The organism is Rhodococcus sp. P4_F5 (assembly GCF_056401315.1).
Genome location: NZ_JBFUJP010000023.1, coordinates 1 through 56,641 on the forward strand (window position 1 = coordinate 1; position 56,641 = coordinate 56,641).

General features: G+C 70.4%; 55 protein-coding genes and 1 pseudogene (1 of these 56 cut by a window edge). 24 read left to right on the forward strand and 32 right to left on the reverse strand.

Annotated features, from left to right (window positions below; all coding sequences use genetic code 11):
* Nucleotides 1–127, forward strand: a 127-nt coding sequence (locus AC1DU4_RS11630) for an MspA family porin (protein WP_477840069.1), incomplete at its 5' end; no start/stop codon positions are given.
* A 55-nt stretch (nt 128–182) separates the two neighbouring features.
* Here AC1DU4_RS11630 and dapE read toward each other — a convergent pair.
* Nucleotides 183–1,268 (reverse strand): succinyl-diaminopimelate desuccinylase, encoded by a 1,086-nt coding sequence (gene dapE, locus AC1DU4_RS11635; protein ID WP_477840070.1) that lies wholly within the window; start codon nt 1,266–1,268, stop codon nt 183–185.
* A 203-nt stretch (nt 1,269–1,471) separates the two neighbouring features.
* Between dapE and dapD the strand changes: the two genes are divergently transcribed.
* Complete coding sequence (gene dapD / locus AC1DU4_RS11640) at nt 1,472–2,425, forward strand: 2,3,4,5-tetrahydropyridine-2,6-dicarboxylate N-succinyltransferase (protein WP_477839941.1); 954 nt, start codon at nt 1,472–1,474, stop codon at nt 2,423–2,425.
* Nucleotides 2,425–3,819, forward strand: coding sequence for an amino acid permease (locus tag AC1DU4_RS11645; protein WP_477839943.1), 1,395 nt, complete (start codon nt 2,425–2,427; stop codon nt 3,817–3,819). Before dapD ends, AC1DU4_RS11645 begins: the two co-directional genes overlap by 1 nt.
* Nucleotides 3,820–3,898: 79 nt before the next feature.
* On the opposite strand, the gene AC1DU4_RS11650 is transcribed toward AC1DU4_RS11645, so the two are convergent.
* On the reverse strand, nt 3,899–4,657 hold the full coding sequence (locus AC1DU4_RS11650) for an SDR family NAD(P)-dependent oxidoreductase (RefSeq protein WP_477839944.1): 759 nt from the start codon (nt 4,655–4,657) through the stop codon (nt 3,899–3,901).
* A 186-nt stretch (nt 4,658–4,843) separates the two neighbouring features.
* Here AC1DU4_RS11650 and AC1DU4_RS11655 point away from each other — a divergent pair, with 186 nt between their 5' ends.
* The 3 genes from AC1DU4_RS11655 (at nt 4,844) to AC1DU4_RS11665 (ending at nt 7,700) form a co-directional block, all read left to right on the forward strand.
* Nucleotides 4,844–5,653, forward strand: coding sequence for an enoyl-CoA hydratase (locus tag AC1DU4_RS11655; RefSeq protein WP_477839946.1), 810 nt, complete (start codon nt 4,844–4,846; stop codon nt 5,651–5,653).
* Nucleotides 5,654–5,787: 134 nt separating this feature from the next.
* Nucleotides 5,788–6,252 carry a hypothetical protein gene (locus AC1DU4_RS11660; protein ID WP_477839949.1) on the forward strand — a complete coding sequence of 155 codons (465 nt, stop codon included), beginning with the start codon at nt 5,788–5,790 and terminating at the stop codon, nt 6,250–6,252.
* 98 nt (nt 6,253–6,350) lie between these two features.
* Nucleotides 6,351–7,700: an HNH endonuclease signature motif containing protein gene (locus AC1DU4_RS11665; RefSeq protein WP_477839951.1), complete on the forward strand. Its 1,350-nt coding sequence runs from the start codon at nt 6,351–6,353 to the stop codon at nt 7,698–7,700.
* Nucleotides 7,701–7,888: 188 nt separating this feature from the next.
* On the opposite strand, the gene AC1DU4_RS11670 is transcribed toward AC1DU4_RS11665, so the two are convergent.
* The 11 genes from AC1DU4_RS11670 to AC1DU4_RS11720 all read right to left on the reverse strand — a co-directional run bounded on the left by AC1DU4_RS11670 (nt 7,889) and on the right by AC1DU4_RS11720 (nt 19,211).
* Nucleotides 7,889–8,308, reverse strand: coding sequence for a PPOX class F420-dependent oxidoreductase (locus tag AC1DU4_RS11670; RefSeq protein ID WP_477839953.1), 420 nt, complete (start codon nt 8,306–8,308; stop codon nt 7,889–7,891).
* 36 nt (nt 8,309–8,344) lie between these two features.
* Entirely contained in the window at nt 8,345–8,731 is a 387-nt protein-coding gene (locus AC1DU4_RS11675; RefSeq protein ID WP_477839954.1) for a DUF2568 domain-containing protein, read from the reverse strand.
* Complete coding sequence (locus AC1DU4_RS11680) at nt 8,728–9,762, reverse strand: NADP-dependent oxidoreductase (protein ID WP_477839955.1); 1,035 nt, start codon at nt 9,760–9,762, stop codon at nt 8,728–8,730. The genes AC1DU4_RS11675 and AC1DU4_RS11680 overlap by 4 nt, the downstream gene beginning before the upstream one ends.
* Nucleotides 9,763–9,824: 62 nt before the next feature.
* On the reverse strand, nt 9,825–11,249 hold the full coding sequence (locus AC1DU4_RS11685) for an acyl-CoA synthetase (protein WP_477839957.1): 1,425 nt from the start codon (nt 11,247–11,249) through the stop codon (nt 9,825–9,827).
* Nucleotides 11,250–11,293: 44 nt separating this feature from the next.
* Complete coding sequence (locus AC1DU4_RS11690) at nt 11,294–12,196, reverse strand: proline dehydrogenase family protein (protein ID WP_477840072.1); 903 nt, start codon at nt 12,194–12,196, stop codon at nt 11,294–11,296.
* 68 nt (nt 12,197–12,264) lie between these two features.
* Nucleotides 12,265–13,908, reverse strand: a complete 1,644-nt coding sequence (gene pruA / locus AC1DU4_RS11695) for an L-glutamate gamma-semialdehyde dehydrogenase (RefSeq protein ID WP_477839958.1) — start codon at nt 13,906–13,908, stop codon at nt 12,265–12,267.
* Between the two features lie 129 nt (nt 13,909–14,037).
* Nucleotides 14,038–15,141, reverse strand: coding sequence for a succinyldiaminopimelate transaminase (gene dapC / locus AC1DU4_RS11700; RefSeq protein WP_072847085.1), 1,104 nt, complete (start codon nt 15,139–15,141; stop codon nt 14,038–14,040).
* A 1-nt stretch (nt 15,142) separates the two neighbouring features.
* Nucleotides 15,143–15,466 (reverse strand): ferredoxin, encoded by a 324-nt coding sequence (fdxA, locus tag AC1DU4_RS11705; RefSeq protein ID WP_072847084.1) that lies wholly within the window; start codon nt 15,464–15,466, stop codon nt 15,143–15,145.
* Nucleotides 15,467–15,602: 136 nt separating this feature from the next.
* Complete coding sequence (locus AC1DU4_RS11710) at nt 15,603–16,379, reverse strand: hypothetical protein (protein ID WP_477839961.1); 777 nt, start codon at nt 16,377–16,379, stop codon at nt 15,603–15,605.
* Nucleotides 16,376–18,934, reverse strand: coding sequence for a bifunctional FO biosynthesis protein CofGH (locus AC1DU4_RS11715; RefSeq protein WP_477840074.1), 2,559 nt, complete (start codon nt 18,932–18,934; stop codon nt 16,376–16,378). The genes AC1DU4_RS11710 and AC1DU4_RS11715 overlap by 4 nt, the downstream gene beginning before the upstream one ends.
* Before the next feature lie 91 nt (nt 18,935–19,025).
* Nucleotides 19,026–19,211: a hypothetical protein gene (locus AC1DU4_RS11720; RefSeq protein ID WP_477839962.1), complete on the reverse strand. Its 186-nt coding sequence runs from the start codon at nt 19,209–19,211 to the stop codon at nt 19,026–19,028.
* A 156-nt stretch (nt 19,212–19,367) separates the two neighbouring features.
* Between AC1DU4_RS11720 and AC1DU4_RS11725 the strand changes: the two genes are divergently transcribed.
* From AC1DU4_RS11725 to AC1DU4_RS11745, 5 genes are all read left to right on the forward strand, one after another.
* On the forward strand, nt 19,368–19,847 hold the full coding sequence (locus tag AC1DU4_RS11725) for a PH domain-containing protein (RefSeq protein WP_477840076.1): 480 nt from the start codon (nt 19,368–19,370) through the stop codon (nt 19,845–19,847).
* Nucleotides 19,844–21,430 carry a PH domain-containing protein gene (locus AC1DU4_RS11730; protein WP_477839964.1) on the forward strand — a complete coding sequence of 529 codons (1,587 nt, stop codon included), beginning with the start codon at nt 19,844–19,846 and terminating at the stop codon, nt 21,428–21,430. Before AC1DU4_RS11725 ends, AC1DU4_RS11730 begins: the two co-directional genes overlap by 4 nt.
* Before the next feature lie 112 nt (nt 21,431–21,542).
* Entirely contained in the window at nt 21,543–22,502 is a 960-nt protein-coding gene (locus AC1DU4_RS11735; protein ID WP_477839966.1) for an esterase/lipase family protein, read from the forward strand.
* A 113-nt stretch (nt 22,503–22,615) separates the two neighbouring features.
* On the forward strand, nt 22,616–25,615 hold the full coding sequence (locus tag AC1DU4_RS11740) for an alpha-mannosidase (protein ID WP_477839968.1): 3,000 nt from the start codon (nt 22,616–22,618) through the stop codon (nt 25,613–25,615).
* Nucleotides 25,616–25,635: 20 nt separating this feature from the next.
* A complete protein-coding gene (locus AC1DU4_RS11745) occupies nt 25,636–26,325 on the forward strand; it encodes a uracil-DNA glycosylase (RefSeq protein WP_477840079.1) in 690 nt (229 codons plus the stop codon).
* On the opposite strand, the gene AC1DU4_RS11750 is transcribed toward AC1DU4_RS11745, so the two are convergent.
* The 7 genes from AC1DU4_RS11750 to AC1DU4_RS11780 all read right to left on the reverse strand — a co-directional run bounded on the left by AC1DU4_RS11750 (nt 26,322) and on the right by AC1DU4_RS11780 (nt 33,541).
* Nucleotides 26,322–27,671 (reverse strand): YncE family protein, encoded by a 1,350-nt coding sequence (locus tag AC1DU4_RS11750; RefSeq protein WP_477839970.1) that lies wholly within the window; start codon nt 27,669–27,671, stop codon nt 26,322–26,324. The two genes, AC1DU4_RS11745 and AC1DU4_RS11750, sit on opposite strands and share 4 nt — an antisense overlap.
* 100 nt (nt 27,672–27,771) lie before the next feature.
* A complete protein-coding gene (locus AC1DU4_RS11755; RefSeq protein WP_477839972.1) occupies nt 27,772–28,188 on the reverse strand; it encodes a hypothetical protein in 417 nt (138 codons plus the stop codon).
* 22 nt (nt 28,189–28,210) lie between these two features.
* Nucleotides 28,211–28,366 (reverse strand): hypothetical protein, encoded by a 156-nt coding sequence (locus AC1DU4_RS11760; RefSeq protein ID WP_477839973.1) that lies wholly within the window; start codon nt 28,364–28,366, stop codon nt 28,211–28,213.
* Nucleotides 28,367–28,467: 101 nt separating this feature from the next.
* Nucleotides 28,468–29,361 (reverse strand): N-acetyl-1-D-myo-inositol-2-amino-2-deoxy-alpha-D-glucopyranoside deacetylase, encoded by an 894-nt coding sequence (gene mshB, locus AC1DU4_RS11765; protein WP_477839976.1) that lies wholly within the window; start codon nt 29,359–29,361, stop codon nt 28,468–28,470.
* Nucleotides 29,361–31,190 (reverse strand): ABC transporter family substrate-binding protein, encoded by a 1,830-nt coding sequence (locus AC1DU4_RS11770; protein WP_477839978.1) that lies wholly within the window; start codon nt 31,188–31,190, stop codon nt 29,361–29,363. Before AC1DU4_RS11770 ends, mshB begins: the two co-directional genes overlap by 1 nt.
* 51 nt (nt 31,191–31,241) lie before the next feature.
* Complete coding sequence (gene typA, locus AC1DU4_RS11775; protein WP_477839980.1) at nt 31,242–33,149, reverse strand: translational GTPase TypA; 1,908 nt, start codon at nt 33,147–33,149, stop codon at nt 31,242–31,244.
* A 170-nt stretch (nt 33,150–33,319) separates the two neighbouring features.
* Nucleotides 33,320–33,541, reverse strand: coding sequence for a helix-turn-helix transcriptional regulator (locus AC1DU4_RS11780; protein WP_477839982.1), 222 nt, complete (start codon nt 33,539–33,541; stop codon nt 33,320–33,322).
* 153 nt (nt 33,542–33,694) lie between these two features.
* Here AC1DU4_RS11780 and AC1DU4_RS11785 point away from each other — a divergent pair, with 153 nt between their 5' ends.
* On the forward strand, nt 33,695–33,871 hold the full coding sequence (locus AC1DU4_RS11785) for a hypothetical protein (protein WP_181762813.1): 177 nt from the start codon (nt 33,695–33,697) through the stop codon (nt 33,869–33,871).
* A gap of 253 nt (nt 33,872–34,124) precedes the next feature.
* Here the strand turns inward: AC1DU4_RS11785 and AC1DU4_RS11790 are convergent, their stop codons facing one another.
* The gene (locus AC1DU4_RS11790; RefSeq protein WP_072847074.1) at nt 34,125–34,538 is read right to left on the reverse strand and encodes a (deoxy)nucleoside triphosphate pyrophosphohydrolase; all 414 of its coding nucleotides are present in this window, start codon (nt 34,536–34,538) and stop codon (nt 34,125–34,127) included.
* 15 nt (nt 34,539–34,553) lie between these two features.
* Here AC1DU4_RS11790 and AC1DU4_RS11795 point away from each other — a divergent pair, with 15 nt between their 5' ends.
* A complete protein-coding gene (locus AC1DU4_RS11795; protein WP_477839985.1) occupies nt 34,554–34,841 on the forward strand; it encodes a 4a-hydroxytetrahydrobiopterin dehydratase in 288 nt (95 codons plus the stop codon).
* Here the strand turns inward: AC1DU4_RS11795 and AC1DU4_RS11800 are convergent.
* Nucleotides 34,786–36,177 carry a mannosyltransferase gene (locus AC1DU4_RS11800; protein ID WP_477839987.1) on the reverse strand — a complete coding sequence of 464 codons (1,392 nt, stop codon included), beginning with the start codon at nt 36,175–36,177 and terminating at the stop codon, nt 34,786–34,788. The two genes, AC1DU4_RS11795 and AC1DU4_RS11800, sit on opposite strands and share 56 nt — an antisense overlap.
* 252 nt (nt 36,178–36,429) lie before the next feature.
* On the opposite strand from AC1DU4_RS11800, the gene AC1DU4_RS11805 reads away from it, so the two are divergent.
* The 4 genes from AC1DU4_RS11805 (at nt 36,430) to AC1DU4_RS11820 (ending at nt 38,930) form a co-directional block, all read left to right on the forward strand.
* On the forward strand, nt 36,430–37,182 hold the full coding sequence (locus AC1DU4_RS11805; protein ID WP_477839989.1) for an Rv1157c family protein: 753 nt from the start codon (nt 36,430–36,432) through the stop codon (nt 37,180–37,182).
* Between the two features lie 105 nt (nt 37,183–37,287).
* Nucleotides 37,288–37,641 (forward strand): hypothetical protein, encoded by a 354-nt coding sequence (locus AC1DU4_RS11810; protein ID WP_072847070.1) that lies wholly within the window; start codon nt 37,288–37,290, stop codon nt 37,639–37,641.
* A gap of 18 nt (nt 37,642–37,659) precedes the next feature.
* On the forward strand, nt 37,660–38,196 hold the full coding sequence (locus tag AC1DU4_RS11815; RefSeq protein WP_477839991.1) for a nuclear transport factor 2 family protein: 537 nt from the start codon (nt 37,660–37,662) through the stop codon (nt 38,194–38,196).
* A gap of 245 nt (nt 38,197–38,441) precedes the next feature.
* Nucleotides 38,442–38,930 carry a hypothetical protein gene (locus AC1DU4_RS11820; RefSeq protein ID WP_477839993.1) on the forward strand — a complete coding sequence of 163 codons (489 nt, stop codon included), beginning with the start codon at nt 38,442–38,444 and terminating at the stop codon, nt 38,928–38,930.
* Between the two features lie 41 nt (nt 38,931–38,971).
* Here the strand turns inward: AC1DU4_RS11820 and AC1DU4_RS11825 are convergent, their stop codons facing one another.
* On the reverse strand, nt 38,972–39,691 hold the full coding sequence (locus AC1DU4_RS11825) for a DUF1906 domain-containing protein (RefSeq protein WP_477839994.1): 720 nt from the start codon (nt 39,689–39,691) through the stop codon (nt 38,972–38,974).
* Between the two features lie 239 nt (nt 39,692–39,930).
* Here AC1DU4_RS11825 and AC1DU4_RS11830 point away from each other — a divergent pair, with 239 nt between their 5' ends.
* On the forward strand, nt 39,931–40,305 hold the full coding sequence (locus AC1DU4_RS11830; RefSeq protein ID WP_477839996.1) for a PLD nuclease N-terminal domain-containing protein: 375 nt from the start codon (nt 39,931–39,933) through the stop codon (nt 40,303–40,305).
* Here the strand turns inward: AC1DU4_RS11830 and AC1DU4_RS11835 are convergent.
* From AC1DU4_RS11835 to AC1DU4_RS11845, 3 genes and pseudogenes are all read right to left on the reverse strand, one after another.
* Entirely contained in the window at nt 40,302–40,958 is a 657-nt protein-coding gene (locus AC1DU4_RS11835; protein WP_477840081.1) for a CBS domain-containing protein, read from the reverse strand. The two genes, AC1DU4_RS11830 and AC1DU4_RS11835, sit on opposite strands and share 4 nt — an antisense overlap.
* A 15-nt stretch (nt 40,959–40,973) precedes the next feature.
* Nucleotides 40,974–42,338, reverse strand: a pseudogene (locus AC1DU4_RS11840) (chloride channel protein); the annotation flags it as partial.
* A 176-nt stretch (nt 42,339–42,514) separates the two neighbouring features.
* On the reverse strand, nt 42,515–43,348 hold the full coding sequence (locus AC1DU4_RS11845) for a lysostaphin resistance A-like protein (protein WP_477839998.1): 834 nt from the start codon (nt 43,346–43,348) through the stop codon (nt 42,515–42,517).
* Between the two features lie 80 nt (nt 43,349–43,428).
* Between AC1DU4_RS11845 and AC1DU4_RS11850 the strand changes: the two genes are divergently transcribed.
* Together AC1DU4_RS11850 and AC1DU4_RS11855 are read left to right on the forward strand one after the other, a co-directional pair.
* Nucleotides 43,429–44,559: a DNA glycosylase AlkZ-like family protein gene (locus tag AC1DU4_RS11850; protein WP_477839999.1), complete on the forward strand. Its 1,131-nt coding sequence runs from the start codon at nt 43,429–43,431 to the stop codon at nt 44,557–44,559.
* 78 nt (nt 44,560–44,637) lie between these two features.
* Complete coding sequence (locus AC1DU4_RS11855; RefSeq protein WP_477840001.1) at nt 44,638–46,335, forward strand: fumarate hydratase; 1,698 nt, start codon at nt 44,638–44,640, stop codon at nt 46,333–46,335.
* A 378-nt stretch (nt 46,336–46,713) separates the two neighbouring features.
* Here the strand turns inward: AC1DU4_RS11855 and AC1DU4_RS11860 are convergent, their stop codons facing one another.
* From AC1DU4_RS11860 to AC1DU4_RS11880, 5 genes are all read right to left on the reverse strand, one after another.
* Nucleotides 46,714–48,078 (reverse strand): MFS transporter, encoded by a 1,365-nt coding sequence (locus AC1DU4_RS11860; RefSeq protein ID WP_477840003.1) that lies wholly within the window; start codon nt 48,076–48,078, stop codon nt 46,714–46,716.
* Nucleotides 48,079–48,086: 8 nt separating this feature from the next.
* A complete protein-coding gene (locus tag AC1DU4_RS11865) occupies nt 48,087–48,437 on the reverse strand; it encodes a hypothetical protein (RefSeq protein WP_477840005.1) in 351 nt (116 codons plus the stop codon).
* 103 nt (nt 48,438–48,540) lie between these two features.
* Complete coding sequence (gene htpG, locus AC1DU4_RS11870) at nt 48,541–50,475, reverse strand: molecular chaperone HtpG (RefSeq protein ID WP_255312567.1); 1,935 nt, start codon at nt 50,473–50,475, stop codon at nt 48,541–48,543.
* Between the two features lie 370 nt (nt 50,476–50,845).
* The gene (locus AC1DU4_RS11875; protein ID WP_477840007.1) at nt 50,846–51,436 is read right to left on the reverse strand and encodes a methyltransferase family protein; all 591 of its coding nucleotides are present in this window, start codon (nt 51,434–51,436) and stop codon (nt 50,846–50,848) included.
* Nucleotides 51,437–51,484: 48 nt separating this feature from the next.
* Entirely contained in the window at nt 51,485–52,831 is a 1,347-nt protein-coding gene (locus tag AC1DU4_RS11880) for a wax ester/triacylglycerol synthase domain-containing protein (protein ID WP_477840008.1), read from the reverse strand.
* A gap of 103 nt (nt 52,832–52,934) precedes the next feature.
* Here AC1DU4_RS11880 and AC1DU4_RS11885 point away from each other — a divergent pair, with 103 nt between their 5' ends.
* Entirely contained in the window at nt 52,935–53,528 is a 594-nt protein-coding gene (locus AC1DU4_RS11885) for a hypothetical protein (RefSeq protein WP_477840010.1), read from the forward strand.
* 123 nt (nt 53,529–53,651) lie between these two features.
* Here the strand turns inward: AC1DU4_RS11885 and AC1DU4_RS11890 are convergent, their stop codons facing one another.
* Nucleotides 53,652–53,864, reverse strand: coding sequence for a DUF4287 domain-containing protein (locus tag AC1DU4_RS11890; protein WP_072847269.1), 213 nt, complete (start codon nt 53,862–53,864; stop codon nt 53,652–53,654).
* 140 nt (nt 53,865–54,004) lie between these two features.
* Here AC1DU4_RS11890 and AC1DU4_RS11895 point away from each other — a divergent pair, with 140 nt between their 5' ends.
* The 3 genes from AC1DU4_RS11895 to AC1DU4_RS11905 form a co-directional block, all read left to right on the forward strand.
* Entirely contained in the window at nt 54,005–54,874 is an 870-nt protein-coding gene (locus AC1DU4_RS11895) for an alpha/beta hydrolase family protein (RefSeq protein ID WP_477840012.1), read from the forward strand.
* Nucleotides 54,875–55,226: 352 nt separating this feature from the next.
* Entirely contained in the window at nt 55,227–56,333 is a 1,107-nt protein-coding gene (locus AC1DU4_RS11900) for a GmrSD restriction endonuclease domain-containing protein (RefSeq protein ID WP_477840014.1), read from the forward strand.
* A 111-nt stretch (nt 56,334–56,444) separates the two neighbouring features.
* Nucleotides 56,445–56,641 carry the beginning of a phosphatidylethanolamine N-methyltransferase family domain-containing protein gene (locus tag AC1DU4_RS11905; protein ID WP_477840016.1) on the forward strand. The gene runs 595 nt beyond the window's last position, so the window shows 197 of its 792 coding nt (coding positions 1–197); it begins with the start codon at nt 56,445–56,447; its stop codon lies off the right edge, out of view.

The following is a 56,641-nucleotide window of genomic DNA, read 5'->3' on the forward strand; positions in this document are numbered from 1 at the left end:
CTCGACCATGGCGGTCAACGGCTGCGCCGGCTACGCGCAGGCCCGCTCCTTCGCGACCGTCACGGTGAACACCGACACCGTCACCAGCACCACCACCCTGTGGGGCCAGCCCTTCAGCATCGGCTGAGACAGCCACATCCGTTCCGGCCCCGCCTCGTTCACCGAGGCGGGGCCAGACGCGTTCAGGCGCTGAGGTACCCGCGCAGGACGGCGGTGACGTCGGTGATCTGCTGCACCGGGACGCGCTCGTCGCGCTTGTGCGCCAGGTTCGGGTCGCCGGGTCCGTAGTTCACCGCGGGGATGCCCAGCGCGGAGAAGCGGGACACGTCGGTCCAGCCGTACTTGGCCCGGAACTGCCCGCCCGCGGCCTCGATCAGCGCGGCCGCCGCCGGGGCGCCAAGACCGGGCAGCGCGCCGGGCGAGGAGTCGGTCACCTCGAGGTCGAGGTCCAGGCCACCGAGCACCTCGCGGACGTGCGCGATCGCCTGCTCGACGCTGCGGTCCGGCGCGAACCGGAAGTTGACGTCCACGTCGGCCGCGTCGGGCACCACGTTGCCCGCCACGCCCCCGGAGATCCGCACCGCCGACAGCCCCTCCCGGTACACGCAGCCGTCGATGTCCACCGACCTCGGCTGGTAATCCGCGAGCCGCGCGAGGAGCGGGGCCAGCTTGTGGATCGCGTTGTCCCCCAGCCAGGACCGCGCCGAGTGTGCGCGGATGCCGGACGCGGTGAGCCGCACCCGCAGGGTGCCCTGACAGCCGGCCTCGATGAAGCCGCCGGACGGCTCGCCCAGGACGGCGACGTCTGCCTGCAGCCACTCGGGCAGCTCGCGCTCGATGCGGCCGAGCCCGTTGTACTGCGCGGCGATCTCCTCGCAGTCGTAGAACACCAGCGTCAGGTCGTGCGCGAGGTCGGAGACGGTCGCGGCCAGGTGCAGGAACACCGCGTCGCCGGACTTCATGTCGACGGTGCCGCAGCCGTGCAGCACGTCGCCCTCCGCCGTGTCCACGGTGCGCCGGCTCGGCACGTTGTCCGCGATCGGCACGGTGTCCAGATGCCCGGCCAGCATCACCCGGCTGGGCAGGCCGCGGTTGGTGCGGGCCAGCACCGAATTGCCGCTGCGGATCACCTCGAAGCCCGTCGTCTGCTCGCGCAACGCGGCCTCTACCACGTCGGCGATCAGCGATTCGTCCTGGGAGACGCTGGGGATGTCCACCAGCGCGGCGGTCAGGTCAATGGGGTCGGCGTGCAGGTCCAGGCGAGGCAGTGAGGTCACCCGACCAGGTTAGGCGGCTCCGCCGCGAGCAGCAGGCCCACTCCCCCGACCCGAATCGCCCCCGTGAGCCCCGTGCGTCCCCGTCGTGCCGTCATCCGCGTGTCCCTTCGTCGACCAAGATCATCTCGTCACTGCCGGTTCCACGGACGCGGGCCGGTAGGGGTTCACCGGCCCGGCCGGTACCCTGACTGCCCGTGAGCATTCAGGGAGCATCTGCAGTCGGCATCGCAAACGTGACCACGGGCGGCGTCGTCCTCGACACCTGGTACCCCGAGCCCGCCCTCGGCGAGTTCGCCCAGGCCGGGACCGTCGTACTCGACGCCGGCGACGTGCCCGCCGAGCTGTCCGCGCTGACCGGCGAGGACGAGGCCCGCGGGGTCCGTCAGGTCGCGGTCCGCGTGACCATCGCCGACCTGACCGCCGCCCCCCTCGACGCGCACGACGCCTACCTGCGCCTGCACCTGCTCTCGCACCGCCTGGTCCAGCCGCACGGTCTGAACCTCGACGGCGTCTTCGGCCTCCTCGCGAACGTGGTGTGGACGAACTTCGGCCCCTGCGCGGTCGAGGGCTTCGAGCTGGTCCGCGCCAAGCTGCGCGCCCGCGGCCCGGTCACCGTCTACAGCGTGGACAAGTTCCCGCGTCTGGTCGACTACGTGGTCCCGTCCGGCGTGCGGATCGCCGACGCGGACCGGGTCCGTCTCGGCGCGCACCTGGCGTCGGGCACCACCGTCATGCACGAGGGCTTCGTGAACTTCAACGCCGGCACCCTCGGCAACTCGATGGTCGAGGGCCGCATCTCGGCCGGCGTGGTCGTCGACGACGGATCCGACGTCGGCGGCGGCGCGTCGATCATGGGCACCCTCTCCGGTGGCGGCAAGGAGGTCATCTCGGTGGGCAAGCGCTGCCTGCTGGGCGCGAACTCCGGCCTCGGCATCTCGCTCGGCGACGACTGCGTCGTCGAGGCGGGCCTCTACATCACCGCGGGCACCAAGGTGCAGGGCCCGGACGGCACCGTCGTCAAGGCCAAGGACCTCAACGGCACCTCCAACATCCTGCTGCGCCGCAACTCCGTCAGCGGCGCGGTCGAGGTCGTCGCGCGCAAGGGCACCGGCGTCGAGCTGAACGCCGCCCTGCACRCGAACGACTGATGACCGCGAACTCGACCTCCCCGGCGCCGCTCGAGGAGCAGGGCGACGCCARCCACCTCGGCCACGGGCTCAAGGTCCGTCATCTGACGATGATGGGCCTSGGGTCCGCCATCGGGGCCGGCCTGTTCCTGGGCACCGGCGTGGGCATCGCGAAGGCCGGCCCCGCCGTGCTGATCTCGTACGTGATCGCCGGCATCGTGGTGATCGCGGTGATGCGGATGCTCGGCGAGATGGGTGCCGCGATCCCCGCCAGCGGGTCGTTCAGCCACTACGCCCGGATCGGCATCGGCGAGTGGGCCGGCTTCACGATGGGCTGGCTGTACTGGTTCATGCTGATCATGGTGCTCGGCGCCGAGATCACCGGTGCCTCGGCGATCGTGCACGGCTGGCTGCCCGGCGTGCCGCAGTGGGTGGTCGCGCTGGTCTTCGTCACCTTCTTCGCGGTGGTGAACCTGGCCAAGGTGAGCAACTTCGGCGAGTTCGAGTTCTGGTTCGCCGCCATCAAGGTCGCGGTCATCATCGCCTTCCTGGTGATCGGTGTGCTGCTGGTCTTCGGGCTGCTGCCGGACACCGACCCGGTCGGGTTCACGAACCTGTTCGGCCAGGGCGGCTTCATGCCGAACGGCTTCGCGGGCATCGCCGCTGGCCTGCTCGTGGTCGCGTTCGCGTTCGGCGGCATCGAGATCGTGACGATCGCCGCGGCCGAGTCGAAGGACCCCGAGCACTCGATCGCCACGGCTGTGCGCAGCGTGGTGTGGCGCATCAGCGTGTTCTACATCGGCTCGATCGCGATCATGGTGCTGGTGCTGCCCTGGAATTCGCCGCAGCTGCAGAGCGGCCCCTTCGTGGCAGTCCTGAACCAGGCGCACATCTCCTACGTGGCCGGTTTCATGGAACTGGTGGTCGTGGTGGCGCTGCTGTCGGCCTTCAACGCCAACGTCTACGGCACCTCCCGGATGGCCTATTCGCTCGCCCGTCGCGGCGACGGTCCAGCGCTGCTGGGCGGCCTCTCCAAGACCGGGGTGCCGACCAATGCGGTGCTGCTCTCGGTGTTCTTCGGCTTCGTCAGCGTGCTGCTGAACTGGCTGCTGCCGGACTCGCTGCTGTCGATCCTGCTCAACGCTGTCGGCGCCGCGCTGCTGGTGATCTGGATCTTCATCGTGGTCTCCCAGCTGCGACTGCGCCGGCGGCTCGAGGCCGAGGGCAAGCTGACCCTGCGGATGTGGGGCTTCCCCTACCTGAGCTGGGCCACCCTGGCCGCCCTGATCGGGCTGATCCTGTTGATGCTCACCGACGCCGACGCCCGCAACCAGCTGATCTCCACGACGGTGCTGTTTCTGGTGATCGCCGGGCTGTCCGTGCTCAACGCGAGGCGGCGCAAGGCCGCACTCTGACCGCCTCGCCCGACGGGCAGCGGACGGACACACAGGCGGCCCGGAGCGGACCTCCGGGCCGCCTGTGCCTCGGTCCCGCTCAGCGCGCGGTGAAGCCGCCGTCGATCGACAGCGCCGCACCGGTGACGAACGACGCCTCGTCGCTCAGCAGGAACGCGACGAACGGTGCGATCTCGTCCGGCTGTGCAACGCGGTTGACCGGGTGCAGGGCGGCTATCTGCGCCATCGCCTCGTCGGTGGGTGCCATGGACCCGCGGGAGAGCGGCGTGTCGACCCCTCCGGTGGTGATGGCGTTGACCCGGACGCCCCGCTCGGCAACCTCCAGCGCGACGGACCTGGTCAGGCCCACGACGGCGTGCTTGGCGGCGACGTAGGGCGCGACCTCGGGGAGCGCGACGACACCCAGGTTCGACGCGTTGTTGACGATCGCCCCGCGGGTCTCGAGGACCGCGGGAATCTGGTGCTTGAGGCAGTTGAAGACGCTGGTGACGTTCTGCGCGAGCTCCGCGTCCCAGTCGGCACCGTCGATACCGGATACCGGACCGGACGCATTGACGCCGCCCGCGTTGTTGAATGCCCCGTCCAGCCTCCCGAACTCGGCGACCGCGGCGGTGACCAGCGCCGCGGCATCCGCCTCCACCGACACATCCGCCGGCACGAAGATCGCGGTACCGCCGGCGGCGCGGATGTTCCGGGCAGCGTCTTCGCCGACGTCCCTGCGGCGAGCCCCGAGCACGACCGCGGCGCCCTCCGCCGTGAGCCGCCGGGCAACCGCGAGACCGATGCCGGAGGTGCCGCCGGTGACGATGAAGACCTTGGAGTCCAGGCGCGAAGACATGGTGAGTCCTTTCGGGAGATCTGCTGAAGGTGGCGACGTGGTCGCCTGAATCAGACTGCGAAATCCCGGGACTCGGCGCTGGCGGGAATCGGACGACGCGTTTGGCGAGCGCGTCTCGTCGGGTTGGCGCCGGATACGCCGTAGTGTCGGCGCGATCTACGTCCGTCGTCGAACAGGAGACCGGCAGTGAGCTTTGTCCTGGTCGAGCGGCCCCGCGAGAATGTGGCCCTGGTGACCCTCAACCGCCCGGAGCGGATGAATGCCATGGCCTTCGACGTGATGGTCCCGCTCAAGGAGTCCCTCGAGTCGATCAGCAACGACAACTCGGTGCGTGCGGTGGTGCTCACCGGCGCGGGCCGCGGGTTCTGCTCCGGAGCCGACCAGTCCTCCGCCGGCAGCCCGCCGCACATCGACGGCCTGACCAGGCCGTCGATCGCGCTGCGCGCCATGGAGATCCTCGATGACGTGGTGCTGGCGATCCGCCGCATGCACCAGCCGGTGATCGCCGCCGTCAACGGCGCCGCCATCGGCGGCGGGTTCTGCCTGTCGCTGGCCGCGGACATCCGGCTGGCCTCGCGCGACGCCTACTTCCGGGCGGCGGGCATCAACAACGGGCTGACCGCCAGCGAACTCGGTCTGAGCTATCTGCTGCCGCGCGCGATCGGCTCGTCGAGGGCGTTCGAGATCATGCTCTCCGGCCGGGACATCGACGCATCCGAGGCCGAACGGATCGGCCTGGTCTCCCGCCTGGTCGACGGCCCCGACCTGCTCGACGAGTCGTTCACACTGGCGGAACGGATCGCGGCCTTCTCCCGGCCCGGTGTGGAGCTGACCAAACGGACGCTGTGGTCGAGCCTGGACGCGTCGTCGATGGCCCAGCACATGAACCAGGAGGGACTGGGCCAGCTGATGGTCCGGCTGATGACCGACAACTTCGAGGAGGCCACCCTCGCGCGGCGGGAGAAGCGGGAGCCGGTGTTCCGGGACAGCAAGTAGGTCGGCCGGGCCTGGTGCCATCCGCATCGTTGCCATCCCCCAGGCACGAACAACCGGTAGCGACGGATACGCCTCGCAGTGAAATCGGGAGGCGACAGTTGGCCGGACGTAAGCGTTGGTCATGGCGAGCGGTGGTGGTTGCGCTGACCGCAGCCGCTGCGGTCACATGGCTGGTAGCCGTCGTGACCGTCGACATCCGCCGTGCGCCTGATGCGAATTGCATCGCTGTCGACTCCAGCTTGATGGACGTGATCGTAGGTAAGCCGGCCTCCGACCCCCTCGAGCCGCTCGAGGCGGTCGCTGTCCGCGACCCCTGGACCCGCAGCAAGGCGTCCGTGTCGCCATTCGACAACTACTACGCAATCGCCATGCAGTTCCGGAGGAGCGACGGTTCGACATCCCACGGCGTGTGGGGATTGGGCGGGGGCTCACTTCCCCCTGAGGGGCAGGCGCTGAAGGTGATCGCCGACAGCGCACCGCTCGTCAGTGTGGACCAATCAGCCCGGCAGAGCACCGTCTGGCCAGAGACCGAGATGCATTTTCCAGAGGACGCCAACGCGGTGAAGGAAGCCCGACGATGCCTGGCCTCCAGATCATGACCGGGCGAGTCACGAACAGGAAGATTTCCGGTTCACATACCTTTTGACCAGCATAAATACACTAGAAATCGAATGTGCGTGCGAGTAGAATTTGATGTATGAAACTCGACGCCATGCTCACCGACCCTGCCCGGGTCGAGGCATGGCGACTCGACGAATCCGAGATTGTGGCCGCGGTACCCGAGCTGGTTCAGGACATGCGCAGACGCGACGCGCTCCTCGTCCGACTCGTCCACGAGGCCGATCAAAGATGCCTGCCCGAACACGCCGGTGCCGCCGACACCACCTCCTGGCTCGCCGGCACCACCCGGATGCACCCCGCCCACGCCTCGCAGATCGTCCGTCTCTCCCGAGAACTCCCCCTGCACTCCCAGATGGCCGAGGTACTGGACGACGGACGGATCGAACTCGCCCACGTCCAGGTGATCGTCAACTTCCTGGACCGACTCGCGAAACTCACCCGCGACTTCGACATCGACCCGGCACCCGACGGAACCGACTGGGAGCACCCAGACCCCGACAGCGGACGTGCCGACGACTGCGAGGCCTACCTGCTCATCGCCGCCCGCGCCGAAGACCCCACACAGCTGCGCAAGCGGGCCCGCGAGATGGAGATCTACTTCGAACGCGATAACGACCTCCCCTCCGACGGCGAGAACCCCGAACTCAACGAGTTCTTCGCCAGCACCACGCTCGGCGGGCGGATGCTCGTGAAGGGCAGCTTCGACGCCGAGACCGGCGAAGCCCTGCAGACCGCGTTGTCAGCTCTGTCGAAGCCGCACCCGAGCACCGACGACTACGGCCACCCCATCCGGGACGACCGCTCCGCCGCCAAACGCCGCGCCGACGCCCTCGAACAGATCATCCGCGGGCACCTCGACGCGGCCCGCGGGCCGATGGAAGGCGGCGAACGACCGCACGTCACGGTGACGATCGACGTAGACGCACTACGGGATGCGGTGTCCGCGACAGCGAAGGTGCCCGTGACCGGGGCATGGGTCGGAACAGGCTGGGACTACCACTCCGACAACGCAACCGGACCCATCGGCAGCGAACCTGGTGAAAGCTGCTCAGATGTCAGGCCCCCGCGGCACTACCGCCGCAGAAGGCACGCCACCATGCCCTGGGCCGGCCCCGTCTCCGCCGCCATCGCCGCCCGCATCTCCTGCGACGCGCAGGTCACCCCGATCTTCGTCGACCGGGGCGGCAACCCCCTCGACGTCGGCCGAACCACCCGCATCATCTCCCCGAAACTACGGAAAGCACTCGTGGCGCGGGACTGCGGCTGCGCGTTCCCCGGCTGCGGGCGCCCCGCCGCCTGGACCGACGCCCACCATATTCAGCACTGGTCCAAGCGGCCCCACTGCATTGTCGAACCTGGTGCTGCTCTGCAAGAAGCACCACACGATCGTCCACAAGAACCACTGGGCAGTGGCCATCGGCGATGACCGCCATCCTTGGTTCACACCCCCAGCCTGGGTGGACCCGTTGCGAAGACCACGGCCGGCTCACAACCGGCGCGTGATCCACGGGCCTGACCCACAGGCACAGGCCTGAACACTCACCCACAACCAGACCGGTTGCGGCCGAGACACACTCGGCCGCAACCGGTCTGCGCTGTCCGACAGGCCGACTGTCAGCCGCCCTGACCGGGCTCCAGCCCAATCGCGATGACCCGCTCCGGGTGGATGCGGATAAGCTCCGGCGACATACCCGGAGCCCACGGCGCCACCCCGGTCAACGCCTCCGCCCGACCGCGGATCTCCACGCACCGCACCACCCACGGCTGGACCGAGGCCAGGTCGTCCACCACGAACGCGACCCGGTCGTTGGTCGCGAGGTTCCGGAACTTCTTGCTGGCGACCAGATTCCGGCCACCGATGTCGATGGTGCCGAGTTCTGCGTTGTAGCGGAACCCGACCGGACGGTTCTGCGGCGCGCCACGCGGGTTGACCGTCGCCAGCCTGCCGAGTCGCTGCGTATCGAGGTAGGCGATCTGGTCCGCGCGAGTGTCACCGAGGCTTCTGTCATGACAATCTCCCGTCGCCGAGTCCATGCAGCCGTCACGCTAGGACCTCGACCTCGGTTCAGGTCAAGCCCGCCGCGCCCGCATCTCTCGTCGGCACAGTTCCCCGAAGACCCCCGCCGCCACCACGAAGAACACCAGCCCCACGAGTGGTCCCAGGAACACCCCGGCGACGACGGCCGTCACCGCGAACAACGCGACCTGCACGTACAGCCTGGCCGGATTCGGCAGTCGGCGGCCCGACGTCGGCGCCATCCACACCGCCCAGACAGCCGCCGCAACCACCGGCAGCGCCACCGCAAATATCACCTTCCCGAGCAGCGAATCCGTCGACGCGGCGCCAGCCAGCGCCAGCAACACCAGCATCGACAACTCGCAAAGGAAGGAGACGACCTCGAGCGGGCCGACCCGCGGCACCGCGGTGGCATCGCGCACCTCGTGCGCCCTGCTCACTGCTCGGCCATTCCGACGTTGACGACGACCTTTCCGAAGTTGCGGCCCGCGAGCATCCCGATGAACGCCTCGGGCGCATTCTCCAGGCCGTCCACGATGTCCTCGCGGTACTGCATCCGCCCCTGGTGGATCCACTCGGACATCTCGCCGATGAAGTCGGCGTACATCGCGCCGACGAATTCGCTCTGGATGAACCCCCGCAGGGTGAGGCTCTTGGTGAGGATGTGACTCATCAGCGCGGGCGCCCGGTCCGGCCCCTCCGGCCGCGTGGTCAGGTTGTACTGCGACACCAACCCACACACCGGCACCCGGGCGTAGGTGTTGAGCCGCGGCAGCACCGCGTCCCACACCGCCCCGCCGACGTTCTCGAAGTACACGTCGATGCCGTCCGGGACGGCGGCGGCCAACTGGTCGACGAAGTCCGGCGCACGGTGGTCGACGGCCGCGTCGAAGCCCAGTTCCGCCAGGTACGCACACTTCTCCGGCCCACCCGCGATCCCGACGGCCCGGGCGCCCTTGATCTTCGCGATCTGGCCGACCGCGGAACCCACCGGCCCGGTCGCGGCGGCCACCACCACCGTCTCGCCCGGCTGCGGCTTACCGATCGCCAGCAGACCGGCATAGGCGGTGAAACCCGGCATCCCCAGCACCCCGAGCGCCATCCGCGGCGGCCCCAGTCGCGGGTCCAGCTTGCGGACGTGGTGGGCGTCCGCGGCCGCGTACTCCTGCCATCCCGAGAACGCCAGCACGACGTCGCCCTCGGCGAATCCCGGTTCCCTGGACTCGATCACGTCACACACGGTGCCGCCGACCATCACGTCACCCACCGCCATCGGCGCGGCGTAGGACTTCGCGTCGCTCATCCGGCCGCGCATGTACGGGTCCAGTGAGAGATACCTGGTCTTGAGCAGCAACTGCCCGTCGCTGATCGACGGGATCGGTGCCGACTCGATCCGGAAGTCGGACCTCTGCGGCTCCCCTACGGGACGTGACGCGAGCACGATACGGGTGTTCTCGGCAGGCAGGGTCATGCTTCCTGAGGCTAGTCCCGTCGGACGCGAAATGCGCTGCACACGCACCGGCGCTCCACGCTTCAGCCCAGCAGCTTCTTCTGCACCTTGCCCATCGCGTTGCGCGGCAGCGAGTCCACCACCCGCACCTCGCGGGGCCGCTTGTGCGCCGACAGTTCACCGGCCACGTGCGCGATCAGCGCGTCCGGGTCGACGCCCTCGCCCACCACGTACGCCACCAGTCGCTGCCCGAGGTCGGCGTCGGGCAACCCGACCACCGCCACCTCGCGCACCGTCGGATGCCCGAGCAGCGAGGTCTCCACCTCGCCCGCCCCGATCCGGTAGCCCCCGGACTTGATCAGGTCGGTCGACTCCCGGCCGACGATCCGGTGGAACCCGCCCTCGTCGATCGCCGCCACGTCGCCGGTCTTGAACCAGCCGTCCTCGGTCCAGCACTCGGCGGTGGCGTCAGGCCGGTTCAGGTACCCGTCGAAGAGCATCGGCCCGCGCACCTGCAGACCGCCGATCGACTCGCCGTCGTGCGGCACCGGCGCCCCGTCCTCGTCGACGAGCCGGGTCGTCACCCCCGTCACCGGCAGCCCCACCCAGCCGGGCCTGCGTTCGCCGTCCGCACGGGTGCTCAGCGTGATCATCGTCTCGCTCATCCCGTAGCGCTCGATCGGCGTCAGACCGGTCAGCGCGACCAGTCGCTCGAACACCGGGACCGGCAGCGGGGCACTGCCGGAGACCAGCAACCGCGCGCCGGCGAGGGCCCGGGCCGACTCCTCGTCGCGGGCCACCCGCGACCACACCGTCGGCACCCCGAAGTACATCGACCCGCCGGCCCGCGCGTAGGCCTCGGGTGTGGGGCTGACGGTGTGCACGAGGCGGCTGCCCACCCGCAGCGGACCGAGCAGACCCAGGATCAGCCCGTGCACGTGGAAGAGCGGAAGGCCGTGCACCAGTGTGTCGTTCGAGGTCCACTGCCACGCCTGCGCCAACGCGTCCAGCCCGGCGGCGATCGCTTGGCGGCTCAGCAGCACGCCCTTGGGCGGCCCGGTGGTGCCGGAGGTGTAGAGGACGAAGGCGATCGACGAGGGGCGCGGTTCCGGGTGCCCGTGCCAGTCGCGGGCATTCACCCGCACCGGGACGACCGGCAGGTCACCTGCTCGGGAACTCTGCGCATCGTCACTGCCCTCGGGGGCCTGCCCGAGCCAGGCCTGGGCGCCCGAGTCGGACAGGATGTGTGCGATTTCCGCGGGACCGGAGTCGGGCGGCACCGGTACCACCGTGACCCCCGCGAACAGGCAGCCGACGACCGCGATCACCGTTGCGGCGCTCGGCGTCGCGAGGACGGCGACCCGCTGGGCTCCGGCGATGCGCCGGGCCAGGGCCCCGGCACCCCCGACGATGTCGCTGCGGGAGAGCACATCGTCGCCGATCCGGACGGCGTCGGGCAGGTCGTCGCCCCGGGCGACGGCGAGGGGGTTCAGTGAACTCAGGAGCACGCCGCCCRGCGTCTCACACCGCGGCGGACGGCCCGTGGACCAGATCAGCCGTGCGTCACCAGCGAACGCAGGAAGAAGGTGAGATTGGCGGGCCGTTCGGCGAGACGCCGCATGAAGTAGCCGTACCACTGCGCCCCGTACGGCACGTACACCCGCACCTGGTCACCCTCGGCCGCCAGCCGCGCCTGCTCGACGTCCCGGATCCCGTAGAGCATCTGGTGCTCGAACTCCGCCGGACCGCGGCCCACCTGCCCCACCAGGTCCTGCGTCTGTTCGATCACCACCGGGTCGTGCGAGGCGACCATCGGGTAGCCCCGGCCCCGCATCAGAATCTCCAGGCACCGCAGATACGACGCGTCGACCTCCGAGCGGCGTTGGTATGCAACCGATTCCGGCTCGTCGTACGCCCCCTTGCACAGCCGGATCCGCGAGCCCGCCACGGCGAGGTCCCGGCAGTCCCCCTCGGTCCGGCGCAGGTAGGCCTGCAGCACCGCCCCCAGCCAGTGGAAGTCGGCCCGTAGCTCGGTCACCACGGCGAGTGTCGCGTCGGTGGTGGTGTGGTCCTCCGCGTCGACGGTCACCCACACGCCCGCGGCCTGCGCCGCCGTGCACAGCGCGTGGGCGTGCTCGCGTGCCACCCGGAGACCGTCCCGCGGCAGCGCCAGGCCGAGCGCGGACAGCTTCACCGACACCTCCAGGCGGCGGACGCCGCCGACCGTGGCCTCGGGTTGGTCGGCGAGTTCGCTCAGCAGCGCGCGGTACTCGGCGAGCGCCGCGCGGGCCTGCTCCGGCTCGGTGGTGTCCTCCCCCAGGTGGTCGATGCTGATCGACCGGCCCGAGTCGAGGATCGTGCGGGCGGCCGCCAGTGCGGCCGGCCGGTCCTGCCCCGCGACGAACCGGGTGACGATGGACCGGGTGACCGGGGCCCGGGTGATCGCCGACTTCATCCGCGGCGAACGGGCCGCGGCGAGGATCGCCGGCCGCAGCGGGTTGCCCAACGCCCCGGACACGGCGATCAGTCCCGCGGTCCCATGTGCGGGTACCGATAGTCGGTCGGCGGGACGAAGGTCTCCTTGACCGTGCGGGCCGACGTCCAGCGCAGCAGGTTGATCGGCGAGCCGGCCTTGTCGTTGGTGCCCGATGCCCGCGCCCCGCCGAACGGCTGCTGCCCCACCACCGCGCCGGTCGGTTTGTCGTTGACATAGAAGTTTCCCGCCGCGAATCGTAGTGCGGCACCGGCTCTCTCGATCGCCGCCCGGTCGTCGGCGATCACCGAGCCGGTGAGCGCGTACGGGGCGGTGGTGTCGACGATGTCGAGGACCGACTCGAACGCGTCGGGCGCCGAGTCGTCGTAGACGTACAACGAGAGCAGCGGTCCGAAGTACTCGGTGGCGAAACACTCGTCGCCGGGGTCGTCCGCGAGCAGCACAGTGGGCCTGACGAAGAAGCCCTCGGTGTCGTCGTACTTCCCGCCGACGGCGACACTCACCCCCTCGGCCCCGCGGGCCCGTTCGATGGCAGCGACGTTCTTCTCGTACGCGGCCCGGTCGATCAGGGCGCCGCCGAAGTTCGACAGGTCGGTGACGTCGCCGTAGCTGAGTTGGTCGACCTCGGCGAGGAAGTCGTCACCCATCTCCGCCCACACCGACGCGGGCACGTAGGCCCGCGAGGCAGCGGAACACTTCTGGCCCTGGTACTCGAAGGCGCCGCGTACCAGTGCCGTCCGCAGCACGTCCGGGTTGGCGGACGCGTGCGCCACCACGAAGTTCTTGCCGCCGGTCTCCCCGACGAGTCGCGGGTAGCCGTGGTAGCGGTCGATGTTGGAGGCGACCTCGCGCCACAGGTGCTGGAAGGTCTTCGTCGAACCGGTGAAGTGAACGCCAGCCAACCGCGGATCACCCAGTGCCACATCCGATACCGCGGCCCCGGGGCCTGTCACCAGGTTGATGACACCCGGCGGCAGGCCGGCCTCCTCGAGCAGCCGCATCGTCCAGTAGGCCGCCAGCGTCTGGGTGGTCGACGGCTTCCACACCACGGTGTTGCCCATCAGCGCCGGCACCGTCGGCAGGTTGCCCGCGATCGCCGAGAAGTTGAACGGGGTGACGGCGTACACGAACCCCTCCAGCGGGCGGTACTCCATCCGGTTCCACACCCCCGGACCCGACATCGGCTGGTCCGCCAGGATCTGCCGGGCGAAGTGCACGTTGAACCGCCAGAAGTCGACGAGCTCGCACGGCGCGTCGATCTCCGCCTGCTGCACCGACTTCGACTGTCCGAGCATCGTTGCCGCGGCGATGGTCTCGCGCCACGGCCCGGCCAACAGGTCGGCCGCGCGCAGCAGCACCGCGGCCCGCTCGTCGAAGGGCAGGTCCCGCCAGGCCGGACCCGCCGCGACCGCGGCCTCCACCGCGGCGTCGGCGTCCTCGTGGGTGGCGGAGGTCAGGGTGCCGAGCACGGCGGAGTGCCGGTGCGGCTGCACCACGTCGATCCAGTCGCCCGAACCCTGCCGGTGGACGCCGCCGATGACGTGCGAGAGCGGTGTCGGTTCGGCGGCCAGGTCCGCGAGCTTCGAGGCCAACCGCGTCCGCTCGGGACTGCCCGGTGCGTAGGAGTGCACCGGCTCGTTGCCCGGACGAGGAACCTGTGTGACGGCATCCATGCTGCCTCCTGCCCACGGTGACGCTCCCGGGACGGTGCCCCGGCAACGAGGTACTCCGCCCCCAGGCTAGCGCAGCGACAGCGCGCAACAGGAAGGACGCGGGGTCGTTCCCGCTGACAGCCAGACGCGTCAGCGCTGGAGGCGTCCCGCCGCGGCCGCGATCCGCTCGTCCGTACCGGTCAGCGCGATCCGCACGTGCTGTCCGCTGCCCGGACCGTAGAAGTCCCCGGGCGCGACCAGGATGCCGCGGTCGGCGAACCAGTCCACGGTGTCGCGGCAGGGCTCGCCGCGGGTCGCCCACAGGTACAGCCCGGCCTCGGAGTTGTCCACGGTGAACCCGGCGTCCCGCACGGCACCGAGCAGCACCTCACGGCGCATCCGGTACCGCTCACGCTGCTCGTCCTCGTGGTCGTCGTCGCTCAGCGCCGCGGTCATCGCGGCCTGCACGGGCAGCGGCATGATCATGCCGGCGTGCTTGCGTACCTCGAGCAGCTCCGCGACCAGTGCCGGGTCGCCGGTGACGAAGCCGGCCCGGTAGCTGGCCAGGTTGGACGTCTTCGACAGCGAGTGCACGGCCAGCAGGCCAGTGTGGTCGCCGTCGCAGACCCGCGGGTCGAGGACGGAGTAGCCCTCCGCCTCCCAGGTCAGCCCGAGGTAGCACTCGTCGGAGACCACGATCGCGCCGCGCTCGCGGGCGAACTCGACCGTCTTGCGCAGGTGGTCGATGCCGAGCACCTTGCCGGTCGGGTTCGACGGCGAGTTCACGAAGATCAGCGCCGGGCTCTCCGGTCCCAGCCGGGTCATCCCGTCGGCACGCAGCACCCGGCAACCGGCCAGCAGACCGCCGACCTCGTAGGTCGGGTACGCGACCTCGGGAATGACGACCAGGTCGTCCGGCCCGAGCCCGAGCAGCCGCGGCAGCCAGGCGATCATCTCCTTGGTGCCGAGCGCGGGCAGCACCGCATCGGGATGCAGTCCGGTGACCCCGTACCGGCGCGCCAGCGCCCCGACCGCGGCAGCCCGCAGCTCGGGGGTGCCGTGCGTCGTCGGGTACCCGGGCACCTCCGACACCGAGGCCAGGGCCTCGCGGATCAGCGGCGCGACCGGGTCGACCGGGGTACCGACGGACAGGTTGACGATCCCGTCAGGGTGCGACTCCGCCTTCGCCTTGGCGGCGGCGAGGGAGTCCCAGGGAAAGTCGGGCAGAGCATGCGAGACGGCCGAGCGAGGCAATTTAGTCCTCGCCCATGGGCGGAAGTGCCTTGATGAACGGCGGGTCGTAGTCGACCTTGCCCAGCTTGGCTGCGCCGCCCGGCGACCCCAACTCCACGAAGAAGTCGACGTTCGCGCTGACGTAGTCGTTCCACTGGTCCGGGACGTCGTCCTCGTAGAAGATCGCCTCGACGGGGCAGACCGGCTCACAGGCGCCGCAGTCCACGCACTCGTCGGGGTGGATGTAGAGCATCCGGCCGCCCTCGTAAATACAGTCGACAGGGCATTCCTCGATGCAGGCCTTGTCAAGCACATCTACGCACGGTTCAGCAATCGTGTAGGGCACTGCCGCTCCCCTTGCCTTTCTCCACGGACCGGATGTTCTGGGCGCGTTTCAAGCTAAACGCCCAGGGCCTCCTAGTATCACCCTTCCTCGGGACCAACGCCCGCGCAGGGTGCCCTCAGCACACGGGCTCCCGATCTCAGACGGTGCTGCCCCTGCGCTCGGTGGCGTCCACCGCACCGCGGACCGTGTGCCCGTCGACCCACCGCATGGCCATCACCGCCGCCTCCACCAGTGCGCCCCGTTCACCCAGGTAGTCGGCGACCGCACCGACGAACGGCACGCGGCCGAGCACCTGGTACGGCCGGGCCGGCAACGGCCGCTTGTGCAGTTCGTCGGGGATCGCCCGCAGCGTCCGCGCCGTGTTCCACATGCCGCCGAGCATCGCGAACGGCTTCCAACCGTAGCGCGCCGGAGCATCCTCGCGCGGGTTCGTCAGCTCGGTCCGGGCGTCGGTCTCGCGCTGGCACAGCACCGAGGCCAGCAGGTCGACCTGCGCGCTGCGCTCGGTCACCCCCAGCTCCCGCGCGACGGCGATCAGCACCAGCGCCTGGTTGGCGAACCCCAACAGGTCCTGCAGCGGGAGCCGCTTCGCGATCGGACCGAGCACGCCGGGGAAGGCGACCACGATGGTGTTGACCAGGCCGAGCCGGGTCAGCCACCAGCGGGCCCGGCGCTCGTCGCTGGCCCGTTCCCAGGCCGCGGTACCCGGCACCTGCGCCACGTCGAGCAGCCACGCCGCCGCGTCCAGCGCCTTCTCGGCTGCGTTCCGCTGCTCCGCGTTCGGCCGGAACGTGCGGGCCTTGATGCCGAACGGGTCGGACGCGACCAGGTCGAGCACCGGATTGATCCCCCAGGCGGCACGGTCGAGGACCGCCACCACCCGCTCGTTGCCGATCCGGTCCTTGGCGGTCACCGGACACTCACCCGGTCCGCGTACTTGGTGGTGCGTTCGCGGGCCGGACGGCCGATGCCCTCGGCGATCGCGCGCAGTTCGGCCACGGTCTTCTCCGACCCGTGCTGCGAGCCGGCCATCCGCGAAATGGTCTCCTCCATCAACGTCCCTCCCAAGTCGTTGGCGCCACCCTGCAACATCGCCTGCGTTCCTTCGGTACCCAGCTTGACCCAACTGGTCTGGATATTGTGGATCCGGCCGTGCAACATCACCCGCGCCAACGCGTGCGCGGCCCGGTTGTCGCGCCGCGTCGGGCCCGGCCGGGAGGCGCCCGCCAGGTACAACGGCGAACTCTGGTGCACGAACGGCAGCAGCACGAACTCGGTGAACCCGCCGGTCCGGTCCTGGATACCGCGGAGCACGTTCAGGTGGCCCACCCAGTGCCGCGGCTGGTCGACGTGGCCGTACATCATCGTCGAACTCGACCGCAGCCCCACCTCGTGCGCCGTGGTGACCACGTCCACCCAGGTGCTCGTCGGCAGCTTGCCCTTCGTGAGCACCCACCGGACCTCGTCGTCGAGGATCTCGGCCGCGGTGCCGGGGATGGAGTCGAGTCCGGCCTCGCGCAGGTCGGTCAGCCAGTCCCGCACGCTCTGGCCGCCCCGCGAGGCGCCGTTGACGATCTCCATCGGACTGAAGGCGTGCACGTGCATCGACGGCACCCGGGCCTTGATCGCGCGCACCAGGTCCGCGTAGCCGGTGACCGGCAGTTCCGGGTCGATGCCGCCCTGCATGCAGATCTCGGTGGCCCCGGCGACATGCGCCTCCCACGCCCGGTCCGCGACCTCGTCGGTCGACAGGGTGAAGGCGTCGGCGTCGCCCTTGCGCTGCGCGAACGCGCAGAACCGGCAGCCGGTGTAGCAGATGTTGGTGAAGTTGATGTTCCGGTTCACCACGTAGGTGACGTCGTCTCCGACCGCGTCCTTGCGCAGGTCGTCGGCCAGTGCCACCAGCGCCTCGAGCCCGACGCCGTCCGCATTGGCCAGCGCCACGTAGTCGTCGTCGGAGCAACCTGCCGGGTCGCGCTCGGCGTTGCGCAGCGCGGCCAGCACGTCGGTGTCCACCCGGGCCGGCGCGCTGAGTTCGAGGACCTGCTCCCGCACCGTCTCCCAGTCGCCGAAGGCACTGCCCAGGTCGCTGCGGGTCTCGGTGTTGCGGCCGTCGGTGTCGATCTCGGTGTTCAGGTCGACGCGCCCACTCGACTCCCAGGCCTCGTCGGGCTCCTGCCACGGCAGGCCCACCGGGACGGTGTCGAGCCTGGCCAGGCCGGTCACCGGGTCCGCCAGCGCGTGCACGTGCGCGGCGATCCGCGGGTCGATCCACGGCGAACCGGCGAGCACGTACTGCGGCTGCGCGGCGGTGCGTTCGGTCAGCGTGTAACCGGCCTCGGCGGTGATCGCGGCCAGGTTGTCGAGGTTGGGCCACGGACGTTCCGGGTTGACGTGGTCCGGGGTGAGCGGGGAGACCCCGCCCCAGTCGTCCACGCCCGACGCGATCAGCGCCAGGCACTCCGCGGGTGAGACCAGGTTCGGCGGCGACTGGATGCGCATCCCCGGGCCGAGCACGAGCCGGGCCACGGCGATCGCCGCACGGAACTCCTCGATTCCGGCGTCGGGCGCCGACCGCATCACGGTGTCGTCCTTGGCCAGGAAGTTCTGCACGATCACTTCCTGAATGTGACCGAAGGCCTTGTGCGACTTCCGGATCGCCATGATCGAGTCGGCCCGCTCGGCCATCGTCTCGCCGATGCCGACGAGGATCCCGGTGGTGAACGGCACCGAGAGCCGGCCTGCGTCCGTGAGCGTGCGCAGCCGGACCGCGGGGTCCTTGTCCGGGCTGCCGTAGTGGCACTCGCCCTTGTCGGTGAACAGCCGGGTGGCGGTGGTCTCGAGCATCATGCCCATCGACGGCGCCACCGGCTTGAGCCGGTTGATCTCCTCCCAGCTGAGCACCCCCGGATTGAGGTGCGGCAGCAGGCCGGTCTCCTCCAGCACCCGGATCGACACGGCGCGCAGGTAGTCCAGCGTGGAGTCGTAGCCGCGGGCGTCGAGCCACTCCTGGGCCTCGGGCCAGCGCGCCTCCGGGCGGTCGCCGAGGGTGAACAGGGCCTCCTTGCAGCCCAGTTCGGCGCCCCGCCGGGCGATGTCGAGGACCTCGTCGACCTCCAGGTACATGCCGTGCCCCTCGGCCCGGAGCTTGCCCGGCACCGTCACGAAGGTGCAGTAGTGGCACTTGTCGCGGCACAGCCGGGTCAGCGGGATGAAGACCTTGCGCGAGTAGGTGACGGTGCGGGGCCGGCCCGCGGCCTCGAGTCCGGCGTCGCGCACCCGCGCCGCGGAGGCGCACAGGTCGTCGAGGTCGGCGCCGCGCGCGTGCAGCAGCACCGTCGCCTCGTCGACGTTGAGGGTGGCACCGTCACGTGCCCGGCGTAGGGCCCTGCGCAGCGCGGACGCCGACGGCCGCTCCAGTCCGGCCGCCGGTCCGGGGCCGGAAGGCATCGCCGGGTCGGGGAGCATCGCGGAGGTGGCCGGGGCGTCGTCGTGGGATGTCACGCGTTCGATCATGCGCCATGACCCGAGACGACGGCCACTGTAGGTCTCGGCTCGATCAGCCGTGGGGGTACTCGTCCTCGTCGGGGACACTCCGCCGCTGCTCGGCGGCGTCGGCCTCGTTGACCTCGAGCGAGTCGGTGGAGTCACTCGTCTCGGGGTCATCCGGCTCGTCCGGAGCGCCGGCGGGCGTCACCTGCTCGACACGGTCCGCCTCGGGGACGTCGGGCTCGAATCGGTCCATGTGGGTTCCCTTCCTCGCCTGCACCCAGGCTAGCCCTCCGCCCGGCGGGCGGACGGTTCCCGGAACAATCGTCGGGCGGGCACCGGCGACTGCGACACCGTCCCCGGTTTTTGGCAGGCTGAGGGCGTGAGCACCCCACCGACCACAACCGTGACCATGGCCGACCCGCAGTGGCGGCCCAGCACCAGGGCACCACTGCTGTGGGCGGTCAACGCCGCGCTGTTGTGGATCCCGGTGTTCGTGGCGCAACTGGTCTGGGCCGTGGTCGACGGCACCGCCACGAGCTGGCCGCACGTCGGCGTGTTCGCCGCGAGCGTGGTCGCCGCGGTTGCGCACGTCGCGGGCATGCCGCAGTGGCGCTACCGGGTGCACCGCTGGGAGATCAGCGACGACGCGGTCTACACCAAGACCGGCTGGTTCACCCAGGAACGCCGGATCGCCCCGATCTCGCGGATCCAGACGGTGGACACCGAACGCGGGCCGATCGACCGGATGCTGGGGTTGGCCACCGTGACCGTCACCACCGCCTCGTCCGCGGGCGCGGTGAAGATCACCGCGCTCGACGAGCGGGTCGCCGACGCCACCGTCGCGCGCCTCACCGAGATCGCCGGACGCAACGTCGGGGACGCGACATGAGCACCCCCGAGCCGGCGACCGCGCCGACCCCCACCCCGGCACCCGGTACCGCGCCCCCGGAGTCCTCGGGCGCGGCGGCGCTCGCGGCCGAGGAGGACCAGCCCTGGCTGCGCCTCGACAAGCGGATGCTGCTCGTCCACCCCGTCGACGAGATCGTCAAACTTCTTCCCGTGCTGCTGATCTCGGTGGTGGTCGGCAGTCAGAGCGGAAACCACGCGTGGGGCCTGATCGCGGTCACGGTGCTCGTGCTGTTCGCGATCGCGAGGTGGTTCACCACCAGCTACCGGATCGGCCCGGTGCACGTGCAGCTGCGCAGCGGTGTGTTCCAGAAGAAGCTGCTCTCGGTCCCCCGCAACAGGATTCGCTCGGTGGACGTGGAGGCCGGTCTGCTGCACCGGATCCTCGGCCTGGCGGTGGTGCGGATCGGCACCGGCCAACGGGCGGAGAAGACGGGCGACTCGGCAAAGTTCGAACTCAACGCGCTCGACGCCCGACTGGTCCCGGCGCTGCGTGAGGCCCTGCTGGCCCGCCGCACCGACGACGCCTCCGAGCCGACGCCGACGGGCGAGCGGCCCGTGGCGCCGGCGACCGAGATCGCGCACTGGTCGCCGGCCTGGGTTCGGTACGCGCCGTTCTCGACGACCGGCGTGCTCACGATTGCCGCGATCGTGGGCGTCGCCTTCCAGTACGGCGTCGGCGCGCAGATCGCGGAGTCGTCGACGGTCTCGCACGGCATCGACTGGGCGCGCGGGTTCGGCACGGCGGCCGTGGTGGTCGCTGGGCTGATCGTGCTGCTGACCGCGGCCAGTGCGCTGGCTTGCGTGCGCTACCTCGTCGCGTTCGGCAACCTCACGGTGACCGACGACCGGCACGTCCTGCATGTCAGCCACGGCCTGCTCCGGAGCCGGCAGACGACGCTGGACCGGGCGCGGTTGCGCGGCACCACGGTGCACCTGCCGCTGCTGCTGCGCCTGGCGCGCGGCGCCCGCCTCGACGCGATCATGACCGGCGTGTCCACCGAACGACAGCACTCGTCGATGCTGTTGCCGCAGGCGCCGCGCGCGGAGGCCGAGCGGGTGAACGCCGTGGTCCTGCGCGAGCACGGCTTCCCCGTCGACGTCGCGACGCCGCTGACGGCACACGGCCCGGCCGCCCGCCGTCGCCGCTACAGCCGGGCGTTGCTGCCGGTGGCGGCGGTCGCGGCCGGTGTCGCGGTCGCGGCCGGGCTGGGCGTTCGGGTGCACTGGTCGGTGTGGGCGGTCCTCGCCGCGGCCGCCGTCGCCGCGGCCGCGCTGGCCTGGGACCGCTACCGGGGCCTCGGACACGCCGCCCCCACCGGCTGGCTCGTCACCAGCAGCGGCTCACTCGACCGCGGCCGGCACAGCCTGGAGGCGGACGGCATCATCGGCTGGACGGTGCGGCAGAGCTTCTTCCAGCGCCGCGCCGGCGTGGCCACCGTGGTCGCGGCGACGCCCGCAGGCACCCGCCACTACGAGGTCCTCGACCTGCCGGCCGAGCGTGCCTGGGACCTCGTCGTGGCCGTCACGCCCGGCGCCGGCGACATCTGGATCCGCAGGACCTGACCGCGCGGATCGATGTGGACTCCGGGCATTCTCCTGTGCCGACCGTGCCGCAGCTGTTAGAGATGACGGCTGCAGCACATCGCCTGTCCCACAACCATTATCAGGAGTTCACTTGACTACCCGACTCCGCGCGGCCACGACGAGTCTCGCGACCGTCGCGCTGTTAGCCCTCGGCGCCACACTCATCCCGCCTGCGGCCGCCTCCGCGCAGTCCGCCTCATCCGGTTCCGCCGGCGGACAGGGCCAGCTCCCGGGCGTGAACGACTTCGAGTGCAAGTCGCCGCAGCATCCGCGACCGGTCGTGCTCGTGCACGGCACCGACATGAGCATGGAGGAGACCTGGGGGCCGCTGGCGGCGGAACTCGAGCGCGACGACTACTGCGTCTTCGCGTTGAACTACGGCGGAATCCCCACGTTCAACCTGGACACCTTGACGCTGGGGCCGGGCTGGGGAACCGCACCGATCCAGGACTCGGCAAAGCAGCTGGACAAGTTCATCGAGGAGGTGCGCACCGGCACCCAGTCCTCGCAGGTCGATGTCGTCGGTCATTCGCAGGGCGGCACGATGACGCGCCAGTACCTGCGGTTCCTGGGCGGCGCATCGGGCAACAAGGTTCACACGCTCGCCATGCTCGGGCCGTCGACCCACGGGACCGACTTCGGCGGTCGGTACCCCACCGAGGCCGACGCCAAGGCCAACGGCGAACCGGTGGCGGCCCAGCAGCAGATTCTCGGATCGAAGTTCCTGACCGACCTCAACGCCGGCAACCAGGAGACGTTCCCGGGGATCGACTACACCGTCATCGCGACGAACACGGACAACGTGATCACCCCGAACCCGACGCCCGCGAACCCCACCAACCTCTCGTTCCTCAACCCTGCCCCCGGAACCGAAGGGTCGGTCCACAACTGGACCGTGCAGGACAAGTGCCAGGACCCGGGCCTCGCCATCTTCCACGCTGACGAGTTGAGCCCGGACAGGCAACCCGAAGGCCTCCTCAACCATCCGGCCCCGCTGTTCCTCGTCCGCCAGGCCCTCGACCCGACGCTCGTGGGCACGCCCCCCTGCTAGGAGCTACCGCCGCGGGGGGGGGGGGAGCAGGCGCCGCGCGCGGAGGCCGGCGACATCTGGATCCGCAGGACCTGACGCGGCGACCCCGCCGCACCCACCGAGGGAGGGCCGCGATGCACGACGACCGGCAGATCGTGGAGGACCGCCTGCGCCGGTTCGTGGACCAGAGACTCGGGCCCGCGCTGTACCGAGATTCCGTGCCCGCGACGCTCACGGCCTGGACGGTGCCCGGCGAGCCGGTGCCGTTCGCCGAGGCGGTGACGCAGGAGTTCACGCCCGTCGAGGTCGGGGCATGGTGGGGCCGTCCGTGGGGCACGGTGTGGCTGCACGTCACCGGGGCCGTCCCGCCGCACTGGCTCGACCGCCCGGGCCTTGCAGTGGAACTCGTGGTCGACCCCGGCTTCACCGGCGGCCCGGGGTTCAACGCCGAGGCCCTCGCCTACCGCCCCGACGGCACTGTGGTCAAGGCGATCTCTCCGATGAACGCCTACCTCCCGCTGGACCCGCACGCCCCGCTCGACGTCTACCTCGAACTCGCAGCGAACCCGGACGTGGCCAACAGTTCCGGGTTCCAGCCCACCGCGCAGGGCGACCCCGACACTGCCGGGCAGGACCCGGTGTACCGGCTGCGTCGGGTGGCCCTGGCGTTGCGCGACATCACCGTGTGGGAGCTGACGCAGGACGTCGCGGTACTCGAAGGCCTGATGCACGCACTGCCGTTCGACCTGCCGCGCCGGCACGAGATCCTGCGTGCACTCGAGCGGATGCTCGACGGCGTCGACCCCGACGACCTCCCCGGCACCGCGGCCGCCGGCCGGGACCTGTTGCGGGACGTCCTGTCCCGGCCCGCGTACGCCAGCGCACACAACCTGGTCGCGGTGGGACACGCGCACATCGACTCGGCCTGGCTGTGGCCGGTTCGCGAAACCGTCCGCAAGTGCGCGCGCACCTTCGCCAACGTGGTGGCGCTGATGGACGACCACCCGGGATTCCGGTTCGCGTGTTCGTCCGCGCAGCAGCTGGCCTGGGTCAAGGAGGGATACCCCGAACTGTTCGAGCGGATCCGCGAAAAGGTGGCTGCCGGCCAGTTCGTGCCCGTCGGCGGCATGTGGGTCGAGGCCGACACCAACATGCCGGGAGGGGAGGCGATGGCGCGGCAGTTCGTGGCGGGCAAGCGCTTCTTCCTCGACGAGTTCGGGGTCGACACCCCGGAGGTGTGGCTGCCGGACTCGTTCGGCTACTCGGCGGCGCTGCCGCAGTTGGTGGTCGCATCCGGGTCGCGATACTTCCTCACCCAGAAGATCTCCTGGAACCAGAGCAACAGGATGCCGCACCACACCTTTCGCTGGGAGGGCATCGACGGCACCCGGGTGTTCACCCACTTCCCACCCGTGGACAAGTACAACTCGGATCTCTCCGGTCACGATCTCGGTCACGCGCAACGCAACTACCGCGAACAGGGCGTGGGCACCGTGTCACTGGTGCCGTTCGGCTGGGGCGACGGTGGCGGCGGGCCGACCCGCGAGATGCTTGCCGCTGCGGCGCGCACCCGCTCGTTGGAGGGCTCGCCCACGGTGACGATCGACTCCCCCGTCAACTTCTTCCGCCGTGCCGAGGCCGAGTACCCGGCGCCGCCGGTGTGGTCCGGGGAGCTGTACTTGGAACTGCACCGGGGAACCTACACCTCGCAGGCAAAGACCAAGCGCGGCAACAGGAGAAGCGAGCACCTGCTGCGCGAGGCGGAACTTTGGGCGGCGACCGCCACCGTCCGGTCCGGCGCTCGGTACCCGTACGGCGAGCTCGAGCAGATCTGGCGGCTGGTGCTGCTCCAGCAGTTCCACGACATCCTGCCGGGCAGCTCCATCGCCTGGGTTCACCGCGACGCCGAACGCAACTACGCGGCCGTGGCCGCCCGGCTCGAAGCCGTGATCGGCACCGCGACGGCCTCCCTCACCGGCCCAGGCGAGGTATCCCTGACGCTGAACGCGACGCCGGACACCCGGTCCGGTGTGCCGGCTCTCGGCATCGGCGAACCCGACGACTCCGCCGAGCCGACCCGAGTCACCCGGCTCGGCGACAGTTTCGTCCTCGACAACGGGCTGCTTCGCGCGGTGATCTCGGACGCCGGGCTGCTCACCTCCCTGGTCGACGCCGGCACCGGCCGCGAGGCACTGGCGCCTGACGGTGTCGGCAACCTGCTGCAACTGCACCGGGACACCCCGAACCAGTGGGACGCCTGGGACATCGACGAGTTCTACCGTCGAACGGTCACCGACCTGACGGACGCCGACGAGGTGACCATCGACGGCGACGCCGTGGTGGTCCGACGCCATTTCGGCGGTTCCAGCGTGGTGCAGCGGCTCACGGTCCCGCCGGGCGGCCGGTCCCTCGAGATCGCCCACGAGATCGACTGGCACGAGAGGCAGAAGCTGCTCAAACTGGCCTTCCCATTCGATGTGCACGCCGACCGGAGCGCCGCCGAGACCCAGTTCGGGCACGTATTCCGGCCCACCCACTCGAATACCTCGTGGGATCGCGCGAAGTTCGAGATCTGCGCGCACCGGTGGGTGCATGTCGGAGAACCCGGGTACGGCGTGGCGGTGGCGAACGACGCCACCTACGGACACGACGTCGGCCGCAGCACCCGCGACGGCGGCGGCACCACCACCACGGTGCGCCTGTCCCTGCTGCGCGCACCGCTGTACCCGGACCCGCAGGCGGACCAGGGCCGGCATGCCATGACGGTCTCCGTGCTGCCGGGCGCATCGATCGGCGACGCCGTCACGGAGGGCTACCGTGTCAACCTGCCGTCCCGAACCGTCAAGGGCGCCAATGCAGTAGCACCGCTCGTTCGGGTGTCGAACCCGGCCGTGGTGGTCGAGTCGGTCAAGCTCGCCGAGGACCGCAGCGGCGACGTGGTCGTGCGACTCTACGAGTCGACCGGCGCACGGTCCGTCGCACGGGTGCCGCTGGACTTCCCACACACCGGCACCCGGTTCGTCGACCTGCTCGAACGGCCGCTGGACCCGCCACCCGACTGCACGGCCGACCACGGTTCCCCGGTGTTGACGCTGCGCCCGTTCCAATTGGTGACCCTGCGGGTGCAGCGGTGACGTTCCCGACGCTCGACGAGATGGACGCCGCGCTGATCGACTGCCGGCTCTGCCCCCGCCTGGTGGCCTGGCGCGAGCGGGTGGCGCGCGAGAAGCGGGCCGCGTTCCGCGACGAGACCTACTGGGGACGACCGGTTCCCGGCTTCGGACCGACGGATGCCGCACTGCTGGTCGTCGGGCTGGCACCGGCCGCGCACGGCGCCAACCGCACCGGACGGATGTTCACCGGCGACCGCAGCGGCGAGGTGCTGTACGCGGCGATGCATGCCGTGGGCCTGGCCAGCCAGCCGACCGCCACCCACATCGGGGACGGCCTGACGCTGCGCGGCACCCGGATCACCGCACCGGTGCACTGCGCGCCGCCCGCCAACAAGCCGACCACCCTCGAACGGGACACCTGCCGCCGCTGGCTCGACGAGGAACTGCGACTGCTGACGCCGACGCTGCGAGCGGTGCTGGTGTTGGGCGGTTTCGGTTGGCAGACACTGCTTCCCACGCTGCGGGAAGCCGGCTGGGCGGTGCCCGTCCCGAGACCGAAGTTCGGGCACGGGGCGCACGTGAGGCTCGAACCGGACACACCCGGGCGAGAACCGCTGCACGTGTTCGGCTGCTACCACGTCAGCCAGCAGAACACCTTCACCGGACGGCTCACCCCCGCCATGCTCGAGGCGGTGCTCACCGACGCCGGACGCACCGCCCGACTGCTCTAGGACCCGGCACTCCCGGCGTCGAGGCTCCCGGTGTCGAGGCTCCCGGTCCCGAGGCTCCCGGTACCCCCGACGTCGGGGGTACCGGCCCAACCGGCGGGGACGTGCCCGATGCGCACCCGCTGCGGGTGGTCGCCCACGGCCACGGTCGCCACCTTCTGCCCGGTCGCGAAGTCGATCGCGCTGACCGAATCGCTGGCGCTCTCGGAGATGACGCAGTGCGTTCCGTCTCCGTTGACCGTGGCCCAGTAGGGCTTTGCCGCCGGAACGGTCGGGGACTCCTGCAGGGTGACCGTGTCGACGATGGTCACGTAGTCGTCCATCGTCCCGGCGATGCACAGCTTGCCGCCGTCGGGACTGATGGACATGCCGTGGTGGCGTGAGTCGTTGACCCAGGTGGTCCGGTCCGGATTGGTGTCCGGGTTCTTCGGAAGTTCCTTGACCCGGGTGATCTTGTCGGTCGCAACGTCGTACTCGACGAAGCCGTTGAAGAAGGACACCTGGAAGTACAGCTTGCTCTCGTCCGGGCTGAATGCCACGGGCCGCACCGAGTCCGAGAGATCTTGGCGGCCAAAGGCGTCCAGTCGATCGCGCATGTCGATCACCCTGACCGTCTGGAAGGTCTGGGCATCGACCACGGTGATCCTGCGGTCGCCCTTCRTCGAGTCCTGCGACGGGTCGTCCGTCCCGGTGTTCACCTCGCCGATGGACATGTTCCACAGGTAGCGGCCGCCGTCGGTGAAGACATTCTCGTGCGGCTTGTCCCCGGTCTTGAACGACCCGACCTGTGCACCGGTGCGAATGTCGAGCACATGCACCGTGTTGCTGGTGGACGCGGAGACGGCGACCCGGCTGCCGTCCGGCGAGACCGCCATGTGGTCCGCGCGGAATCCGGACACCGGGAAGCGCCAGTTGATCTTTCCGCTGGCCAGGTCGATCGAGACCACGTCGGCGAAACTTGGCCGGGACGCCACCACCGCGGACCCGTCCGGGGTGGTGTACATGTCGTCGACGAACTGGTCGTGGCCCTCGCCGGCGGTCAGTCGCACCCCGAGGAAGAAGGCCAGCTTGACCGGGTCGAGGTAGATCTCCCCGAGTCGCTCCTGCTTGTCCGGGATGACGTTCACCCGCCCGACCTTGGCGTAGCCTCCGGTCGACTCGATGACATCCGCGGTGCCGTCCCAGTTGTTGCCGACGAAGAGCACCTCGGCGAGTCCGGCCGTGGGCTGCGCGACGGCGGGTCCCGCGCCGGTGCCGACCACGAAGGTGGCGGCGACGGCGGTGACCGTTGCGGCCGTGGCCCAGCCCTTCCGGCGGCCGCGGGTCATCCTGCTCGATGCCTCGATCACGTGTCTGCTCCAGTCGTCGCGCTGCCTCGGTCGACCGGACGCTAGCAGCCGTCCGTCCGCAACCAGCGGCAATCGGCGAATCGAACCCCGGAGGTACGTTCTAGCTCGGGCGGGCCGATGTACCGCGCGCGACCGCCGCGTCCGAGGCGAACTTCAGCAGCAGCAACCCGGCGGGCACCAGCCCGCAGACCAGCAGCAGCAGGGTGCGCCAGTCCGCGAGCAGCAGTCCGTCCCCGCCGGGCCCGGACATGCACAGCACGATCCCCACGAACCAGCCGATCACCGGCAGCGCCATCCGCGACGTCCGGTCGGTGACGGTCCGCGCACCCAGCACCAGCAGCACATTGACCACCCCGGCGACCAACACGCTGACCGGGAACGGCACGGTACCGAGCCGGACGGGCAGGAACAGGACGGCGAGCACGGCGGTGAGGATGCCGTCGAACACCAGCAGCGCGAGGATCGCGGAGTCGAGGATTCCGGGCGCGGTGTGGGCTGGTCGAACGCTGGCCGTCATACGACGATCGTAGGCGGCGTGGTCAGTCGACCGGCGGGTAGCCGAGCATGGTGAGCAGGTGGCTCTGCATGTCGACGAACGAGTACAGCCCGTTCATGTACATGTCGTGGTAGAGCTGCGCATTCGGCCGGAGGGAGTCGACGAACGCCACGATCGAGTTCTGCACGTCCCAGTTCACTGTCGGGTTCCTCCCTGGCTGCCACACCGCCACCCATGTGACGTACCGCACACCCTATGCCGCCGGGGGCGCGCTGTCGCCACCCCGACGGCCGTGCGGGGTCAGCCGACCGGGACGCCGGCGAACAGGTCGTGTTCGCGGCCGTCCGCGCCGACCGGGCCGAGCTCACCCCGGGCCAGGGTGAAGTGTTCCTCGCCGAGGATCGGCAGCGCGATGTTGTTCGACAGCGCGTATTCGGGGCCGAGGTCGGAGACGGAGACCTGGGTGGCGTGGGCGGCCAGCGCGGCCCGCTTGGCGGCCAGTACCCCCGTCACGTCCACCGCGGTGGTCACCGTCTCGTCGGCGACACAGGCCCGCTCCCCGGGCTCAGGCAGGCGCCAGGTCTGCGGCAGCTCCCCGATGGCGCAGATCCCGTTCTCGAGCGCGGCGTGCTCGGTGACGGTCCAGTACAGCTTCGCCACCTCCCAGGGTGTGCCCGCGTCCGGGTGGGCGCCGGTGCCCGCGGCCTCGACGGCGGCGGTGACCAGCCGGTGCGCCTGGATGTGGTCGGGGTGCCCGTACCCGCCGTTCGGGTCGTAGCAGACCACCACCTGGGGCCGTAGCTCCCGGATCGCCGACACCAGTGCGGCGACCACCTCGTCGCGGTCGGCGTTGACGAACGCCCGGGGGTTCTCCGCGGACGGCGTGCCCGCCATGCCGGAGTCACGCCAGCGCCCGGCTCCCCCGAGGAAGCGCGGACCCGCGGCCCCGAGCTCGGCCAGCGCGGCGGTGAGTTCGTGGATCCGGTAGCCGCCGAGCTGGTCGGCGCGGTGGGCCACCAACTCCGCCCACTCGTCGCCGATCACCTCGCCCTCTTCGCCGAGGGTGCAGGTCAGCACGGTCACCTCGGCACCCTCGGCGGCGTAGCGTGCGATGGTGCCGCCGGTGGTGATGGTCTCGTCGTCCGGGTGCGCGTGCACCAGCAGCAGCCGTCGGGCATTTTCGTTGCGCGCCATCACTTCTGCTTCCTCGACCAGTGGGCTGAGTCGGCGAAGATGCCGACCTGGATCGGACCGACCAGGGACACGCCCTCCACGTCCGGGCCGGCGGCGACCACGGTGGTGTCCTGCAGCACCGGCAGCACCGCGGCGAGGTCCCACAGCCGGGGCTCGGCCTGGGCGATCACGTGGGCGACGTCCGCGGTGCCGCGCAGCGCGTCGTCGATGCCGACCTGTAGCGCCGGGTCACACAGCCCGGACAGGTTGCTCGGCCCCTCCCCCGGCGTGGACTCGTCTGTGCCGGTGGGCGTTTCGTCGCCGTCGGGCGACACCGTGGTAGGCACCCCGGGCGGCGGGCAGCTGAACCGCGAGGCCAGCGACGTCGCCGGGTCCGATCCGGCGCGAACCCAGCCGACGATCGCGTCGACCTGTCCGCTCAGCACCGCGCGGCCGTACAGCTCGTCGGCCCGCAGCGTATTCACCGTCACCTCGACCCCCGCGCCACGGAGCTGGTCGGCGGCGGTGTTCGCGACCGCGATGGCACTGTCGTCGTTCTCCGGCGCACCGATGACGATCCCGAACTGCTTGCCGTCCTTCATCATCCGACCCAGGGTGCGCTGCGCCGGGTCGTCGACGGCCGGGACAGCGGGCTCGTACAGGTAGCCGGCCTCGGCGAGCAGGGCCAGCGACTGCTCGGGCGTCCTGCGCGGCGGCGCGGTCGGCGCGTAGCCCGGGTCGGACGGCGCCAGCACCTGGGCACGGACCACCGTGGCGTCCGCCCCGTCGGGAGTGCCGACGCGGGCCAGCAGCTCGGGGTCGAGCAGGCCGAGCAGGCCGCTGCGGACGCGCGGGTCCGCCAGCGCCGGTACCCGGCCGTTGAGGGTCAGTTCGAGGACCCGCGGCTGGAAGGTGGTGGCGGCACGGACCTTCGGGATCGCGGCCAGCTGGGACTGCAGGGGCGCCGCGCCCCGAACCTCGGCCACCTGGGCGTCGCCGGACCGCATCGAGTCGGCCAGTTGCGAATTCGAACCGCCGCGGCGCATCAGGATCCGGTCGGCGACTGCCGGCTGCCCCCAGAACCTGTCGTTGCGCTCGAGCAGGATCTCGTCGCGGCCGCGATCGATGGACTTGATGTGGAAGGACCCGCCGGAGACGGGGATGTTCTCCGCCAGGCCGCGGGCGAACCCACCCGGGGTGTCCTTCACCAGGTGCGACGGCAGCAGGTCGGTGAACAGTTCGCGCCACGCCGGGTAGGGCGAACGCATGGTGACGGTGACGGTCTTGCCGCCCTCCGACGAACCGATGTCGTCGATCAGGGCGTATCCGGCCGGGTCGACAACCCCGGGCTGGCTGGTCATCTGCTGCCACAGGTACCGGAAGTCCTCGGCCGCGATGGGCGCGCTGTCGGACCACTGGGCCTCGTTGCGGAGCCGGTAGGTGACGGTGAACGGCTGCTGCGCGGTGACGTCCGCGGAGATCAGCAGGGACTGGTCGGGAACCCAGTCGGTGCCACCGGGATGTCCGGGGGTGGGCACCGGGCGGAACGGGCTCGGCAGCACCATCGAGGTCACCGCGGAGGTCACCGGCGACTGGTCGGAGAGCAGGTGCGGGTTGAAGCCGAGTCCCACGTCGTCGATCGCCACCACGACGGTGTTCTTGGTGGTGACGGTGGTGGTCGGCTTGGGGCTGCCGGTGCTCTCCACCGGTGGCGGCGGATTCGCGGTGCAGCCGACCAGGGTCAGACCGGCGACCAGGGCACCGGCAATCGGCAGGATCCGCCGGTCACGGCGGAGCGACCAGGTTGCGCCGGAGCGGAGCCGTGCGCCGCGTCGTCCTGCTCGGTGCACTCGACCGTCCCTTCGTTTGCGGCTGAACCGACCGTGCGCGAAGCGCAGACTTTACAGCGCGGCCTTGTCACGCGACTTCGCACGCGAACGCTCACGCGCGCGGTCGGTCTGCGACAGGTGCAGCTTGCGGACGCGGACCACCTCGGGGGTGACCTCGACGCACTCGTCGGCGGCACAGAACTCCATCGCGCCCTCGAGGCTCAGCTCGATCGGCTTCGCCAGGGTCTCCATCACGTCGGCGGAGGACTGACGCATGTTTGTCAGCTTCTTCTCACGGGTGACGTTGATGTCGAGGTCCTCGGCGCGCGGGTTGATGCCCACGACCATGCCCTCGTAGGTGTCCGCACCCGGCTCGACGAAGAACGTGCCGCGGTCGGCCAGCTGGATCATCGCGAACGGGGTGACCGTGCCGGTGCGGTCGGAGACGAGCGAGCCGGTGTGGCGGGCGCGGATCTCGCCGGCCCACGGCGCGTAGCCGTGGAAGACGGCGTTGGCGATGCCGGTGCCGCGGGTCTCGGTGAGGAAGTCGGTGCGGAAACCGATCAGGCCGCGCGACGGGACGATGAACTCCATACGGACCCAGCCGGCACCGTGGTTGGCCATCTGGACCATCTTGCCCTTGCGGTTCGCCAGCAGCTGCGTGATGGCGCCGAGGTACTCGTCGGGGGTGTCGATGGTGAGCTCCTCGAAGGGCTCGTGCACCTTGCCGTCGACGAGCTGGGTGACCACCTGCGGCTTGCCGACGGTGAGCTCGAAGCCCTCGCGACGCATCTGCTCGACCAGGATGGCGAGCGCCAGCTCACCACGGCCCTGGACCTCCCAGGCGTCCGGGCGGCCGATGTCGAGAACCTTGAGCGAGACGTTGCCGACCAGCTCCTGGTCGAGCCGCGACTTGACCATGCGGGCGGTGAGCTTGTGGCCCTTCACGCGGCCGACCAGCGGCGAGGTGTTGGTGCCGATGGTGACGGAGATGGCGGGCTGGTCGACCGTGATGCGCGGCAGCGCGACGGGGTTCTCCAGGTCGGCGAGGGTGTCGCCGATCATGATGTCCGCGAACCCTGCGACGGCCGCGATGTCGCCGGCGACGGCAACCTCGGCCGGCTGGCGCTCGACGCCGACGGTGGACAGCAGCTCGGTGATCTTGGCCTTGGTGACGACCGGCTCGCCGTCGACCTCGCGCATCCACGACACGGTCTGGCCCTTACGGAGCTCGCCGTTGTGGATGCGGACCAGCGCAAGGCGGCCGAGGAACGCCGAGGCGTCGAGGTTGGTGACGTGGGCCTGCAGCGGCGCCGCGGCGTCGCCCTTCGGCGCCGGCACGTGCTCCATCAGGACCTTGAACAGGGCGTCGAGGTTCTCGGCGTCGGGCGCGGTGCCGTTCGCGGGCTGCTCGATGGACGCCTTGCCCTCACGGCCGGACGCGTAGAGCACCGGCAGGCCCAGGGCCAGCTCGGCTGCCTCGGCGGCCTCGTCGGACAGGTCCGACGCCAGGTCGAGGAGCAGGTCCTGCGCCTCGGTGACGACCTCTTCGATGCGGGCGTCGGGGCGGTCGGTCTTGTTGACCACCAGGATCACCGGCAGCGACGCGGCGAGCGCCTTGCGCAGCACGAAGCGGGTCTGCGGAAGCGGGCCCTCGGAGGCGTCGACGAGCAGAACGACACCGTCGACCATGGACAGGCCGCGCTCGACCTCGCCACCGAAGTCGGCGTGGCCGGGGGTGTCGATCACGTTGATGACGGTGACGGACCCGTCCTCGTTGTGCCGGTGCACCGCCGTGTTCTTGGCGAGAATGGTGATGCCCTTCTCGCGTTCGAGATCACCGGAGTCCATCACGCGGTCGACCAGTTCGGCACGTTCGGCGAACGCTCCCGACTGGCGGAGCATGGCGTCGACGAGGGTGGTCTTGCCATGGTCGACGTGTGCGACGATGGCAACATTGCGGAAGGTGGTGCTAGGCACGCTGCGGTCTCCTGGCTGGCTGATTCCGCCACGCGAAACTTAGGCTCGCACGGCTCGGGCGGCCGCGTCGCGAATGCGAATTCAACAGGCACAGAAACGTCCTGTGCAGGCATTGCGGCCAGCTAGATACTACCTGCCAGAACCAATTCCTCCGAAAAGTGCAGCGTAGATCACCCGAATCTGCTAATCCGCGGCCGCTTCCGAGAACCAGCCGGACGGCCCCACGGCACCCCCAGCCGGGGTGCGGAGTGGTCCATGAACACCCTCGACACCAACTCCCGCCGGCCCGAGACGCCGGCCTTGACGACGACCGCCTCGAGGCGGTCCTGGACGGTGTACGGCGACAGGTGCAGCGTCTTGCCGATCCCGGCCGTCGACCCGCCCTGGAACACCTGCCCACCACGTCCCGCTCCCCGGGGGCGCACGGCCGGCGCCGCCGGTCAGTCCGAACTCCTCGCTCCCGAGCTCACTACTGAGGGTCCGCTAACGTGGAGGGTGTCCCGGACGACCGGGTCTCACGTTCGAGCGGGAGGACCGGGCCGCACATGGGCAAGGTCAAGGCGAAGAAGGTCTCAGGACTCAAGCCCAAGAAGAAGTGCTGCCGCAGCAAGAAGCGGTGCCTCAAGTGTCCCGTCGTCATCATGCGGATGAAGAAGCTCGAGAACGAGGGCGTCAAGGGCAAGGACCTCAAGAAGGGGCTCAAGAAGGCGCGCGCCGCGTGAGCGCACGCCTCCCCGAACCCCTGCCGGGTCAGCACTTGGGTGTAGTCGGGTTCCCGACGACCCGATCGTCGAGCCACTTGCAGGCCGGCCGGATTCCTACCAGGCCGTAGAGCACGTGGTCGACCCCGGGACCGGAAGGCGTACTGGACGTCGACTCGCAGCCCTGACGAAACCGGCTGGGGCCGCAGGTTTCCCGATTCGGGCGCCACCGATGACCTAGGTCGCCGATCTCGAATTCTCCGAGAACGGTCCGCTACTGCCGGGCGCTCTCCACCCGCAACAGCGTCAACAGGTCCGGCAACCAGACCCGGTCGTTCGGGACCAGTTCCGCGGCCGAGAGTTCCGCCGGTCCGACCCAGCGCACCGCCGAGTGCTCGAGTGCCGCCGGCTCACCGTCGAGCAGCGTCACCCGGTAGGCCCGCAGCACCATCCCGTTCGGCAGCGGGACGTCCGCCCCGACCCGTCCGCCGACCGCGGTCAGCACGCCGAGTTCCTCGACCAACTCCCGGCGCAGCCCCTCGGCAGGCGTCTCCCCGGGCTCGATCTTGCCTCCCGGCAGCTCCCAGAGCCCGGCCAGCTCGGGCGGGCCGACACGCTGCGCGAGCAACAGCCGACCGCCCGCGACGATCGCCGCCGCCCCGACTTCTCGCGCTTCGTCGCTCTGCATGGGACCATCATTGTCATGGCTGACTTGCTGCCGGACACCGAGGTCGACGCCGCGCTCGCCGCACTACCGCACTGGCACCGCGCCGGTGACACGCTGGTCCGCACGATCAAATCGCCGACCTTCCCGGACGCCGTCGCACTGGTCGACCGGGTCGCGGTGGCCGCCGAGACGCGCAATCACCACCCGGACATCGACATCCGGTGGCGAACCGTCACCTTCACCTGCTCCACCCACTCCATGGGCGGAATCACGACACTGGACGTGGAACTCGCTCGGGAGATCGACCGGCTGGCCGCGGGCTGACCCGCCGCGCCCAGATCAGCCACAGGTAGAACGCCACGGCGCCGATCACGTTCACCGCACCCAGCCAGGCCAGCACACCGGGGCGGGAGATGAGCCAGATCGAGTCCTGGAAGAAGCTGAGCACCCACGGCACCCCGACCAGGATCGCGGTCAGCCAGCAGGCCGCCAGGACCCGCGACCCGCGCCGGTCCGAGAGCGGGCCGTGCACCAGCCAGATCAGCATCGGGATCAGCCACACCCAGTGGTGCGACCACGAGATCGGCGAGATCAGCAGACCGAACACCTGGACGACCACGAGGGTGCCCAGCAGGTCCTCCGCGCCCAGCGACCGCCACGCGAGCAGCGCCAGTACCGCGGCAACGGCGACGGCGGTGAGCCACAGCCACCCGCTCTCCACGTCGTGGCCGAGCAGCCTGCTCAGCGCGCCGCGCATCGACTGGTTCCACACCGACCCCACGGGACCGATCCGGGAGGCGTCGCCGAGCAGGTGCTCGAAGTACCGCCGCGCTTCCGACCCGACGACCAGGTAGCTCAGCCCCACGGTCCCGGCGAACGCGACCGCTGAGAAGACGGCGGCCCGCCAGCGCCGCCGCAGCACGAAGTACAGCCCGGTGATCGCCGGGGTGAGCTTGATACCCGCGATCACGCCCACCAGCCCGCCGGCCACCCACCACCGACTGCTGCGGACCGCGACCATCGCACCGAGTGCGAGGAACACGTTGACCTGCCCGTAGTCGAGCGTCGAGCGCACCGGCTCGGTCCACATCCCGATCGCGGTCCACACCATCGCGATCGACGTCCAACGTGGGTCGAGCGCACGCGAGCCCAGCAGCAACTCCAGGCTCATCTTGACCAGCAGGTAGAGCGCACCGATGGTGAGCAGTTGCCAGAGCACCCCGACCAGTCCGAACGGTAGGTAGTGCAGTGGGAGGAACACCAGCGCCGCGAACGGCGGGTAGGTGAACGGCAACGGGAAGTCGGGCGTCAGCTCCGAGTAGGTGTAGTCGTACAGGTTGCCGTCGAGCAGCGCGGCCGAACCGTCGACGTACACGTGCAGGTCGACGAGGTTCATCCCGTTCTGGCTGAGGAATCCCCAGGCCATCCGGACCAGCACGGCGACCGCCAGCAGGACCGGCGCGAACCGCAGCAGGCGCTCCGCGCGTGGTCCGGTGCGGGGGCTGCGCGCCTCCGTGAGAAGCGCAGGTGCGTGAGGTGTCTCGGACACAGTGTCGGGCTCTCCCGTGTGGTGTGGGGCGACGGGTCGAACCCGAAGTAAGTTCGCGGGCGAGCCTACGGCAGTCACGCGGCGGGCCGCGAAGCCCCAAACCTCCTCCATAACAGTTGCATCAACAACCTCTGGCTTCACTCTGTTCACAGGCTATGGTCACCAGACAGCCGTCAACCGCAGTATGTTGAATAGAATGCCTGGCGACAGCCGAATCGCCGTGGACATGGGCCGCAGATCGGCACCGCCGCGAGGCTGGTTTTTCTAACGCTGTACAACCGCCAGGCTGCCTGCATAGAGTGGCCGCTCGACACGAGTGGCCGGCCAGGCCGGCCGACGCTTGAGAACAAGGATGGGGAGACCGTGCTTCGTACGCGAGGAACGCGCAGAACGATCACCGGGTTGGCGATTGTCGCTGCCACCGCAATGGCGGTGCCGGCAGGCGTATCCGCCCAGCCCGCACCGGCTCCGATCCCCGAGGGCATCGAGTCGCTGGCGGCCATCGCGCCGGCCATCATCGGCGCCGCTGCCGGACCGATGGACATCGCCGGCGGCCCGCAGGCCGATCTCCTGGCCCAGGCCAAGGCCATGCTGGAGGCCGCGAACCTGCCGCCGCAGACCAAGGCGACCCTCGAGAAGGTCATCACCTTCCTGGACGGCAGCGGCGGCGGCGGCCCCGAGCTCCCCCCGGCTGACGGCCCGGCCATCGCCCAGTTCCTCTACCCGTCCATCGGCAAGGGCTGCATCGACGGCACCGGCGACTCGATCGCCACCGCGCTCGCCGTGCCCGGCCCCGCGCACCTGCCGCCTCCGGGACCGACCGCCGAGCAGGCCGGGTTCGTCTTCACCGCGCTGGGCACCAGCAAGGCAACCGCCGAGCAGCCCAACCCGCTGACGGTCTCGTGGGTCAACATCGACAACCAGCGGACCGGAACGGACACGCTGACCACCGCGTCGCGGATCAACCCGGACGGCCCCGCCACCCTCTCGGCGATCGCCAACACCGGCCGCGGCCGCGTGCTCGCGGTGATCTCCGGCGGTCTCACCACCGAGTCCACCCCCGCACCGGTCACCTGCAGCTTCCTGCCGACCCTCGGGATGGTCACCGTCGGCTGACACCGACACCCGATCCACGTGTGAAGGGCCCCTCGCCTCGGCGAGGGGCCCTTCTGCGTGCGCCGGCCAGGTGGTCGAGCCGGGAGTCCTGTGGTAGACCGAGGAATGACCTCCTCCTCCAGACGCTCCGGGTCCGGTCGTTCGTGGAAGTCCAACCACTCCCGACGCTCGATCCTCTCGATCCGCTCGGAGGGGTCGATCCTCTCGATCGGCTCGTCCTACTCGATTCTCTCGATCGGCAGTGTCGGCTCGATCCTGTCGATAGGCTCGATCGGATCGGCCGGCTCGGCGCTGTCCACCGGTTCGTTCGGCAGCATCGGCTCGGCGCTGTCGGGGCTGTCCCAGTGGTCGGTGCTGTCGTGGCGCGCCACCCGCGAGAGCCCCGGCGAACGTCCGCTCCGCGTGCTGCCCGAGGAACCGGAACTGGCGGCGTCACCGCTGGCACACACCCAGACCTGAGCGAGGGAGAAGATCCACGTGACCGAGCCGACCAGGCCTGAGACCGACCGGCAGACGACGAGTCCGCGCTGGAGCAGGGCCGAACTGGAGAGCGCCTTCGAGGGCTACCAGCGCACCGTCGTCGAGGCCACGGAAACCGGGAACTGGAACCTCTTCGCGGACATGTTCACCGAGGACGCGACCTACGTCGAGCACGCGTACGGGAACTTCGCCGGGCGCGAGGAGATCCGCGAGTGGGTGGTCCGCACCATGACGTCCTTCCCCGGCAACCACATGCCCGAGTTCCCCGCAGCGTGGTACACGGTGGACGAGGACCGTGGCGTGGTCATCTGCGAGATCCGCAATCCCATGCGCGATCTCGGCGACGGCAGGACCCACGAGGCCTCGAACCTGACCATCCTGCACTACGCGGGCGACGGTCTGTGGTCGTGCGAGGAAGACGTCTACAACCCCATGAAGTTCCTCCAGATGGTCAAGCGGTGGTGCCGCAGCGCCGATGCCGCGGGAACCCTGCCGGACGAGGCCCGGAAGTGGCTCGCCGCGGTCGGCGTGTAGCGGACTACTCCGGCGTCGCCTGGGTGGTCGGCGGCGTGGCGGGGGCGGTCGATCCCGCGGAGATCCCCGCGTAGAGGTTTGCGGCGACCGTGTACAGCAGGTTCACGATGACGTCCATGTCTTCTCCGATTCCGTTGTGGGCATGCGTGTCTGACGACGGTACCGGGCTGACGGGCTGCTTCGGCACGAACCGCCCGACCGTCGACATCCGGCGCGGAGCGCTCTGACGGGGCTACGCTCCGAACATGAGAATCGCAGCAGCTGTAATCACCGCCTCTGCCATTGTCTTCGCCGTCGCGGGCTGTAGCTCGAACGACAATGGCAGCACCGAAACCACCACGAACAGCGCCAAGGACAACGTGTCCGCCGCGCTCAGTTCAGCGGCCAACGCGGCTGAGGGGGCGGTGTCCTCGGCCGGCGCGGCGGCCGGGTCGGCCATCTCCTCCGCCGGCGCCGCGGCCAGCACGCTGGCCAGTCAGGCCCGAGGCGCCGTAGACACGGCCAAGGTCTCGACCTTCACGGTCGCTTTCAAGACCAGGTACCCGAGCCTCGCGGAGGGCCGTGACGACGCGGTGATCGGCGACATCCTCAACCAGACCTGCGCCGACATCAACGCGAACAAGCCCGAGTCCGAGGTCGTCACCTCGCTCGAGGCCAGGGCCGGGAACGAGGGCACGGCCGCGACCCCGGAGCAGGCGCAGGAAATCTACAACATGGCCAAGCCGCTCTGCTGACACAGCGACCCGACTGAACCCGGGTGGTGGTCGTTGACCGGTCAGGCCAACGACCACTGCCCGTAGTCGGCGCGCAGGATCGCATTGAGGTCGACGCCGACGCCGTCGACTGCGCGCTTGTCGATCTCGTACTGGTGCAGGTGGGCGTCCGGGTGCACGTAGCCCTTCGGCGTGCCCCAGTTGTGCTGCCAGTAGAACGAACCCAGTCCCGCCGCCTGCAGCACGTCCAGCGTCCCCGAGTTCGCGTACACGCCGGTGTTCTCGTGTCCCACCACCGACTCCCAGCCCTCGATGTACGGCAGGACCTGGGTCGCGATCTCCGTCGCCGTCGGCTTGTCGTCGATGGACGCGTAGATCGGCCGGTTCTCCGGTCCGCCCGCCGCCAGGTGCAGTTCGAGTCCGCGCTCGGCGTGCCGTCGGCCCGCGTCGAACCCGCCGTGCCAGTCCGCGGTCGCGGCCTTGCCGAACTGGTAGCAGGACACCACCTCGAGGCCGGCGTCGGTGAGTGCGGTCGCCTCCGCTGCGCGCATCGGCTTGCCGGTCATCCACGTCGCGTCGGGCCTGGGGTCGGAGACGTAGCGGATCGCGCCGGTGTGCCCGGCGGCCAGGATCGCCGCCGCGTCGGGCACGCCGCCGGAGTAGTCGACGAGTGTCCCCAGGCTGGGCGCGGCGACGGCGGGGGTCCCACCGAGCGCGGCCACCCCGAGCGCGGCGGAACCGACCGCCGCATACCTGAACAGATTCCGACGTGACACGTCCACGTTTGCCTCGCAATTGCTGAAGGGGTCGGCCCACCGAAGATCCTGTGCATTCCATCACACCACCGCCAGCCTCGCCAGTTCACTTCCGTTCCACCAGTCACATCGTTCGGTCGCCGTGCGCAAGCCCCCCAATGCTCCACACAACCCGTCACCACGATGATCGCCCCCTGTACCCTCTCCGCCGGGGGTCGTAGAGGCAGGCGCACCGGTGCCTGCCGCCGCGATGGGAGGGATGTGCCGTGCCGTACCTGGCATTCGGGCTGTTGACGCTTGCACTGTGGGTTTTCTGCCTGGTGGACGTACTGACCCGGCAGGACTGGGAGGTACGTCATCTCCCGCGACTCGCATGGTTGTTCATAGTCCTGCTGGTGCCGACCGTCGGATCGCTTCTGTGGCTGATCCTCGGCCGCCCGCAGGGCCCGCCGCGGCCGGCGGCGCAGCGACAGTATTCGTCGCACTTCGGAGAGTACGAACGGCCCGGCCGCCACGTCGCACAGAACCCGGCCGACGATGAGGCCTTCTTACGGCAGTGCCGCGAGCGCGCGGAGGAGCAGCGCCGCGTCGCCCGACAGCAGCGCCTGGCTCGCGACCCCGAACAACCCGACGAGCGCTAGTCGCTCGGGTCGTTTCCCGCCACCGTCCGGCGGGCAATCTCGAGCAGGTCCGGACGGCCGAGCACCGTCACCACGTCGCCGACGCACAGGACCGTCGAGGCGGCGCCCGGCAGCACGGCGTCACCGCGCTGCACCGCAAGCACCAGGCAGCCGCTGGGCAGCACCCCCTGCCCCAGCGGGCGTCCCAGCACCGTGGCGCCCACGCCCACCCGCGCCTCGAGGACCTCCACGTGCGAGCCCACGTTGGCGACGCGCCGCTCCTCGGCCTGCACCTCGGCCCGGTACCCGTGGACCAGATCGCGGACAGCGACGATGCCTCGGACCCGGCGACGGCCGTCGACCACCGTCGTCCACCGGACTCGATCCGACATCGCGTCCAGCGCCTGGTCCAGGTTCCCCGCGACGTCGACGGTCGCGGCGCTCGCATCGACCCGGCGGGCGAGCGGTCCGGTCGCCCGGTCGTCCGGCAGGGCGTCGAGGTCCGTGCGCGTCACCGTCCCGGTGAAGCGCCCCTCCCCGTCGACCACCGGGGCCCCGGGCACGCCGGCCGCGTGCATCCGCTCGGCTGCCGTCGCGCAGGAGGTGTCGGCGCCGAGGACCAGCCGGGGCTCGGACATCGACCCCGCCACCGCGACCCGGCCGAGCAGGGGCATCCCGAGCCGCAGGCGCGCCGCGCGGGACTCTTCGCGGGTGCCCAGCTGCGAGCGGTAGATCGTCTTCCCGGTGCGCTGGACGATGAGGTACGACAGCCCGACGGCGAGCATTCCCGGCGCGAGGACGGTCAGGCTGCCGGTCATCTCCCCGACCATCACCATCACCGCCAGCGGCGCGCGGGCGATGCTGCCGAAGCAGGCCATCATCCCCACGATGACGAACGGCGCCGGGCTGTCCGGGATGCCGGGCGCGAAGGGTTCGAGCAGCCGCCACACCGCGGCCCCGATGAACGCGCCGATCACCATGCCCGGACCGAAGATGCCGCCCGAGCCGCCGGTGGCGATGGACAACGAGGTGGCGAGGATCTTCGCGACCGGCAGCACCAGCACCACCCACAGCGGCATCGCCATCAGGGACTCGCGCCCCAACGACTGCTGCACCCAGCCGTACCCGCTGCCGAGCACCTCGGGCAGCGCGAGCGCGAGCAGGCCGACCAGCAGCCCACCGATCGCCGGCTTGAGTACTCGACTGCACGGGACCCGGGCGGACAGGCCCGCGACGCCGTAGAACATGCCCGCGTACAGCAGCCCGATCAGCCCGCCGAGGACCCCGATCACGGCGAACCACACCAGGTGCAGCGGATCGGTGAACCGGTAGTCCGCCGCCGCGTAGCCGAACAGCGGCGCGAAACCCAGCAGCGAGCCGAACACCGAGTAGCTGACGATCGACGTGATCAGGCCCGGGATCACGGCGTCGAAGTCGAAGTCGTCGCGGTAAGCGATCGAACCGGCCAGCAACGCGCCGCCGAGCGGTGCCCCGAAGATCGCGCCGATGCCGGACCCGATGCCGACCGCGACCGCGATCCTGCCGTCGCGCGGCGAGAGGTCGAGAAACCGGGCCAGCAGCGAACCGAAGCCGGCCGAGATCTGCGCGGTCGGGCCCTCCCTGCCGCCGGATCCGCCGGACCCGATCGTGATCGCGGAGGCGACGAGCTTCACGACCACGGCGCGGACCCGGATCTTCCGGGGGTTGTGGTGGATCGCGTCGATCGCGTCGTCGGTGCCGTGGCCGGCGGCCTCCGGGGCGAACGTGAACACGATGAAGCCGGACGCCAGCCCGCCCAGACACACGATCAGCGGGATGGCCCACGGCCGGGTGAAGCCGCCGCTGCCTGCGCCGCCGCCCTCGCCCGCTGCCTCGGGCGGCGTGTAGCCGCCGAGCACCCCCAGCAGCAGGTGGGTGGCCTGGGTGAGTGCGAGGTAGAAGACGACGGCGCCGAGGCCGGCGATGACACCGATCGCGGCGCCGAGGACGAGCCACTTGCGCAGGTAGCTCGACCGGCCGATCCATCCGCCCAGCGAGGTTCCGGCCGACCGCACGGTCTCGTGCCATCGGTCCGTCGCCGCGCGGGCCGCGGACACCTCAGCCCGGCCCGGCCGTCATGACACTGGCGAGTCGACAGTCGCTGGCCGTCACGACTTCTGAGCCTACGGCAGCTTTTGCCTGTTCGGCGGGGTTCCCGGGCCAGGGCCGGGCAGGGCCGAGCCGGGCTGGGTCAGGACACCGACATCTGCCAGACGACCGCCGCCGCCAGCGCACCGATGCCGTTGAGCGACCAGTGCAGGGCGATCGGGGCAAGCAGGCTGCCGCTGCGCCGACGCAGCCAGGTGAACACGAATCCGGCCGCCGCCGTCGCGAGCACGGCGCCGACGATCCCGGCGACCTGCCCGAACACTCCCCCGCCCAGGAACCCGGTCAGGCCCTTGTTCCCGCTGGTCAAGCCAATCGACGACGCGATGTGCCAGAGCCCGAACAGCAGCGACCCGGCGGCGAATACCCCGCGGGCACCGGTGATCCGGTCGAGGGTGCCGTGCAGGACACCGCGGAATGCCAGCTCCTCGGGGATCACGGTCTGCAGGGGGATGACGATCATCGACGCGATCAACGCGCCCGAGATGGTGGCGTAGCGGTCGGCCATGAAGAACGGCCGGGTCAGCGGAAGCAGCACGCCGATCCCCACCACCGCGAGCACCAACCCGACGGCGCCGAGCGCGTACAGCGAGCCCTTTCGCCAGTGCCGCGGCGAGAGCCCCAGCTCCGCCCAGCCGAGCCCGCGCCGCCTGGTCAACGCGACCAGGACGACCGCCGCGATCGGCACGCTTGCGATGCTGGCCCACGCGTTGGTGAAGTGCGCGATCAGGTTCGTGCCGACCAGGACCAGGACCACCACGGCCACGTCGAGGTAGGCGTGAAATGCGTGCCGCTCGGCCGACGGAGCCGGCGCGTCCGCGACTGCCACACCGGCGGCGGGGAGGGCTGCGACTCCCGAAGCGGGCAGGGCAGCGACTCCCGAGGCGGGGAGAGCTGGGCCGAGTTCCCGAAACTGCATTGGACCCAGTGTACGGATACGCCGTCCGGGGCCACCCGATCCGCGACCTCGGTGTCGGTGTCCTCCCCTACACTCGCGCCATGCCGACCGGGGTGGACCGCAGACGGATGCTGGCGTACCGCTGGCACGCCCAGCAACTCGACCGCGCTCCCGGGACCGCGGGTCCGACGGACTGCGACATCCTCGACCTCGGCGTCCAGAACACAGGCCCCGACGGCGCCGCCTGGGCGCTGAGACTGCGCGGCGCGGCCGGGCCGGGGCCCGACGAGCGCGGCAGGCTCGCCCTCGCGTGGACGCTGCGCGGAGCGCCGCACCTCTACCGTCGCGGCGACCTGCCCGCGGTCGCCGTCGCCACCGCACCGCTGTCCGAGACCGACGCCGGCAAACGCATCTTCGACGCCAACAAGCCGCTGAAGGCGGCCGGCATCCCCGCGCTCGACGCCCTGCGCACCGTGGCCGGCCTGATGGACGAGATCGTCACCGAACCCACCGTCAAGGGCGCCATGTCCAGCGCCCTCACCGCCCGCGTCGAGGCCCCTTACCTACGGTTCTGCCGGCCCTGCGACGCCACCCACGTGTACGAGATGCCGTTCCGGCTGGCCGCCCTGCAGGCCGGGCTCGAGCTGCGGCCCGGCACCTCCCCGCCGGTGCTCGAGAAGATCCCCGGCTGGCGGCAGGCCGCCTTCGCCGCGTCGGGCGCCGAGGCGGACCCACGGTTGGACGTCGTCCGCGGCTACCTGCGGTTCTACGGCCCGGCCAACCCCGCGCAGGTCGCGGCCTTCCTCGACGCCCCGGTCCGGGACGTCAGGGCGCACTGGCCCGAGGACGCCGTCGACGTGCTCGTCGACGGCCAACCCCGCTCGATGCTCGCCGCGGACCTGGACGCGCTGCTGGCACCGCCGGACGACGACTCGGTCCGGTTGCTCGGCCCCTTCGACCCGTACCTGCAACTCAAGGACCGCGAGACGCTGGTGCCGGACCCCGACCACCGCAAGTCGCTGTGGCCCACGCTGGGCCGGCCGGGCGCGATCGCCCGCGGCGGCGAACTGGTCGGGCTGTGGCGGCCGCGGGCGTCGGGCCGCAAGCTCACCGTGGCGATCACCCCGTGGGGCCGGCTCTCCGCGGCGGTCCGCGCCGGCGTCCGCGAGCAGGCCGAGGCGCTGGCCGAGCATCGTGGCGTCGCGGCGGCCGGGGTGACCGAGGAGGCCTGACCGGGGCCGTCGAGCAGGGCCGATCGGCGCACCATTAGCCTGGACGAGCACTTCGTACCCCCTTGCTCAGGAGAGATGATGGCCGACTTCCTCTACGAGGACCTGCTCCCGATCGGTGAAGACACCACCGAGTACCGGCTGCTCACCACCGAGGGGGTGTCCACCGTCGAGGGACCCGACGGCCGCACCTTCCTGCAGGTCGAGCCCGAGGCGCTGCGGCTGCTCACCGAGACCGCGCTGCACGACATCTCGCACTACCTGCGCACCGACCACCTGACGCAGCTGGCCAGCATCCTCGACGACCCCGAGGCGTCGAACAACGACAAGTTCGTCGCGTTGGACCTGCTCAAGAACGCAAACATCGCCGCGGCCGGCGTGCTGCCGATGTGCCAGGACACCGGCACCGCGATCGTGATGGGCAAGCGCGGGCAGCAGGTGCTCACCCCCGGTGACGACGAGGAGTCGATCGCCCGCGGCGTGTACGACGCCTTCACCCGGCTGAACCTGCGGTACTCGCAGAACGCCCCCATCACCATGTGGGACGAGAAGAACACCGGCAACAACCTGCCCGCGCAGATCGAGCTGTACGCGGACACGGCCAAGGGCCACGAGAACGCCTACAAGTTCCTGTTCATGGCCAAGGGCGGTGGCAGCGCCAACAAGTCCTACCTGTTCCAGGAGACGAAGGCGATCCTGAACCCGGACTCGATGATGCAGTTCCTCGAGGCCAAGATCCGCGCGCTCGGCACCGCGGCCTRCCCGCCGTACCACCTCGCGATCGTCGTCGGCGGCACGTCCGCCGAGTTCGCGCTCAAGACGGCCAAGTACGCGTCCGCGCACTACCTCGACGAGCTGCCCACCGAGGGCGCGATCACCGGCCGCGGCTTCCGCGACCACGAGCTGGAGAAGCAGGTCTTCGAGCTCACCCAGAAGATCGGCATCGGCGCGCAGTTCGGCGGCAAGTACTTCTGCCACGACGTCCGCGTCGTGCGTCTCCCCCGCCACGGCGCGTCGCTGCCCGTCGCGATCGCCGTGTCCTGCTCGGCGGACCGTCAGGCCAAGGCGAAGATCACCCCCGAGGGCGTCTTCCTCGAGCAGCTCGAGTTCAACCCGGGCCGGTTCCTGCCCGAGGTCACCGACAGCCAGCTCGATGCCGACACCGACGGCATCTCGGGCACCGGCAAGGGCGCCGCGGTCAAGATCGACCTCACCCGCCCGATGCCGGAGATCCTGGCCGAGCTGTCCAAGCACCCGGTCAAGACCCGCCTGTCGCTGACCGGCCCGCTGGTCGTCGCGCGCGACATCGCGCACGCGAAGATCAAGGAGCGTCTGGACGCCGGCGAGGAGATGCCGCAGTACCTCAAGGACCACCCGGTGTACTACGCCGGTCCGGCCAAGACCCCCGAGGGCCTGGCGTCCGGTTCCTTCGGACCCACCACAGCCGGCCGCATGGACTCGTACGTCGAGCAGTTCCAGGCCGCGGGTGGCTCGATGATCATGCTGGCCAAGGGAAATCGGTCCAAGCAGGTCACCGACGCATGCAACACGCACGGCGGCTTCTACCTCGGTTCCATCGGCGGACCGGCCGCGCGCCTGGCCCTGGACTGCATCAAGAACGTCGAGATCGTCGAGTACGAAGAGCTCGGCATGGAGGCGGTCTGGAAGATCGACGTCGAGGACTTCCCCGCGTTCATCGTCGTCGACGACAAGGGCAACGACTTCTTCGCGCACACCGGCGAGGTCACCGTGACGATCGGCAAGCGCCCCGGCCTCTAGAACAACACGAAACCGGCCCGACGGGAATCCTTCCGTCGGGCCGGTTTCGTTGTGGGGCACGAAAATTCACCGGAGCCGAGTCCACCGAGCGGAGCATCCTTCCGCGCCACCGGCGTTGGCCGTCAGGCAGCGCTGTGCGTCCCGACCCGGTGACTCGTCTGAATGTCGGCCAGGATGTTCACACGCCGCTGCAAGTAGCGCGGAGTCGACCCAACCAGATCGCCGACCACAGCCACGCAACGACGGGAGAGACGCGAACGGTGGAGCCGACAGAAGCGTGAGCCTGATTCAGCCGCTGTGCGCACCGACAACTGTGAGCAGATGGGTTGCGGGCTGACGTCCGAACGACCCGTCTGTCGGATGTTCGGACGAATCCGGTCAGACCTCTTCCAGCGCCTGCCCGCGACGTTCCGGCAGCGCCGTCGTCGCGACCGCGGCGATCGCGAAGGACACCGCGAACACCCCGAACACCAACGGATTTCCGCCTCCCGTCAGCAGCCACGGCACCATCAGCGGCGCGATGATCGACGCGATCCGGCCGAATGCCGCCGCCGCCCCGGTCCCCGAGCCCCGCGCCGTCGTCGGGTAGAGCTCGGGACCGATCGCGTACAACGCGCCCCAGGCGCCAAGGTTGAAGAACGACAACGCCATTCCCGCCGCCACGATCTGCGTCGGGGTGTCCGCCAGCCCGAACGCGCCCGCCGACACCGCCGAGCCGACCAGGAACAGCGCCAGGGTGCCGCGCCGCCCCCACGCCTCGATCAGCCAGGCCGCGACCGCATAACCGGGCAGCTGGGCGAGGGTGATCACGAGCGTGTACTGGAACGACTTCACCAGGTCGAAACCCTGCTCGACCAGCAGGCTGGGCAGCCAGATGAAGGCACCGTAGTAGGACAGGTTGATGCAGAACCAGACGGTCCACAGCGCCCCCGTGCGCCTGCGCAGCCGGGGCGACCAGAGAGACTCGGCGGCGCCGTCGACGCGGGCCTCGGCCGATGCCCGGGGCACCGGCTCGGGCTTGGGGTCGGGGTCGAGCTCGGGCGTCCGGACAGCCCACCCGATCGGGGGCGACTCCTCGAAGGACCGGACCGCGGCCTCCGCCTCGGCGTGGCGGCCGCGCCGTTCGAGGAAGCGGACCGACTCGGGCAGGCCGAGCCGGACCACCACGGCGTACGCGGTGGGCACCACCCCCACCGCCAGCGCCCACCGCCAGCCGTCGTCGCCGAGCGGCACCACGTAGTAGCCGATCAGGGCGGCCAGGATCCAGCCGACCGCCCAGAACGCCTCCAGCGCCACCACCATCCGGCCACGCAGGCTGCGCGGGGCGTACTCGCTGACCAGGGTCGACGCGACGGGCAACTCGGCGCCGAGGCCGAGGCCGACCACGAAGCGCAGCACCATCAGCACCGCCACCGAACCCGCCAGCGCGGTGGCGCCGGTCGCGACGCCGTAGATCAGCAGGGTCGCGGCGAACACCTGCCGCCGGCCGATCCTGTCCGCGAGCAGCCCGCCGACGCTGGCCCCGACGGCCATACCGACGAAGCCGATCGAGCCGATCCAGGACAGCTGGGTCCTGCTCAGCTCCCAGTGCACGGCCAGCGCGGCCATCACGAACGAGATCAGCCCGACGTCCATCGCGTCGAGCGCCCAGCCGACGCCGGACCCGAGCAGCAGCCGGCCGTGCCTACGGGTGAACGGAAGCGCGTCGAGGCGCTCGGTGCGGGTCCGGGTTTCCGGACTCACCGCGTCCGCTAGGTCCAGAGCGCCGCGACCAGGACGGTCACCACGGACAGGCCACCGACCGCGTGCACGAGATTCGGGTTGGGCTGGCCCTTCTTCTGCCGGGCCCGGGTGATCTCCGCGAGGGCGAGGATCACCAGCGAGAGCACCAGCTTGACGGCGATCTTGGCGTGGATGTAGTTCTTGTCCAACGCGCCCTCGCCGAGGCCGACGATGATCAGCCCGGTCACGAACTGGGCGCGGGCGCCCCACACCATCACCTCGGAGACCCGGGGCGCGTTCAGCACGGCAAAGTAGCCACCGACCAGCGCCGCCATACCGAGCAGGTGGCACACGACGAAGATGTTGTACACGACAGTCATGCCCGCACCCTATCGGGTGGACGAGATCCGCCCTCCCCGATCTGGTGCGATCGGGAAGGGCGGATGTTCGTGTCGGCGGGTGGGTTTCGGCCACCCGGTCCGACTACACGGTGCCGGCGAGCCGGTTCGCGAGCAGCGTGGTGAAGCGGGCCGGGTCGTCGAGCTCCCCGCCCTCGGCGAGCAGCGCCATGCCGTAGACGAGCTCGGCGGTGTCCGCCAGGCCCGGGTCCTCGGCACGGTCGGCGTGCGCCGCGCGCATCGCGGTCACCAGCGGGTGCGTCGGGTTCAGCTCGAGGATGCGCCGTGACGGCGGGACCGGCTGTCCGGACGCCCGGTACATCCGCTCGAGGGTCGGCGACATGCTGAAGGCGTCGCCGACCAGGCAGGCCGGGGAGGAGGTCAGCCGGCTGGACAGGCGCACCTTCGTGACCTGCTCACCGAGGGACTCCGTCATCCAGTCGAGCAGTCCGGCGAAGTCCTTCTCCTGCGCCTCACGCTCGGACTCGTTGGCCTTCTTGTCGTCCTCGCTGTCGAGATCGACCTCGCCCTTGGCGATCGACTGGAACGTCTTGCCCTCGAACTCCGGGACAGACCCGACCCACATCTCGTCGACGGGGTCGGTGAGCAGCAGCACCTCGAGCCCCTTCGCGCGGAACGCCTCCATGTGCGGGGAGCTCTCGAGCAGCTGCCGCGACTCGCCGGTCGCGTAGTAGATCTGCTCCTGGCCGTCCTTCATCCGCGTGACGTACTCGGCGAGGGAGGTCGACTCCTCCTCGCTGTGGGTCGAAGCGAACGACGAGATCTCCAGCAGCGCATCGCGATTGTCGGTGTCGGAGAGCAGGCCTTCCTTGACCGCGCGGCCGAACTCCGCCCAGAAGGTGCGGTACTCGTCGGGGCGCTGCGCCTTCATGTCCTTGACGGTGGCGAGCACCTTCTTGGTGAGCCGGCGACGGATCGCGCGGATCTGCCGGTCCTGCTGCAGGATCTCGCGGGAGACGTTCAGGGACAGGTCCTGCGCGTCCACCACGCCCTTGACGAACCGCAGGTACTCCGGCATCAGCTGGTCGCAGTCGTCCATGATGAACACGCGCTTGACGTAGAGCTGCACGCCGGTCCGGCCGTCGCGGTTGAACAGGTCGAACGGCGCGTGCGACGGAATGAACAGCAGCGCCTGGTACTCGAAGGTGCCCTCCGCCTTCATCGGGATGATCTCCAGCGGCTCGTCCCAGGCGTGGGCGATGTGCCGGTAGAACTCCTTGTACTCGTCGTCGGAGACCTCGTCGCGCGAGCGCGCCCACAGCGCCTTCATCGAGTTGATCGTCTCGGCCTCGACCGTGACCTGCTCGGCCTCGCCGTCCTCGGTCGCCGGTGTGCGCCGCTCGACGTCCATCCGGATCGGCCAGGCGATGAAGTCGGAGTAGCGCTTGACGAGTTCCCGGATCTTCCGCTCCGACGTGTAGTCGTGCAGGTGGTCCTCGGTGTCCTCGGGCTTGAGGTGCAGCGTCACGGCGCTGCCCTGCGGCGCGTCCTCGACCGTCTCGATCGTGTAGGTGCCCTCGCCGGTGGACTCCCAGCGCGTCGCCTGGCTCTCGCCGGCCCGGCGCGTCAGCAGGGTGACCTTGTCCGCGACCATGAACGTCGAGTAGAAGCCGATGCCGAACTGACCGATCAGCTCCTCCGAGGCCGCGGCGTCCTTCGCCTCGCGCAGCTTGCGGCGCAGCTCCCCGGTGCCGGAGCGGGCCAGCGTGCCGATCAGGTCCACCACCTCGTCCCGGGACATGCCGATGCCGTTGTCCCGGATGGTGAGGGTGCGCGCCTGCTGGTCCACCTCGATCTCGATGTGCAGGTCCGACGTGTCCACGTCGAGATCCTTGTCACGGAAGGCCTCGAGCCGCAGCTTGTCCAACGCGTCCGAGGCGTTGGAGACCAACTCCCGCAGGAAGGAGTCCTTGTTCGAGTAGACCGAGTGGATCATCAGGTCCAGCAGCTGGCGGGTCTCCGCCTGGAACTCCAGCTGCTCGCGTTCTCCGGTGTGCACGTTCAATCCGATTCCCTTCGACAGCAGAACCTCTGCGCCAGATTTGTCGACGGAATGATACGCCGCACCTCACGGCCGTTCGGGTGGTCCCCGAACACGGGCGAGGCCCGGAGGAGCGATTGCTCCGCCGGGCCTCTTCCGTGGGATTCGGCGGCTTGCTACGGACCGACAGCCCACAGGGTTGCCAGGTGGGTGGCCGCGTCGGCCCCGAGGAAGGGAAGAAGTGCGTCGAAAATGATCGTGGACATCTGTTGACTCCGTTCGAAGACTCGTCGAGTCGTCACGTGCTGGCCGGAAACCCGCGTACTGGTAGCAGGGTATCGGCGGTGGGGCCGCTCCGCCACCGATTCCTTCAACCCGCCACCGGCTCCTAGAAGACGAAGGGAATCAGCCGCTTGGTCCGTCGCATGTACTCCCGGTACGGATCGCCGAGGCCCTCCGCGAGCACCCGCTCCTCGTACGGGATCCGGACGGCGTAACCGAGCACCAGGCCACCCACCGCCAGCGGGGACAGCCAGTTCGTGTACGCGATCGTGAACCCGAATGCGCAGATCAGCGCGCCGGTGTACGACGGGTGCCGGATCCGGCGGTAGAGCCCGGTGTCGACCACCCGCTGCCCCGCCGTGGTCTGCACCCCGAAGGTGAACGACGCGCCCAGCTCGTGCACGGCGCGCAGTCGCAGCCCCTGTCCGGCGACCGCGATCGTCAGGCCGGCGACGAACAACCAGCCGGCGCCCGTCGTGATCACCGTGGCGGGCACCAGCAGGCTGACCGCGAGGCCACCCAGGTACGCCACCAGCAACCCCAGACCGACCGCCAGCCCGCTGCCCCGGTCACGGCTCTCGGGCGCGCGATGGCGACGGCCGATCCAGATCTCCGAGGACACCAGGGCCACCCCGGCCAGGGCGAGCACCGCGCCCGCCGCCGGGTGCGAGGCGAAGTACGGCTCCGCCGACGTCATCGCCGGAACCGCACAACTGCGGGACGAGCGTCGCCGCACCTCATGCCCCTAGACGATAGGTTCTCCGCGCCGGTTCGGCGCCGACACTGCGTCGCGCACCTCGTCGACCGCCTGGTGGAGCAGTCGCTCGTACTCGTCGACGTCGTCGAGGACGGCGGGGCTGGTGGCGACGCCGATGGTGACGGTGTCACCGATGCCGTGCACCCCGTGGGTCAGGCCCATGAACTGCGAGAGCGCCGGGAAGCCGGAGGTGAACCGGACGGCGCCGCCACCGAGGCGCAGGTCCGCGGGGCCGCGGTCGACGCTCGAGACCACGGTGTCGCCGGTGACGGCGTCGGGGACGGCCGTGAAGTCGAACTGCTCGACGCCCCACCGCACCAGCGGTCCGGGGACCCCGCGCAGCGCACGGTCGGCAGCCGCGGCGGCCGGGTGCTCGCCCCGCACCCGTGCTCGTGCCAGCGACGCGGCGATCGCGGCGGCGCGCTCCCGCAGGTCCGCAGTCTCCGGGTGCAGGTCCACCGCGACATTGCGGAAGTGGTTGCGGGCCAAGGCTGCGCCGGGCTTGGCCACGGTCACCTCGGCGACCAGCCCGTCCGCCCTCCCCCGCGCCTGCAGGTAGCGGGTGAGCGCCAGCGAAATTGCGGTCATCGCACCCACCGTCACGGTGACGCCGTCGCCCCGCAGGTCCGCGGCGTTGCGGACCACCGTCCGGATCTGCCGCCGTTCGTCGGGCCGGGCGTTCGTGAGGCCCTTGGGACGGCTCGGCGGCGACGGCGGGATGCTGCCGTCCGCGGTGCCGCGCTCCAGGTCCTGGTGGGTGCGGTGCGCCCGCGGCGCGGCCGCGGCCAGTTCGGCCAGTTGCATCGGCAGCCGGGCCACCGCCCGCACCAGCGCCGACGCCGGTCGCCACGGCTCGGGCCGGGCACCGGACCCGGTGGGGTGCGGGCCGAACAGTTCGCGGGCCAGCCCCGAGGCACCTCGGCCGTCCGCCAGTGCGTGTGCCACCTGCAGCACCGCCACCGCGGCCGCCCCGCCGCCCCCTGGCGCGCCCTCGGCGACTCCGAAAAGGTGCAGCCGCCAGGGTGTTTCACGTGGGTCGAGCCGGCCGGTGAGCAACTCCTCGACCGCCGACCGGCATCCCGCCCAGTCCGTCACGGTCTCGTGCAGCATCACCTGGCTGCCGTCGATCTCCCCCGGCACCCAGTACGGGTAGTCCGCGTGGAACGGCACCTCGCGGACGCGCAGTCGCAGGTCCGCGACGGCGCCTGCCCGTGCGAGCAGCTCGATCCGGACCGCGTCCAGGCCGCGCTCTGGGGCGTCGAAGCAGTACAGCAGGAACTGGTCGGTGGGAATCTTCCGCGAGATCCAATAGGTCTGGGCGTCAGGGGGACTCATCCGCGGCACCGCCGGAAGATATCACCGACCGCCGACGCCGGCGCGGCCGCCGTGGCAGGCTCTGGCGGGACCCGGCACCCGCCAGGCGAGGGAGGTTCAGTCGATGCGATTCCCGTGGCGCTTGCCGGCGGCAGGCGCGGTGACCGTGCTGCTCGCGACGGGCCTCGGTGTCGCCGCTCCCGGCACCGCCTGCGCATGCTCATGTGCGTCATTCGCCACGCCGGAGGAGGCGGTGAGCCACGCCTCGGGGGTGTTCGTGGCCCGTGCCACCGACGTGGCATCCGGCGGGTTCACCGACACGTACCAGTTCGCGGTCTCGGAGGTGTTCAAAGGCGACGTCGGGCCGACGACCACGGTCGGCACCCTGTCGGACGGCAACGGCTGCGGAACCGGTTTCGAGGTCGGCCGGGAGTACCTGCTGTTCGTGTCCCGGCCGTACGACGTGAGCGCGGCCTGGGAGGCGTACTCCTGCGGGCCGTACACCGGGACCTCGTTCGACGTGCGGGCGGCGACCGAGCGGGTCTACGGCGCGGCCCGTGCGCCGTCGGCGGACGGGCCGGTCCACCGGATCACCCCGTGGACGCGGATGACCGCCGCCGTCCCGCTGCCGTTGCTGGCAGTGGGCGCGGCGGCGGCCGTCGGGCTGTCCTGGTGGGTCGTCTCGGCGATTCGCAGGCGGCGCCGGGCCACCGACTGACGGCTACTTGCCGGTCAGCGCGCCTCGGCCACCGCCGCGAGCTGCGCCAGCCCCTTCTCGAAGTCCTTGCCCCTTCTCCGTGCGGGGACTCGGCCCCTGGTTGGTCTCCGGATGCCTCGACGGTCAGCCGGCGGCATCCTCCTTCAGCGTGTGCGCGACGAGGGCGTTCGCGTGTCCGTGGCCCATCCCGTGTTCGGCCTTCAGCCACGCGACGAGTTCCATGTGCCCACTCAGCTCCGAGGCACGGATCATCGACTTCCACTCACTGATCGGCCGGCCGTACTTCTTCTCGATCGACGGGAAGTAGGAGGCCGGACCCTGCACTGGCTCAGTCATGTTCGCCGACGCTACCGCCCGGGTCCGACATGCGCCCACTATCGGCGGGCGCCCGGAGCCCCCGTGTGCCACGCCGAATTGCCAGGGTCCTCTCAGTCGCTCCTGTCCGGATTCTTACCCGCGACGAGCAGCATGGCCTCATGAAGCAGGTAACCGTCCTCGCCGTCGGCGGCACCGGGGAGTCCCACCCGGACGACCGCCGCACCGAGGTGACGGGCCTGCTGCGCGAGGTCACCGCCGCGCTGGACGCTCGCTTCGACTCGCGGTGGGTCGGCTACCCGGCGTCGTACGGCCCGGTCGCGGCGGGCGGGCTGAGTTTCCGGCGCAGCACCGAGGTCGGCGTCCGGCAGGTGCTCGACGCACTCGAGGGCGCCGACGGGCCGGTCATGCTGATCGGGTACTCGCAGGGCTGCAGCGTCGTCCGCGAGGTGCTGGGACACATGGCGGACGGTCGCGTCCGCTGCGATGTCGTCGCCGCGGGCCTGATCTCCGATCCGCAACAGCCCGAGGGCGCGGTGCCGGGGTGTCGCGGCCGCGGTGTCGCCGGGGCGGGACCTGCCGTACCGGAATCGGTTCCGGTCCTGTGGATCGGACACCCGGAGGACATGATCTGCAACGCCAGCGACGACAGCCTCGTCCGCGACATCGCCGACCTCACCCGCTGGATGTCGTTGCGGGACCTGCGCACCTGGCTCGCGAAGACATGGGAACTGATCCGTCGCAACAGCTTCCAGAACGCCACCAAGACCCGCGTGAGCGTCCGGCAGTGGCGCACCGACCTGCGGCGCCTGCGCACCGCGATGCTCGAGGTGCTGGGCTACCTACCCCCGCGCCTGACCTGGCGCGGCATCCAGGTGGCCAACCCACGGGGCGGTCGGCACGTCGCGTACGCCACCGAGCCGCTGGACGCGAGAGGACTGTCCGGATGCGAGGTGCTGGCGCAGTGGATCCAGGTCCAGGCCACGTTCGGACGGCGCCCGACCGGCCGGGCATCGCTCCGCGCTGCTTGAGCGCGGCGGGCCGGGGCAACAAAAAACGCCCCCGTAGCTCATCCCGAGTGTGTGAACACCGGGAGCGACGGAGGCGTCTTTGCATTCCCCTACCAAAGAGCCTGCAACCTCACTGTAGCCGATCCGGCCCGGGCCGCCGACGGCGGTCGGCACGCACCATCTCCACCAAAAGCCCTGAGTGCCATGAACGGATGAATCCGTACCGCTTGACGCACGGGCCGCCCGATCAGCTGGTAGGGATGCGGTGACCTGAAACGAAGGAACGCCGTTGTACCGCCCACCAGCACCGCCACCGGAACCCGCCCCGCGCACCAAACGCGCCCGCAGCCTCCTCCCCTGGATCGCGGGCGCAGTGGGTGTGGCTGCGGCTGTCGGGTTCTTCGCACCCGACGCGCCCGCCCCGTCGTCTACGACGACAGCCTCGACGACGGCGCAGACCACGGCCCCGACGACGACCCGGCGGGCGGACAAGCCGCTCCCCACACCGACGGAAAGGCCCCTCGCCGCACCGGCCGCGACCGGAAGCGCCGACACCTCCGGCTCCGCGACCGGCGCACTCGCCACCCTCGGCACCCTGCCGGTCAAGGGTCGCGCCCCGAAGACCGGTTACGACCGCGCCCTGTTCGGGCAGGCCTGGTCCGACGACGTGACCGTCGACGGCGGCCACAACGGCTGCGACACCCGTAACGACATCCTGCGACGCGACCTGACCGCGGTCGCGCTCAAACCCGGCTCCAACGGCTGCACCGTCCTGTCCGGCACCCTCGCCGACGCCTACACCGGTGCCACCGTCGACTTCACCCGCGGCCAGGACACGTCGCGGGCAGTGGAGATCGATCACGTGGTGGCTCTGTCGGATTCGTGGCAGAAGGGTGCGCAGCAACTCGACGAGCCGACGCGCCGCAACTTCGCGAACGACCCCCGGAACCTGCAGGCGGTCGACGGCCCGACCAACCAGCGCAAGAGCGACGGCGACGCCGCCACCTGGCTGCCACCGAACAAGGCGTACCGCTGCACGTACGTCGCCCGACAGGTCGAGGTGAAGGCCGCGTACGGCCTGTGGGTCACCGAGGCCGAGCGAGACGCGATCGCACGGGTGCTCGGCGACTGCGGCGCGGCACCGGCCCGGGTGGTGCCGGCGGCCGCCGACGACGAGCAGTCCGACGACAGGGACCGTGTGGTGGCGCCGGTACCGCGGACGGCACCCGAGCCGGTGCGAGAGCAGGTCCCCGCTCCCCCGGTGCCCGCACCGCGCCAACAAGCGCCTGCACCCGCCCCGCCCGCTGTCGCGCCCGCGCCCGTCCCGTTGGTCGCCCCGCCGGAGCCGGCACCCCGCGCGTCGGTGTCGTACGCCAACTGCAGCGCGGTCCGCGCCGCGGGCGCGGCTCCGATCCACGCCGGCGATCCCGGCTACAGCAGCAAGCTCGACCGGGACGGCGACGGGATTGCCTGCGAGTAGACCCGAACTCGCCGCGGCGGACCCGCCACCCGTGATAGAACACGTTCTAATTGTGTGCGGCGGATCACCGCGCGGCGCACGACCACGACCGCACGCCACCGAAGGATCTCGATGCACTGGTACACCGGGAACACCGCCTACGACACCGTCCTGACGATCGCATTCGCGTTCGCCGCATTCGTCATCGTCGGCGGTCTCTTCGCGCAGAGTTCGTACGGCCGATTCTCTTCGACCACACTGGGATTCAATCTCAACCCGAAGCTGGGCTGGTGGTTGATGGAGATCCCCGCGACGGTGGTCTTCGCGGT

Bases quoted from the DNA above. Each gene is read 5' to 3' on its own strand.
- AC1DU4_RS11725 (WP_477840076.1), top strand. From the start codon at position 19,368: ATGGCCGACCCGCAGTGGCGGCCCAGCACCAGGGCACCACTGCTGTGG.
- AC1DU4_RS11720 (WP_477839962.1), bottom strand. From the start codon at position 19,211: ATGGACCGATTCGAGCCCGACGTCCCCGAGGCGGACCGTGTCGAGCAG.
- AC1DU4_RS11890 (WP_072847269.1), bottom strand. From the start codon at position 53,864: ATGACTGAGCCAGTGCAGGGTCCGGCCTCCTACTTCCCGTCGATCGAG.
- AC1DU4_RS11790 (WP_072847074.1), bottom strand. From the start codon at position 34,538: ATGCAGAGCGACGAAGCGCGAGAAGTCGGGGCGGCGGCGATCGTCGCG.
- AC1DU4_RS11785 (WP_181762813.1), top strand. From the start codon at position 33,695: ATGGGCAAGGTCAAGGCGAAGAAGGTCTCAGGACTCAAGCCCAAGAAG.
- AC1DU4_RS11875 (WP_477840007.1), bottom strand. From the start codon at position 51,436: ATGACGTCGGCGGAGCCGTACTTCGCCTCGCACCCGGCGGCGGGCGCG.
- AC1DU4_RS11740 (WP_477839968.1), top strand. From the start codon at position 22,616: ATGCACGACGACCGGCAGATCGTGGAGGACCGCCTGCGCCGGTTCGTG.
- AC1DU4_RS11690 (WP_477840072.1), bottom strand. From the start codon at position 12,196: ATGAAGTCGGCGATCACCCGGGCCCCGGTCACCCGGTCCATCGTCACC.
- AC1DU4_RS11650 (WP_477839944.1), bottom strand. From the start codon at position 4,657: ATGTCTTCGCGCCTGGACTCCAAGGTCTTCATCGTCACCGGCGGCACC.
- AC1DU4_RS11730 (WP_477839964.1), top strand. From the start codon at position 19,844: ATGAGCACCCCCGAGCCGGCGACCGCGCCGACCCCCACCCCGGCACCC.
- mshB (WP_477839976.1), bottom strand. From the start codon at position 29,361: ATGGCGCGCAACGAAAATGCCCGACGGCTGCTGCTGGTGCACGCGCAC.
- AC1DU4_RS11865 (WP_477840005.1), bottom strand. From the start codon at position 48,437: ATGACTGTCGTGTACAACATCTTCGTCGTGTGCCACCTGCTCGGTATG.
- AC1DU4_RS11835 (WP_477840081.1), bottom strand. From the start codon at position 40,958: ATGCCCCTGCTCGGCCGGGTCGCGGTGGCGGGGTCGATGTCCGAGCCC.
- AC1DU4_RS11820 (WP_477839993.1), top strand. From the start codon at position 38,442: ATGAGAATCGCAGCAGCTGTAATCACCGCCTCTGCCATTGTCTTCGCC.
- AC1DU4_RS11745 (WP_477840079.1), top strand. From the start codon at position 25,636: ATGGACGCCGCGCTGATCGACTGCCGGCTCTGCCCCCGCCTGGTGGCC.
- AC1DU4_RS11800 (WP_477839987.1), bottom strand. From the start codon at position 36,177: ATGGAGGAGGTTTGGGGCTTCGCGGCCCGCCGCGTGACTGCCGTAGGC.
- AC1DU4_RS11850 (WP_477839999.1), top strand. From the start codon at position 43,429: ATGCCGACCGGGGTGGACCGCAGACGGATGCTGGCGTACCGCTGGCAC.
- AC1DU4_RS11795 (WP_477839985.1), top strand. From the start codon at position 34,554: ATGGCTGACTTGCTGCCGGACACCGAGGTCGACGCCGCGCTCGCCGCA.
- AC1DU4_RS11895 (WP_477840012.1), top strand. From the start codon at position 54,005: ATGAAGCAGGTAACCGTCCTCGCCGTCGGCGGCACCGGGGAGTCCCAC.
- AC1DU4_RS11810 (WP_072847070.1), top strand. From the start codon at position 37,288: ATGACCTCCTCCTCCAGACGCTCCGGGTCCGGTCGTTCGTGGAAGTCC.
- pruA (WP_477839958.1), bottom strand. From the start codon at position 13,908: ATGGATGCCGTCACACAGGTTCCTCGTCCGGGCAACGAGCCGGTGCAC.
- AC1DU4_RS11670 (WP_477839953.1), bottom strand. From the start codon at position 8,308: ATGGACTCGGCGACGGGAGATTGTCATGACAGAAGCCTCGGTGACACT.
- AC1DU4_RS11715 (WP_477840074.1), bottom strand. From the start codon at position 18,934: ATGCTCCCCGACCCGGCGATGCCTTCCGGCCCCGGACCGGCGGCCGGA.
- AC1DU4_RS11680 (WP_477839955.1), bottom strand. From the start codon at position 9,762: ATGACCCTGCCTGCCGAGAACACCCGTATCGTGCTCGCGTCACGTCCC.
- AC1DU4_RS11845 (WP_477839998.1), bottom strand. From the start codon at position 43,348: ATGCAGTTTCGGGAACTCGGCCCAGCTCTCCCCGCCTCGGGAGTCGCT.
- AC1DU4_RS11755 (WP_477839972.1), bottom strand. From the start codon at position 28,188: ATGACGGCCAGCGTTCGACCAGCCCACACCGCGCCCGGAATCCTCGAC.
- AC1DU4_RS11885 (WP_477840010.1), top strand. From the start codon at position 52,935: ATGCGATTCCCGTGGCGCTTGCCGGCGGCAGGCGCGGTGACCGTGCTG.
- AC1DU4_RS11880 (WP_477840008.1), bottom strand. From the start codon at position 52,831: ATGAGTCCCCCTGACGCCCAGACCTATTGGATCTCGCGGAAGATTCCC.
- AC1DU4_RS11665 (WP_477839951.1), top strand. From the start codon at position 6,351: ATGAAACTCGACGCCATGCTCACCGACCCTGCCCGGGTCGAGGCATGG.